At 63.5% G+C, this 56,989-nt stretch carries 52 protein-coding genes and 1 pseudogene (2 of these 53 only partly in view); 18 read left to right on the top strand and 35 right to left on the bottom strand.

All coding sequences use genetic code 11. The annotated features are described in order from the left end of the window. From hslV to FW796_RS15235, 4 genes are all read right to left on the bottom strand, one after another. On the bottom strand, positions 1-448 hold the 5' portion of the coding sequence (hslV, locus tag FW796_RS15250; RefSeq protein ID WP_003186641.1) for an ATP-dependent protease subunit HslV. It extends 83 nt beyond the left edge of the window; 448 of the gene's 531 nt are visible here — the first part of the coding sequence; its start codon is at positions 446-448; the stop codon falls past the left edge of the window. A gap of 198 nt (positions 449-646) precedes the next feature. Continuing rightward, positions 647-1,354 (bottom strand): SPOR domain-containing protein, encoded by a 708-nt coding sequence (locus FW796_RS15245; RefSeq protein ID WP_123725060.1) that lies wholly within the window; start codon positions 1,352-1,354, stop codon positions 647-649. A 1-nt stretch (position 1,355) separates the two neighbouring features. Continuing rightward, positions 1,356-3,092 (bottom strand): arginine--tRNA ligase, encoded by a 1,737-nt coding sequence (gene argS / locus FW796_RS15240; RefSeq protein WP_346634462.1) that lies wholly within the window; start codon positions 3,090-3,092, stop codon positions 1,356-1,358. A gap of 211 nt (positions 3,093-3,303) precedes the next feature. Further along, entirely contained in the window at positions 3,304-5,523 is a 2,220-nt protein-coding gene (locus FW796_RS15235; RefSeq protein ID WP_346634463.1) for a primosomal protein N', read from the bottom strand. Positions 5,524-5,822: 299 nt separating this feature from the next. Between FW796_RS15235 and rpmE the strand changes: the two genes are divergently transcribed. The 3 genes from rpmE (at position 5,823) to FW796_RS15220 (ending at position 8,321) form a co-directional block, all read left to right on the top strand. Beyond that, on the top strand, positions 5,823-6,044 hold the full coding sequence (gene rpmE, locus FW796_RS15230; RefSeq protein ID WP_011058815.1) for a 50S ribosomal protein L31: 222 nt from the start codon (positions 5,823-5,825) through the stop codon (positions 6,042-6,044). A gap of 41 nt (positions 6,045-6,085) precedes the next feature. Further along, entirely contained in the window at positions 6,086-6,865 is a 780-nt protein-coding gene (locus tag FW796_RS15225; protein ID WP_346634464.1) for a thermonuclease family protein, read from the top strand. A 187-nt stretch (positions 6,866-7,052) separates the two neighbouring features. Continuing rightward, positions 7,053-8,321, top strand: coding sequence for a malic enzyme-like NAD(P)-binding protein (locus FW796_RS15220; protein WP_346634465.1), 1,269 nt, complete (start codon positions 7,053-7,055; stop codon positions 8,319-8,321). Between the two features lie 171 nt (positions 8,322-8,492). Here FW796_RS15220 and FW796_RS15215 read toward each other — a convergent pair whose 3' ends face one another. After that, the gene (locus FW796_RS15215; RefSeq protein ID WP_346634622.1) at positions 8,493-10,925 is read right to left on the bottom strand and encodes a penicillin-binding protein 1A; all 2,433 of its coding nucleotides are present in this window, start codon (positions 10,923-10,925) and stop codon (positions 8,493-8,495) included. Positions 10,926-11,145: 220 nt separating this feature from the next. Between FW796_RS15215 and pilM the strand changes: the two genes are divergently transcribed. The 11 genes and pseudogenes from pilM to hemE all read left to right on the top strand — a co-directional run bounded on the left by pilM (position 11,146) and on the right by hemE (position 26,339). Then, positions 11,146-12,195: a type IV pilus assembly protein PilM gene (gene pilM, locus FW796_RS15210; protein ID WP_446439524.1), complete on the top strand. Its 1,050-nt coding sequence runs from the start codon at positions 11,146-11,148 to the stop codon at positions 12,193-12,195. After that, the gene (locus FW796_RS15205; RefSeq protein ID WP_446439523.1) at positions 12,195-12,761 is read left to right on the top strand and encodes a PilN domain-containing protein; all 567 of its coding nucleotides are present in this window, start codon (positions 12,195-12,197) and stop codon (positions 12,759-12,761) included. Before pilM ends, FW796_RS15205 begins: the two co-directional genes overlap by 1 nt. Further along, positions 12,758-13,381, top strand: coding sequence for a type 4a pilus biogenesis protein PilO (locus FW796_RS15200; protein WP_404938098.1), 624 nt, complete (start codon positions 12,758-12,760; stop codon positions 13,379-13,381). Before FW796_RS15205 ends, FW796_RS15200 begins: the two co-directional genes overlap by 4 nt. Next, positions 13,378-13,905, top strand: a complete 528-nt coding sequence (locus FW796_RS15195) for a pilus assembly protein PilP (RefSeq protein WP_404938099.1) — start codon at positions 13,378-13,380, stop codon at positions 13,903-13,905. The genes FW796_RS15200 and FW796_RS15195 overlap by 4 nt, the downstream gene beginning before the upstream one ends. 191 nt (positions 13,906-14,096) lie before the next feature. Further along, positions 14,097-15,356: pseudogene (locus FW796_RS15190) on the top strand (type IV pilus secretin PilQ); the annotation flags it as partial. 4 nt (positions 15,357-15,360) lie between these two features. Continuing rightward, a complete protein-coding gene (aroK, locus tag FW796_RS15185) occupies positions 15,361-15,879 on the top strand; it encodes a shikimate kinase AroK (protein ID WP_011058824.1) in 519 nt (172 codons plus the stop codon). A 146-nt stretch (positions 15,880-16,025) separates the two neighbouring features. Then, positions 16,026-17,126 (top strand): 3-dehydroquinate synthase, encoded by a 1,101-nt coding sequence (gene aroB / locus FW796_RS15180; protein WP_346634470.1) that lies wholly within the window; start codon positions 16,026-16,028, stop codon positions 17,124-17,126. Positions 17,127-17,136: 10 nt separating this feature from the next. Continuing rightward, positions 17,137-18,720: an SPOR domain-containing protein gene (locus FW796_RS15175; protein ID WP_346634471.1), complete on the top strand. Its 1,584-nt coding sequence runs from the start codon at positions 17,137-17,139 to the stop codon at positions 18,718-18,720. Between the two features lie 348 nt (positions 18,721-19,068). Continuing rightward, on the top strand, positions 19,069-23,517 hold the full coding sequence (gene gltB, locus FW796_RS15170) for a glutamate synthase large subunit (protein WP_346634472.1): 4,449 nt from the start codon (positions 19,069-19,071) through the stop codon (positions 23,515-23,517). 124 nt (positions 23,518-23,641) lie between these two features. Beyond that, complete coding sequence (locus FW796_RS15165; RefSeq protein ID WP_402889766.1) at positions 23,642-25,060, top strand: FAD-dependent oxidoreductase; 1,419 nt, start codon at positions 23,642-23,644, stop codon at positions 25,058-25,060. A gap of 211 nt (positions 25,061-25,271) precedes the next feature. Continuing rightward, positions 25,272-26,339: a uroporphyrinogen decarboxylase gene (gene hemE / locus FW796_RS15160; protein ID WP_346634474.1), complete on the top strand. Its 1,068-nt coding sequence runs from the start codon at positions 25,272-25,274 to the stop codon at positions 26,337-26,339. A 156-nt stretch (positions 26,340-26,495) separates the two neighbouring features. Here the strand turns inward: hemE and FW796_RS15155 are convergent, their stop codons facing one another. Then, positions 26,496-27,707: an MFS transporter gene (locus FW796_RS15155; protein WP_404939895.1), complete on the bottom strand. Its 1,212-nt coding sequence runs from the start codon at positions 27,705-27,707 to the stop codon at positions 26,496-26,498. 169 nt (positions 27,708-27,876) lie between these two features. On the opposite strand from FW796_RS15155, the gene FW796_RS15150 reads away from it, so the two are divergent. Continuing rightward, positions 27,877-28,776, top strand: a complete 900-nt coding sequence (locus tag FW796_RS15150; RefSeq protein WP_346634476.1) for a LysR family transcriptional regulator — start codon at positions 27,877-27,879, stop codon at positions 28,774-28,776. Here FW796_RS15150 and FW796_RS15145 read toward each other — a convergent pair. The 23 genes from FW796_RS15145 to FW796_RS15035 all read right to left on the bottom strand — a co-directional run bounded on the left by FW796_RS15145 (position 28,744) and on the right by FW796_RS15035 (position 48,636). Continuing rightward, on the bottom strand, positions 28,744-29,235 hold the full coding sequence (locus tag FW796_RS15145; RefSeq protein ID WP_346634477.1) for an excinuclease: 492 nt from the start codon (positions 29,233-29,235) through the stop codon (positions 28,744-28,746). The two genes, FW796_RS15150 and FW796_RS15145, sit on opposite strands and share 33 nt — an antisense overlap. 234 nt (positions 29,236-29,469) lie before the next feature. Continuing rightward, a complete protein-coding gene (locus FW796_RS15140; protein ID WP_233321703.1) occupies positions 29,470-29,916 on the bottom strand; it encodes an excinuclease in 447 nt (148 codons plus the stop codon). A gap of 62 nt (positions 29,917-29,978) precedes the next feature. Then, positions 29,979-30,428: a hypothetical protein gene (locus tag FW796_RS15135; RefSeq protein ID WP_346634478.1), complete on the bottom strand. Its 450-nt coding sequence runs from the start codon at positions 30,426-30,428 to the stop codon at positions 29,979-29,981. 25 nt (positions 30,429-30,453) lie between these two features. Continuing rightward, the gene (locus FW796_RS15130; RefSeq protein ID WP_346634479.1) at positions 30,454-31,680 is read right to left on the bottom strand and encodes a beta-ketoacyl-ACP synthase; all 1,227 of its coding nucleotides are present in this window, start codon (positions 31,678-31,680) and stop codon (positions 30,454-30,456) included. Next, positions 31,680-32,408 (bottom strand): 3-oxoacyl-ACP reductase FabG, encoded by a 729-nt coding sequence (gene fabG, locus FW796_RS15125; protein WP_102862814.1) that lies wholly within the window; start codon positions 32,406-32,408, stop codon positions 31,680-31,682. Before fabG ends, FW796_RS15130 begins: the two co-directional genes overlap by 1 nt. Continuing rightward, on the bottom strand, positions 32,405-32,878 hold the full coding sequence (locus tag FW796_RS15120; RefSeq protein WP_346634480.1) for a hotdog family protein: 474 nt from the start codon (positions 32,876-32,878) through the stop codon (positions 32,405-32,407). Before FW796_RS15120 ends, fabG begins: the two co-directional genes overlap by 4 nt. Further along, the gene (locus FW796_RS15115; RefSeq protein WP_404938102.1) at positions 32,875-34,071 is read right to left on the bottom strand and encodes a beta-ketoacyl-[acyl-carrier-protein] synthase family protein; all 1,197 of its coding nucleotides are present in this window, start codon (positions 34,069-34,071) and stop codon (positions 32,875-32,877) included. Before FW796_RS15115 ends, FW796_RS15120 begins: the two co-directional genes overlap by 4 nt. Further along, positions 34,068-34,553 (bottom strand): hypothetical protein, encoded by a 486-nt coding sequence (locus tag FW796_RS15110; protein ID WP_123725081.1) that lies wholly within the window; start codon positions 34,551-34,553, stop codon positions 34,068-34,070. Before FW796_RS15110 ends, FW796_RS15115 begins: the two co-directional genes overlap by 4 nt. Then, complete coding sequence (locus FW796_RS15105) at positions 34,550-35,311, bottom strand: class I SAM-dependent methyltransferase (protein ID WP_446439522.1); 762 nt, start codon at positions 35,309-35,311, stop codon at positions 34,550-34,552. Before FW796_RS15105 ends, FW796_RS15110 begins: the two co-directional genes overlap by 4 nt. Beyond that, positions 35,308-36,555: an NAD(P)/FAD-dependent oxidoreductase gene (locus FW796_RS15100; RefSeq protein WP_346634483.1), complete on the bottom strand. Its 1,248-nt coding sequence runs from the start codon at positions 36,553-36,555 to the stop codon at positions 35,308-35,310. The genes FW796_RS15105 and FW796_RS15100 overlap by 4 nt, the downstream gene beginning before the upstream one ends. Further along, positions 36,542-37,732, bottom strand: a complete 1,191-nt coding sequence (locus FW796_RS15095; protein ID WP_446439521.1) for a sodium:proton antiporter — start codon at positions 37,730-37,732, stop codon at positions 36,542-36,544. The genes FW796_RS15100 and FW796_RS15095 overlap by 14 nt, the downstream gene beginning before the upstream one ends. Then, positions 37,726-40,068, bottom strand: coding sequence for an MMPL family transporter (locus tag FW796_RS15090; RefSeq protein WP_404938105.1), 2,343 nt, complete (start codon positions 40,066-40,068; stop codon positions 37,726-37,728). Before FW796_RS15090 ends, FW796_RS15095 begins: the two co-directional genes overlap by 7 nt. Then, the gene (locus tag FW796_RS15085; RefSeq protein WP_346634623.1) at positions 40,052-40,702 is read right to left on the bottom strand and encodes an outer membrane lipoprotein carrier protein LolA; all 651 of its coding nucleotides are present in this window, start codon (positions 40,700-40,702) and stop codon (positions 40,052-40,054) included. The genes FW796_RS15090 and FW796_RS15085 overlap by 17 nt, the downstream gene beginning before the upstream one ends. A 26-nt stretch (positions 40,703-40,728) precedes the next feature. Next, complete coding sequence (locus tag FW796_RS15080; protein WP_102862823.1) at positions 40,729-41,154, bottom strand: acyl-CoA thioesterase; 426 nt, start codon at positions 41,152-41,154, stop codon at positions 40,729-40,731. Continuing rightward, the gene (locus tag FW796_RS15075; RefSeq protein WP_446439520.1) at positions 41,144-42,691 is read right to left on the bottom strand and encodes an HAL/PAL/TAL family ammonia-lyase; all 1,548 of its coding nucleotides are present in this window, start codon (positions 42,689-42,691) and stop codon (positions 41,144-41,146) included. Before FW796_RS15075 ends, FW796_RS15080 begins: the two co-directional genes overlap by 11 nt. After that, positions 42,672-43,616, bottom strand: coding sequence for an LpxL/LpxP family acyltransferase (locus FW796_RS15070; RefSeq protein ID WP_346634487.1), 945 nt, complete (start codon positions 43,614-43,616; stop codon positions 42,672-42,674). The genes FW796_RS15075 and FW796_RS15070 overlap by 20 nt, the downstream gene beginning before the upstream one ends. Then, on the bottom strand, positions 43,613-44,371 hold the full coding sequence (locus tag FW796_RS15065) for a glycosyltransferase family 2 protein (protein ID WP_404938107.1): 759 nt from the start codon (positions 44,369-44,371) through the stop codon (positions 43,613-43,615). Before FW796_RS15065 ends, FW796_RS15070 begins: the two co-directional genes overlap by 4 nt. A 31-nt stretch (positions 44,372-44,402) precedes the next feature. Continuing rightward, the gene (locus tag FW796_RS15060) at positions 44,403-46,076 is read right to left on the bottom strand and encodes an ApeI family dehydratase (protein WP_446439519.1); all 1,674 of its coding nucleotides are present in this window, start codon (positions 46,074-46,076) and stop codon (positions 44,403-44,405) included. Beyond that, positions 46,073-46,618: a COG4648 family protein gene (locus FW796_RS15055; RefSeq protein ID WP_346634490.1), complete on the bottom strand. Its 546-nt coding sequence runs from the start codon at positions 46,616-46,618 to the stop codon at positions 46,073-46,075. The genes FW796_RS15060 and FW796_RS15055 overlap by 4 nt, the downstream gene beginning before the upstream one ends. After that, complete coding sequence (locus tag FW796_RS15050; protein WP_016962653.1) at positions 46,615-46,869, bottom strand: acyl carrier protein; 255 nt, start codon at positions 46,867-46,869, stop codon at positions 46,615-46,617. The genes FW796_RS15055 and FW796_RS15050 overlap by 4 nt, the downstream gene beginning before the upstream one ends. Before the next feature lie 9 nt (positions 46,870-46,878). Next, complete coding sequence (locus tag FW796_RS15045; protein WP_011058851.1) at positions 46,879-47,151, bottom strand: phosphopantetheine-binding protein; 273 nt, start codon at positions 47,149-47,151, stop codon at positions 46,879-46,881. Further along, on the bottom strand, positions 47,120-47,941 hold the full coding sequence (locus FW796_RS15040) for a lysophospholipid acyltransferase family protein (protein ID WP_346634491.1): 822 nt from the start codon (positions 47,939-47,941) through the stop codon (positions 47,120-47,122). The genes FW796_RS15045 and FW796_RS15040 overlap by 32 nt, the downstream gene beginning before the upstream one ends. Then, entirely contained in the window at positions 47,917-48,636 is a 720-nt protein-coding gene (locus tag FW796_RS15035; RefSeq protein ID WP_346634492.1) for a beta-ketoacyl synthase chain length factor, read from the bottom strand. Before FW796_RS15035 ends, FW796_RS15040 begins: the two co-directional genes overlap by 25 nt. A gap of 346 nt (positions 48,637-48,982) precedes the next feature. Here FW796_RS15035 and FW796_RS15030 point away from each other — a divergent pair, with 346 nt between their 5' ends. Further along, positions 48,983-49,753 (top strand): ParA family protein, encoded by a 771-nt coding sequence (locus FW796_RS15030; RefSeq protein ID WP_102882064.1) that lies wholly within the window; start codon positions 48,983-48,985, stop codon positions 49,751-49,753. A gap of 47 nt (positions 49,754-49,800) precedes the next feature. Here FW796_RS15030 and trxC read toward each other — a convergent pair whose 3' ends face one another. From trxC to FW796_RS15010, 4 genes are all read right to left on the bottom strand, one after another. Further along, a complete protein-coding gene (trxC, locus tag FW796_RS15025) occupies positions 49,801-50,235 on the bottom strand; it encodes a thioredoxin TrxC (protein WP_210482776.1) in 435 nt (144 codons plus the stop codon). 78 nt (positions 50,236-50,313) lie between these two features. Further along, positions 50,314-51,264: a hypothetical protein gene (locus FW796_RS15020; protein ID WP_446439518.1), complete on the bottom strand. Its 951-nt coding sequence runs from the start codon at positions 51,262-51,264 to the stop codon at positions 50,314-50,316. A gap of 26 nt (positions 51,265-51,290) precedes the next feature. Continuing rightward, positions 51,291-52,235, bottom strand: a complete 945-nt coding sequence (locus FW796_RS15015) for a hypothetical protein (protein ID WP_346634494.1) — start codon at positions 52,233-52,235, stop codon at positions 51,291-51,293. An 81-nt stretch (positions 52,236-52,316) separates the two neighbouring features. Next, the gene (locus tag FW796_RS15010; RefSeq protein WP_346634495.1) at positions 52,317-52,757 is read right to left on the bottom strand and encodes an IgaA/UmoB family intracellular growth attenuator; all 441 of its coding nucleotides are present in this window, start codon (positions 52,755-52,757) and stop codon (positions 52,317-52,319) included. Between the two features lie 284 nt (positions 52,758-53,041). Here FW796_RS15010 and FW796_RS15005 point away from each other — a divergent pair, with 284 nt between their 5' ends. Together FW796_RS15005 and FW796_RS15000 are read left to right on the top strand one after the other, a co-directional pair. Continuing rightward, complete coding sequence (locus FW796_RS15005) at positions 53,042-53,338, top strand: type II toxin-antitoxin system HigB family toxin (protein WP_346634496.1); 297 nt, start codon at positions 53,042-53,044, stop codon at positions 53,336-53,338. Further along, a complete protein-coding gene (locus FW796_RS15000; protein ID WP_123725097.1) occupies positions 53,335-53,736 on the top strand; it encodes a helix-turn-helix domain-containing protein in 402 nt (133 codons plus the stop codon). The genes FW796_RS15005 and FW796_RS15000 overlap by 4 nt, the downstream gene beginning before the upstream one ends. Before the next feature lies 1 nt (position 53,737). Here the strand turns inward: FW796_RS15000 and selO are convergent, their stop codons facing one another. Both selO and mscK read right to left on the bottom strand, forming a co-directional pair. Next, positions 53,738-55,201, bottom strand: coding sequence for a protein adenylyltransferase SelO (gene selO, locus FW796_RS14995; protein WP_446439517.1), 1,464 nt, complete (start codon positions 55,199-55,201; stop codon positions 53,738-53,740). Positions 55,202-55,250: 49 nt separating this feature from the next. Beyond that, positions 55,251-56,989: the 3' portion of a mechanosensitive channel MscK gene (gene mscK, locus FW796_RS14990; protein ID WP_346634498.1), read on the bottom strand. It continues 1,615 nt past the right edge of the window; the window shows 1,739 of its 3,354 coding nt (coding positions 1,616-3,354); the start codon falls outside the window, past its right edge; it ends in the stop codon at positions 55,251-55,253.

The raw sequence follows: 56,989 nt of genomic DNA, 5'->3' as shown, positions 1-56,989 counted from the left end.
CGACGATTTCACGGGCCGACAGGTCGGTCTTCTTCAGCAAGGCGCTGGCAGCGGCCTGGGCGTAGGCGCCACCGGAACCCATGGCGATCAGGCCGTCTTCGGGCTCAACCACGTCGCCGTTGCCGGTGATGATCAAGGAAGCGTCCTTGTTGGCGACGGCCAGCATGGCTTCCAGGCGGCTGAGGGAGCGGTCGGTACGCCATTCTTTGGCCAGTTCGACAGCGGCTCGCACCAAGTGACCCTGATGTTTCTCCAGCTGGCCTTCGAAGCGTTCGAACAGGGTGAAGGCGTCAGCGGTGGCCCCGGCAAAACCGGCGATCACCTGGCCGTGGTACAGGCGACGGACTTTTTTCGCGTTGCCTTTCATCACGGTGTTGCCGAGAGAAACCTGGCCGTCGCCGCCCATGACGACTTTGCCGTGGCGGCGGACTGAAACGATGGTGGTCAAGGGGAAGTCTCCACACAGCGGGGCGAAAGTGCCCTGATGGAAACTCATATGGGGGTGGCTGAGCGTTTTTCAACTGGAGGCTGTAGCGCAGGACCGGCGGTCATTGTTGCAAGCTGCAAGCGCTTCGCGGTCAAGCCCGCTCCTACGGGGCGTTGTGTAGGAGTGGGCTGGGCCGCGATCGATCGCGCAGCGGTCGGCTTAGCGGCTCTGGCGCTGTTGTAACAGCAGGTTGCTGAAACCGGCGCCGGCCAGTTGTTTCTGGGCCACGGTGAGCTGTTCCCGATTGCTGAAAGGCCCTACCAATACCCGGTACCAGGTTTCGTCCTTCACCGTGCCGGACTCAACCGAAACCGACTGGCCCAGCAGAATGATCTGCGCGCGCACCTTGTCGGCGTCGGCTTCCTTGCGGAACGAACCGGCCTGGAGGAAGAACTTGGTCACCGGTGCTGCCTTGGCCACAGGTGGAGCCGGTGGCGGAGTGATCCCGGCCAGGGCCGCCTGGGCCCGAGCCGTGTCGATCTTCGCCGCTTCCGCCGGGGTGACCGGGGTGGTCGGCACTGGCGGCACCTGCGGCGTCGGCAGGGTTTTCTCCGGCACCGCTTCGGGCGGCACTATGACTTCCGATTCCGGCAGCAGGGTGTAGAAGTCGTACTTCGGCTTCACCGGTTGCTGCGGGCTCGGCGGGGTCTTGTTGGCCTCGGCGATCTTGCTGGCTTTCTGCTGTTCGATCTTTTCGCGCTTGACGCTGTCGCCACCCTTGCCCGGTTCGAGCTTCATCAGGAACACGATGAAGGCGCCGATGGTCAGGCCGATGGCCAGCCACAACCAGCCCGGGATCGGCTTCTTGGCCGGAGCCTGGTAACGGCTGGCGCCACGCTTGGGTGCAGGTTTTTTCTTGGCAGCCAACTTACATTTGCTCCAGGACTTTGAGGCCCAGCAGTTCCAGACCTTGCTTGAGGGTGCGACGGGTCAGCTCGGTGAGGCGCAGACGGCTGTGCATCTGCGTCGGTGTCTCGGCCGCCAGGATTGGACAGTTCTCATAGAAGCTGGAAAACAGCCCGGCCACGTCGTACAGGTAGGTGCAGAGGATGTGCGGGGTGCCCTTGTCGGCGACGTTGTTGAGGATCTCGCCGAACTGCGCCAGCTTGGCCGCCAGCTCCAGTTCCTGGGCTGCGTGCAGTTCGATCTGGCCGCCCACTTCGCTGAAGTCCTTGCCCAGCTTGCGGAATACGCCGGCGGCGCGGGTGTAGGCATACAGCAGGTAGGGGGCGGTGTTGCCTTCGAAGTTGAGCATCAGGTCGAAGTTGAAGCTGTAGTCGCTGGTGCGGTGCTTGGACAGATCGGCGTATTTCACCGAGTCGATGCCCACCACCTTGGCGATGCTGCGCAGGTCGGCTTCCGGCAGTTGCGGGTTCTTCTCTTTCACCAGGACGTAGGCGCGTTCTTCGGCTTCGGTCAGCAGGTCGATGAGTTTTACGGTGCCGCCGTCGCGGGTCTTGAACGGGCGGCCGTCGGCGCCGTTCATGGTGCCGAAGCCCATGTGCTCCATCTCCATCGGATGGGTCACGAAACCGGCCTTGTGCGCCACGGCGAACACCTGCTGGAAGTGCAGGGCCTGGCGCTGGTCGACGAAGTACAGGGCACGATCGGCCTTGAGCTTGCCACTGCGGTAGCGCACGGCGGCCAAGTCGGTGGTGGCGTAGAGGTAACCGCCATCGGCCTTGACGATGATCACCGGCAGCGGCTCGCCTTCGGCGTTCTTGAACTCGTCGAGGAACACGCACTGGGCGCCGTTGCTCTCCACCAGCATGCCCTTGGCCTTGAGGTCGTTGACCACATTGATCAGGTCGTCGTTATAGGCGCTCTCGCCCATGACGTCGGCCATGGTCAGCTTGACGTTCAGCAGCTCGTAAATTTTCTGGCAGTGGGACAGGGAGATGTCCTTGAACTTGGTCCACAGCTCCAGGCAGTCCGGATCGCCGGCCTGCAGCTTGACCACCAGGCTGCGGGCACGATCGGCAAAGGCTTCGGATTCGTCGAAACGCTGCTTGGCGGCGCGGTAGAAGTTCTCCAGGTCCGACAGTTCGTCGCTGGTGATCGGGTTTTCTTCCAGATACGCCATCAGCATGCCGAACTGGGTGCCCCAGTCACCGACGTGGTTCTGGCGGATCACGGTGTCGCCGAGGAACTCCAGGACCCGTGCCACGCCGTCGCCGATGATGGTGGAGCGCAGATGGCCGACGTGCATCTCTTTGGCCAGGTTGGGCGCCGACATGTCGACCACGGTGCGTTGTGCCGGGCCGGCCTTGCGCACGCCCAGGTGCTCGTCGCCAAGGGCGGCGTCCAGGCGCGCAGCCAGGGCCTGGGTGTTCTGGAAGAAGTTGATGAAGCCCGGGCCGGCGATTTCCGCCTTGCTCAGGTCTTCATGGGCCGGCAATGCGGCGATGATCTTTTCCGCCAGGTCGCGCGGCTTCATGCCGGCGGGCTTGGCCAGCATCATGGCGATATTGCTGGCGAAGTCGCCGTGGGTCTTGTCGCGAGTGTTTTCGACCTGGATCGCCGGCGACAGGCCTTCTGGCAACACACCTTCGGTGACGAGTTGGGTGATGGCTTGCTGGATGAGCTGGCGAATGGTGTCTTTCATGGTCTTCTCTTTCGACCGCTGGCGCGGCGGCGCTTCGGTGCGCAGGTGGAAAAACTGGGCATTATCCGTTGCTGAAGCGGGCTTGCCAACTATAGAGGGCTGCTGGGGGATCGGTGGTGGCTATTCGGTGCTGTTCGCGGGCAAGCCTGTTCCTACGGGTTTGATGCTGCCCATTGTCGGAGCGGGCTTGCCCGCGAAAACACTGTATCGATCAATACAGATCCACCGGGTCCACATCCAGCGACCAGCGCACCTGGCGCCCGCTGGGCATTTGCTCCAGCACCAGCAGCCAACTGCTAAGCAGCCGGTGCAGCGGTGCCCGGGCGTTGGCCTGCAGCAGCAATTGCGCACGGTAACGTCCGGCGCGCCGTTCCATCGGAGCTGGCACCGGGCCCAATAGTTCGATGCCTCCCAGGTGCTGTTCCGCCAGCAAGCGCTCAGCCTCGCTGCAGGCTTCGTCCAGAAAGCCTTCGGCCTGGCCCGGCTTATGGGCTTCGGCCCGCAGCAGCGCCAGGTGGGCAAAGGGCGGCAGGCCGGCGGCGCGGCGCTCGCTCAGGGCTTGCTCGGCGAAGGCGAAGTAGCCCTGCTCGGTCAATTGCACCAGCAGTGGGTGGTCGGCCAGGTGCGTCTGAATGATCACCTTGCCCGGTTCTTCGGCTCGTCCCGCGCGCCCGGCCACCTGGACGATCAGTTGCGCCATGCGCTCGCTGGCGCGGAAGTCGCCGGAAAACAGGCCGCCGTCGGCATCGAGGATCGATACCAGGGTGACCCGGGGGAAGTGGTGGCCCTTGGCGAGCATCTGGGTGCCCACCAGGATGCACGGATGACCTTTCTGGATGGTGGCGAACAGTTGGTTCATCGCATCCTTGCGTGAGGTGCTGTCGCGATCCACCCGTAACACCGGGTAGTCGGGGAAGAGTATTCCCAGGCGTTCCTCCGCGCGCTCGGTGCCGGCGCCCACGGGGCGCAGGTCGACCTTGCCGCATTGCGGGCAATGGCGCGGTACGCGCTCGACGTGGCCACAATGATGGCAGCGCAACTCGCCGGAGCGCTGGTGCACGGTCATCCGGGCATCGCAGCGCTGACATTCGGACATCCAGCCGCAGTCGTGGCAGAGCAGGGTCGGGGCGAAGCCCCGGCGGTTGAGAAACACCAGCACTTGCTGCCCGGCGGCCAGGGTCTGGCCGATGGCTTGTTGCATGGGGCCAGAAATACCGCTGTCCAGGGGGCGACTCTTCACATCCAGGCGCAGGAAGCGTGGTTGTTTGGCGCCACCGGCCCGCTCGTTCAGGCGCAACAGTCCATAGCGGCCGGTGTAGGCGTTGTGCAGGCTTTCCAGCGATGGCGTCGCCGAGCCCAGGACAATCGGGATGTTTTCCTGGCGTGCCCGCACCAGCGCCAGGTCCCGGGCGTGGTAGCGCAGGCCTTCCTGCTGTTTATAGGAGCCATCGTGCTCCTCGTCGATGATGATCAGCCCGGGGTTCTTCATCGGGGTGAACAGGGCCGAGCGGGTGCCGATGATGATGTCGGCCTCGCCATCCCGGGCCGCGAGCCAGGCGTCCAGGCGTTCCCGATCATTGACCGCCGAGTGCAGCAGGGCGATGCGTGCGTTGAAGCGCTGCTCGAAGCGCGCCAGGGTTTGCGGCCCCAGGTTGATTTCCGGGATCAGCACCAGCGCCTGCTTGCCGGCTTCCAGGGTCTCGCGGATCAGTTGCAGGTAGACCTCGGTCTTGCCGCTGCCGGTGACGCCGGCCAGGAGAAAGGCGTGGTAGCTGTCGAACCCGGCGCGGATGGCTTCATAGGCGGCACGCTGTTCGCTGTTGAGCGGCAGCTCCGGCTGTGCCAGCCAGTGTTCATGGCGCACGCCCGCTGCGTGCTTGCGTACTTCCACCTGCACCAGATCCTTGGCCAGAAGCAGATCCAGGCTGTCCTTGCTCAGCATCAGCTTGCTCAGCAATGCATGGGGCACGCCATGGGGATGCTGGGCCAGGGTTGCCAGGGCTTCACGCTGGCGCGGGGCACGGGCGATGCGTGGGTCATCAAGGCGGGCGCCAGGGGCAATCGACCAGAAACGCTCCTGGCGGGCCTCGGCCAGCTCTCCCTGGCGCAGCAGCACCGGAAGCGCCCAGCTCAGGGTGTCGCCGAGGCTGTGCTGATAATACTGGGCGGTCCACAGGCACAGCTTGAACAGGGCGGGTGGCAGAGGCGGGGTGGGGTCCAGCAAGGCCAGCGCCGGTTTGAGTTTCTCGGCCGGGACTTCGCTGTGATCCGCCACTTCCACCAGAATGCCGATCATCTCCCGGCGGCCGAAGGGCACCCGCAGGCGCATGCCCGGATGCAACTGGGCGCGCAGCACACCGGCTGGTGCACGGTAGTCGAACAAGCGGCGCAGGGGCGAAGGCAGGGCGAGGCGCAGGATGGCGTCGGGCACGCGGGAAAATCTCGTTGAGCGGACAGTAAATAAGCCCCGGAGCCTAACAGAGGCGCTACGGAGTGTCCTGCACAAGCGTGTGCGGCTCCGGTCGCTGCGACCTTTGAGCCATGTCGGAATGGCCGTCGTCGTTCACGGAACGGCAATCCGGGGGCTGTCAAGGTTGTATGGGTTTTTTCTGATGGAGTGCAGTCAGGATCTCTTGCGCGATTGACGGGGTCTGGTAGAATTCGCGCCCTAATTCGTGCGGTATTCAACAATAGTGTTGGGTGGCGGCACGCTAGCCTGAGGAATACACCATGAAAGCCGATATCCATCCAGTATACGAAGCCATTACCGCTACTTGCAGCTGCGGTAACGTCATCGAAACTCGCTCCACCCTGGCCAAGCCTCTGAGCCTGGACGTGTGCAACGAGTGCCACCCGTTCTACACCGGTAAGCAAAAGACTCTGGACGTTGGCGGTCGTGTCGACAAGTTCAAGTCGCGCTTCGGTGCTTTCGGCGCAACGAAAAAGGCCTGAGGCTGATCGTTCTGGAAAGCCGTTATCGACTTTCCTCGCTGATGAAAAAGGCGTCCCTAGTGGGCGCCTTTTTTGTGTCCGCGATTTGGCTGACCGCCGTCCAGGCGTTTTGCCCGGCGCCGAAGGGGCTGATTCCTGCAGCAGTGCAGCGGGTGGTGGATGGCGACACGCTGCGCCTCAAGGATGGCCGCAGCGTGCGCATGATCGGCCTCAATGCGCCGGAGCTGGCTGGCAAGGGGCGGTCCGCGGAGCCTTTCGCGGTGGCGGCGCGGCAACGCTTGCAGCAATTGGTGGCGCAGAGTGGTGGCCGGGTCGGTTTGTTGCTCGGGCGTGAACGGCGTGATCGTTATGGCCGGACCCTGGCTCATGTCTATGGCGCCAGTGGCATCAACTTTGAGGCGCGCTTGATCGCTGAAGGGCTGGCCTACCAGATTGCACTGGCGCCGAACGTCGCCCTGGTGGCTTGTCAGCAGGCCGCTGAAAAACATGCGCGCCGAGCCGGGCTGGGGCTCTGGCGGCGTTCACCTGTACTGAAAGCGGAGCAGATCCGCCATTCGGGTTTTGCCGTGCTCAAGGGGCGTGTGAGCAAGGTGCAGCGCAATCGCGGGGGCGTTTGGATCACATTGCGGGGCGCAGTTGTATTGCGTATTGCACCCAATGTCCTGGAGCGCTTTGATCGTCGCTGGCTCAAGGGGCTTTCGGGGCAGCGAATCGAGGCTCGCGGCTGGGTGGTGGATCGCTCGCGTCGAGACCAGTCCACATCGGGCGGGGCGCGCTGGATGTTGTCAGTGACCGACGCTTCCATGGTCAGACTTCTCTGATAAAGAAAAATTGTAGACATTTTTTAACTGAATTGTGAACAGTTGAAAGCCTTGTGCACCGTGGCTCTTGGCCCAAAGTCGTACGCTACAGGCCTTGACAGGGGTGACTGGGCAGTCTTGTAGGGACTATGCGACACGCGTATCCTCGGCGGTCCGTCTGTCCAACAGTAAAAAGCGGAATGCCCACATGTCTGATTTGAAAACTGCCGCTCTCGAATATCATGCCAATCCTCGTCCAGGAAAGCTGAGTGTCGAGCTCACCAAGGCCACTGCTACCGCTCGTGATCTGGCGCTGGCCTACAGCCCCGGCGTAGCCGAACCGGTACGCGAAATCGCTCGCGATCCGGAACTGGCCTACAAGTACACCGGCAAAGGCAACCTGGTTGCCGTCATTTCCGATGGCACCGCGATTCTCGGCCTGGGTAACCTCGGCCCACTGGCGTCCAAGCCGGTGATGGAAGGCAAGGGCGTACTGTTCAAGCGTTTCGCTGGCATCGATGTATTCGACATCGAAGTCGACTCCGAAAGCCCGCAAGCCTTCATCGACACCGTCAAGCGCATCTCCATCACCTTCGGTGGCATCAACCTGGAAGACATCAAGGCCCCTGAGTGCTTTGAGATCGAACGTGCTCTGATCGAGCAGTGCGACATTCCGGTCTTCCACGATGACCAGCACGGCACCGCGATCGTTACCGCAGCCGGCATGATCAACGCCCTGGAAATTGCTGGCAAAACCCTGTCCGACGCCAAGATCGTCTGCCTGGGTGCCGGTGCTGCCGCTATCTCCTGCATGAAACTGCTGGTGAGCATGGGCGCGCAGATCGAGAACATCTTCATGGTTGACCGTACCGGTGTGATCCACTCCGGCCGTGACGACCTGAACCAGTACAAGGCGGTGTTCGCCCACACCACCGACAAGCGCACCCTGGCCGACGCCCTGCAAGGCGCCGACGTGTTCGTCGGTCTGTCCGGTCCGAACCTGCTGAGCGCTGAGGGCCTGAAGTCCATGGCGCCGAACCCGATCGTGTTCGCCTGCTCGAACCCTGATCCGGAAATCGCTCCAGAGCTGGCTCACGCCACCCGTGACGACGTGATCATGGCCACTGGCCGTTCGGACTACCCGAACCAGGTGAACAACGTTCTGGGCTTCCCGTTCATCTTCCGTGGTGCCCTGGACGTTCGCGCCAAGCGCATCAACGAAGAAATGAAGATCGCTGCGGCCAACGCCCTGCGTGAACTGGCCAAGCTGCCGGTGCCTCAGGAAGTGTGCGACGCCTACGGCGGCATCAAGCTGGAGTTCGGTCGTGAGTACATCATTCCGAAGCCAATGGATGCCCGCCTGATCACCGTGATCTCCGATGCCGTGGCCAAGGCTGCCATTGAGACCGGCGTGGCGACCCTGCCGTATCCGAAGAACTACCCGCTCAAAAGCGTGAATGATGTGTTCAACGGCTAAGCTGTTGTAGCGTCATGCAAAAAGCCCCGGCTCGCGAGAGCCGGGGCTTTTTTGTGGGCGCCTTGCACCCTGTCACAGAGTTGCCGTAGGAGCGGGCCCGCCCGCGAAGAGGTTGGTGAGCCAAGTACAACACTCATCGACCTTTTCGGCGGCAGGCCGGCTCCTGCTGGCTTAGAACAGATCGATCGGTGCCGCCTCGTCTGCCGGCAACGGGCTGCCCGGAGCGACGCCATTGCCCAGTTCGTTGACCGAGGGCGGAGTGTCTTCGCTCTTGAACAGTTCGAAGTACGCATTCGGCGTGCCCGGGGTGGCCGCGCGGCCGCTGACCGGGTCGACCCGCAGGCTGAGGATGCCTTCCGGCTCCGCTTGGGTGTGCGCGGGCTTGCCCTTGAGGGCGGCCCCCATGAAGTTCATCCAGATCGGCAAGGCCACAGTACCGCCGTATTCGCGGCGTCCCAGGCTTTCCGGCTGGTCGAAGCCGGTCCACACGGTGGTCACGTAGTCGGCGTTGTAGCCGGAGAACCAGGCATCCTTGGATTCGTTGGTGGTACCGGTCTTGCCGGCCAGGTCCGTGCGGCCCAGTGCCAGGGCCCGGCGTCCGGTGCCCAGCTTGATCACGTCCTGGAGCATGCTGTTGAGGATGTAGGTGGTGCGCCCGTCAATGATCCGCTCGGCAACTGCCGGAGTCTGCACCGGGGCCTGGATCGGACTTTCGCCCGCCGCGGTATTGACCGTGAAGTTGTGTTCCGGCGCCGCAATGCCGCTGCTGGTTGTATCTCCGGTGGGGACGCTGGGCGGGTTGGCGCTGAACAGCATCTCGCCGTTGCGGCTTTCAATCTTGTCGATGATGTACGGGGTGATCTTGTAGCCGCCGTTGGCAAAGGTGCTCCAGCCGGTGGCGATCTCCATGGGCGTCAGGGTCGCGGTGCCCAGTGCCAGGGACAGGTTGCGCGGCAGGTCCTGCTTGTTGAAGCCGAACTTGCTGATGTAGTCGATGGTGTGGTCCACGCCCATGCTCTGCAGCAGGCGGATCGATACCAGGTTGCGCGACTTGTACAACGCTTCGCGCATGCGGATCGGGCCGAGGAAGGTATTGGTGTCGTTCTTCGGACGCCAGACCTTGTCCAGGTACTCGTCGACGAACACGATCGGCGCGTCATTGACCAGGCTGGCCGCGGTGTAGCCATTGTCCAGGGCTGCGCTATAGACGAACGGCTTGAAGCTCGAACCGGGCTGGCGCTTGGCCTGCATCGCACGGTTGTAGTTGCTCTGCTCGAAGGCAAAGCCCCCGACCAGCGCACGGATCGCGCCGTTTTGCGGGTCCAGGGTCACCAGGGCACCCTGGGCGACCGGGATCTGGCTGAACTTCAGCGAATTGTCCGCCTGGCGCTGTACGCGAATCAGATCGCCGACCTGGGCCACGTCCGCTGGCTGGCGAGGGACGGCGCCCATGCTGTTGGTGTTGAGGAACGGCCGGGCCCATTTCATGGTGTCCCAGGCCACGTGCTCCTCGCCGTTGCGAGTCAGCACTTGCACGCCGTTCTTCTCGACCTGGGTGACGATCGCCGGCTCCAGGCCGCTGATGGTCCGCTGCTTGGTCAGCTCGGTGGCCCAGGCCGCCTGAGTCTTGCCTGGCAGGCGGGACTCCGGCCCACGATAGCCGTGGCGCTGGTCGTAGGTCATCAAACCTTCGTGGACCGCGGTATTGGCCATTTCCTGCAGGTCGCTAGGCACTGTGGTGGTGACCCGGAAACCTTCGGTATAAGCGTCGCTGCCATAGCGGCCGACCATTTCGGCGCGGGCCATCTCGGCGATGTACGGCGCGTTCACTTCCGGTGTCGGTACGTGATAGCTGGCGTTCAACGGCTCGTTGATGGCTTCGGTGTAGGCCGCCTCGGTGATCTTGCCGAGCTTGTACATGCGCCCCAGGATCCAGTCGCGGCGTTCCTTGCTGCGCGCCGGGTTGGCCAGGGGGTTGAAGCGTGAAGGGGCCTTGGGCAGGCCGGCGATCATCGCCATCTGCGCCAGGCTCACGTCGCGAATGGACTTGCCGTAATACACCTGGGCCGCAGCCTCGATACCGTAGGCGCGGTTACCCAGGTAGATCTTGTTGACGTACAGCTCGAGGATCTCGTCCTTGGTCAACTGCCGTTCGATCTGCAGGGCCAGGAGAATTTCCGTGGTCTTGCGTGAAAAGCTGCGCTCGCTGCTGAGGAAGAAGTTCTTCGCCACTTGCATGGTGATGGTGCTGCCGCCGGACTGAATGTGTCCGCTTTTGACCAATTGGGTCGCAGCACGCATCAGGCTGCTGGGGTCAACTCCGTAATGGTTAGCGAAGTTGTCGTCTTCAGCACTTAGTAACGCATTGATGAAGTTGGGGGGAATTTCGGCGAAACGTATAGGGGTGCGGCGCATTTCGCCAAATTCTGCGATCAACTTGCCGTCGCTGCTGTACACCCGCAGAGGAATCTGCAACTGGATACTTCTCAGGGCCTCAACCGAAGGAAGGCCGGGACTAAGATAGAGAAACGCACCGGAGAGGGCGAGAAGCAGCCCGCAGAACACAGCGACGATGGACCACCCGAAAAACTTCAGCAGACGAATCAAGGCTTTTGGATTTCCAGAGAAAGGAATGAATTAGGCGTCAGGGCATTCAAGGTAATCAGGGACCGACCCACGCAGCAGGAAAAGCGGAAAAAAAAACGCTGGGCATTATAAGCATTTTCCGCCGAGAGCGTCATTTGCCCGTCTGTCAAGACGTGGCGATTGAGCGCAACTGAGTTTGGGAAGTCCGTAAGTTACGGATAGTCATAGGGAAATGATCGTGCTTGGACTTTTCAGCAAAAAGTCGGGTTCCCTGCTGGGGATCGATATCAGTGCGACATCGGTCACGCTTCTGGCTCTGAGTCGCCAGGGGCGTAGTTATCGGGTCGAGGCTTATGCCAGGGAAGACCTGGCCCCGGACCCGTTCGGCGCCGATCCCGAGGCGCTGGCCAGGGTGTTGTCCCGGGCCTGGCTCAAGAGCGGCAGCCGTCGCAAGGGTGTGGCTGTAGCGGTGGCTGGTGAGGCAGTGATCAGCAAACTGATCGAGATGCCGGCCGGGCTCGGCGACGATGAGCTGGAACATCAGCTCAAGCTGGAGGCGGCCCAGTACATTCCTTATCCCCTGGAAGACGTAGCCACCGATTTTGAGGTCCAGGGCGCCGTGCCCGGCGATCCTCAGCGGGTTCAGGTGCTGCTGGTAGCCTGCCGCTACGAGGATGTCGAATCCCTGGAAGTGCCAATGACCCTGGCTGGCCTGACGCCAAGGGTGGTGGATACCGCGCCCCTGGCCCTGCAGCGTTGCTTGTCGATGCTGACTGGGTCGATGCCGTCTGCATCGCCCTTGGCTGTGGCGCTGCTGGACATAGGTGTGGATATGACCACGTTCTGCGTGATGCATGGCCAGCGAATCATCTATAGCCGGGAGCAGTTGTTTGGCAGTCGACAGCTGAACCAGGCGCTGGAGCGCCGCTATGCGCTGACCCTGGATCAGGCCGTGCAGGCCGAGCGCCAGGGCCGATTGCCCCAAGGTTGCGCCGAGGACGTGCTGCGACCGTTCGAGCAAGAGTTGCTGCAGCAGGCGCATCGTTCCTTGCAGCTGTTTGCCGAGTCGCCGCAACAACAGCCTGTTGAGCGGTTGCTGCTGGCCGGTGACGGCAGCCGCTTGACTGGCCTTGATGGTCGGGTGGCGGAGCAAGTGGGAGTCGCCACGGTCATCGCCGATCCCTTCGCCAGCATGTCCATTGCTCCCCAAGTGGATGCCCGGGCGCTTGCCGACCAGGCGCCGAACCTGTTGCGTGCCTGCGGTCTGGCCCTGCGAGGGCTCGACTGATGACTGGTATCAACCTTCTTCCTTGGCGGGAGACCGCGCGAGCAATGCGCCGTCGACGTTTCCTCCAGGCACTGGCGGCAATGCTGGTCCTGGGCCTGGGGTGTGTGCTCCTGGCTGATGCCTGCATCGATCGGATGATCGGTCGGCAACAGGCCCGCAACCAGTATCTGAGGCAGGCGACAGCTGATCTGGATAGCCAAATCGCCAGCATTCGCCAGCTCAAGGCCCAGCGTCAGCAACTGGTGGCGCGCATGGGGATCATTGAGGAGTTGCAAGGCAATCGCTCGGCCAGTGTGCGGATTTTTCAGCAGTTGGCCCGCAGCCTGCCCGATGGCGTGTACTTCACCGCGGTGGATCTGCTGGGGCAGAACCTGAGCATTAGTGGGGGCGCGGAGTCCAATAACCGGGTCTCTGAGCTGATGCGCAATTTGCAGTCTGCCGAGGGATTTGCCGCTCCCAGTCTGACCGAGGTGAAAAATGTTGTGGCGGCGGATCAGGGGGTGGGCAATCTGTTTCGACTCAGCATCGGGCTGCTGCCCCTGCTGCCGGAGGAGGCGCAGCGATGAGCCGGGGGCATTGGTTGGCGCAGCTGCGTGGTACCGATCTGCGGGAGCTGGAACTGAGCAACCTCGGTTCCTGGCCGAGTCCGATCAAGGCGCTGCTGGCGGTCTTGCTCCTGCTGCTGACCTTGCTGGCAGGCTACGGCTTTTACCTGAGCCCGCATCTGGAGGCGCTGGGGCAGCAGCGCCGAGAGGAGCATCGATTCAAATTGCAGTTCGCCGACAAAGCCGGAAAGGTCGCCAATCTTCAGCGCTATCGTGAGCAAATAGGGGGCATGCAGGACAGCTTCTCTCTGTTGTTGCGTCAGTTGCCCAGCGATACCGAGGTCCCGGGACTGCTGGAAGACATCAGCCGAGTGGGGCAGGGCAGCGGCCTGGCGTTCGAGGAGATCAAGCTGCAACCGGAGGTGGTCCGGGATTTCTATGTCGAGCTACCGATTCAGATCGCGGTCACCGGTGCCTATCACGACCTGGCGACTTTCGTCAGTGGCGTCGCCGGTCTGTCGAGAATCGTCACCTTGCATGATTTTCAGATCAGTCCCGTGGACCGGGGCAACCCCACACAACTGCGCATGAGCATCGAGGCGCGGACCTATAGGTACGACAGTCGGGAGCCGCACTCATGAGCGGTTGGCGTTGCTGGGTGTCCGGTTGTTTCTGTGTGGCGCTGCTGGGTTGCGAAGGTGGTGCCGATTTTGCCGACCTGGATGCCTATATGAGTGAGGTGCGCCTGCAATCGCCAGGGGCGATTGATCCGGCTCCGGTCATGCGGTCCTACCCCTCGGTCACCTACAGCGCCAGTGCGCTGCGCAGCCCGTTTCGCCCGCCACAAAGAATCGACCTGATCATTGGTCGACGGGGTACGAGTGCTGTCCGGCCCAATCCGCAGCGGGTCCGGCAACATCTGGAGAGCTTCGATATCGAGCAGTTGCAAATGGTCGGGAGCCTGTTCCATGCCTCCGGCCGTTTTGCCCTGTTGCGCAGTGCCGGCGGTGTCTTTCCCTTGCGGGTCGGTGATTACCTGGGGAGAAACGAGGGTCGGATAGTGGCCATCAGCGAGTCCCGGGTGGACGTGGTGGAAATTGTCGCCGATGGAGCGGGAGCCTGGCAGGAGCGACCGCGGACATTGTCTCTGAAAAAACACTCTTAAGTGGAATCTGCAAAATGAACAGGACTGTTTCAGCCTTCGGTGTGGCGCTATGGATAGTGCTGCTGGCATCGCTGGTTGGCACCACCGAGCTCAGGGCCTTCGCTTCTGAGGAGCGCAATCGCTTTCCAAACAGCCCCACGGCCACGCCGGCAATCACTGGCGTTTCAGGCGAGGGCGCAACTCGTCCGCCCGGTGAAAAGCTGTCGCTGAATTTCCAGGACATCGAGGTGCGCGCAGTATTGCAACTGATCGCCGATTTCACCGGACTCAACCTGGTGGCCAGTGACTCCGTGCAAGGCAGCATCACTTTGCGCTTGCAGAACGTGCCCTGGGATCAGGCTCTGGATCTGGTGCTCAAGACCAAGGGGCTGGATAAACGCAAGGTCGGCAACGTCTTGTTGGTGGCTCCGGCGGATGAGATCGCGGCCCGGGAGCGCCAGGGGCTGGAGTTGCAGAAGCAGTTGGAAAACCTGGCGCCCCTGCGACGGGACCTGCTGCAGGTCAATTACGCCAGGGCCGCGGACATCGCCAGGCTGTTCCAGTCAGTGACCGGTAGCGAGGAGAAGGCTAGCGAGCGGGGTTCCATCACCGTGGATGAACGCACCAACAACATCATTGCCTACCAGACCCAGGAGCGCCTCGATGAGTTGCGGCGCATGGTCATGCAGCTGGACGTCCCGGTGCGTCAGGTGATGATCGAGGCGCGGATCGTCGAGGCCAACGTCGACTACGACAAGAGTCTGGGGGTGCGCTGGGGCGGCTCGCTGCAAAACAGGGGCAACTGGAATGCCTCCGGGGTGCAGAGCAGCGCCAAGGGCTCCTCGACCATAGGCACCCCCGGCAGCAGTGGCAGCCACTCGCCCTTCGTCGATCTGGGCACCACGGGCAACACCTCGGGCATCGGCATTGCCTACATCACTGACAGCGTGCTGCTGGACCTGGAGCTGACCGCCATGGAGAAGACCGGCAACGGTGAAATCGTGTCCCAGCCCAAGGTGGTCACCTCGGACAAGGAAACCGCGAGGATTCTCAAGGGCACCGAGATTCCTTATCAGGAAGCCAGTTCCAGTGGCGCCACTTCGGTGTCGTTCAAGGAGGCCTCGCTGTCTCTGGAGGTAACGCCGCAGATCACCCCGGACAATCGCATCATCATGGACGTCAAGGTCACCAAGGATGAGCCGGACTACTTGAACAAGGTTCAGGATGTGCCGCCGATCAAGAAGAACGAGGTCAATGCCAAGGTCCTGGTCATTGATGGCGAGACCATCGTCATCGGTGGGGTTTTCTCCAATACCCAAAGCAAGGTTGTAGATAAAGTGCCATTTCTTGGCGATGTGCCGTATCTTGGCCGCCTTTTCCGGCGTGACGTGGTGTCGGAGAAAAAATCCGAGCTGCTGGTATTTCTCACTCCGCGTATCATGAACAACCAGGCGATTGCTGTGAGTCGTTGATTCTGTGCGAAATTTGATTCTTGTTGGGCCGATGGGGGCTGGAAAAAGCACCATAGGCCGCTTACTGGCCAAAGAGCTGCGCCTGCCATTCAAAGATTCCGATAAGGAAATTGAACTGCGTACAGGCGCGAATATTCCGTGGATCTTCGATAAAGAAGGCGAGCCGGGCTTTCGCGACCGCGAGCAGGCGATGATCGCCGAGCTCTGTGGCACCGACGGTGTGGTCCTGGCCACCGGCGGTGGCGCGGTGATGCGCGAAGCCAATCGGCGGGCGCTGCATGCCGGTGGACGAGTGGTCTATCTGCACGCTTCGGTTGAACAACAGGTAGGGCGCACTGCCCGGGACCGCAATCGTCCCTTGCTGCGCACCGCCGATCCGGCCAAGACCCTGCGCGACCTGTTGGAAATCCGTGACCCGCTTTATCGGGAAATCGCCGATCTGGTGGTGGAAACCGATGAGCGGCCGCCACGAATGGTGGTGCTGGACATACTCGAGCGCCTTCAGCAGTTGCCACCCCGTTAATGCGTCGAGCGAAATGCGCTATTCTCGGCGTCGCGCCATGACCGCCAAGGTGTGGCGCAGAGCTATCGGGCAGCGTCAGAAGACCAGACGAGGCCCATCGTCAATACAAGGCACAACGCCTGCTTCCATCTTCACTGTGGGGACACATGCAGACACTTAAGGTCGATCTAGGCGAGCGCAGCTACCCGATTCACATTGGTGAAGGACTGTTGGACCGGCCCGAGCTGCTGGTGCCCCATATCGCTGGGCGGCAAGTGGCGATCATCTCCAATGAGACCGTTGCGCCGCTGTACCTTGAGCGTCTGACCCGCAGCCTGGCGCAGTTCTCGGTGATATCGGTGGTCCTGCCCGATGGCGAGGCCTACAAGAACTGGGAAACCCTGCAACTGATTTTCGACGGCTTGCTCACTGCGCGCCACGACCGCCGGACCACCATCATTGCCCTCGGTGGCGGGGTGATCGGCGACATGGCCGGCTTCGCCGCAGCCTGCTATCAGCGCGGCGTGGACTTTATCCAGATTCCTACCACCCTGCTGTCCCAGGTGGACTCCTCGGTGGGTGGCAAGACGGGCATCAACCACCCCCTGGGCAAGAACATGGTTGGCGCCTTCTATCAGCCGAACGTGGTGCTGATCGATACCGCCAGCCTCAATACCCTGCCGAACCGCGAATTGTCGGCAGGCCTGGCGGAAGTGATCAAGTACGGCCTGATCTGCGATGAGCCGTTCCTGACCTGGCTGGAAGAGAATGTCGATCGCCTGCGGGCCCTGGACCAGCAGGCGCTGACCTATGCCATCGAACGCTCCTGCGCGGCCAAGGCTGCGGTGGTCGGTGCCGACGAGCGTGAATCGGGGGTGCGCGCCACCCTCAACCTGGGTCATACCTTCGGCCATGCCATCGAGACTCATATGGGCTACGGTGTCTGGCTGCATGGTGAAGCGGTGGCTGCTGGCACCGTAATGGCCCTGGAAATGTCCGCGCGCCTGGGCTGGATCACCAGTCAGGAGCGTGACCGCGGTATTCGCCTGTTCCAGCGTGCGGGCTTGCCGGTCATCCCGCCTGAAGAGATGACCGAAGCGGACTTCCTCGAGCATATGGCAATTGACAAGAAAGTGATCGACGGTCGTTTGCGTCTGGTGCTGTTGCGCCGCATGGGCGAAGCCGTAGTGACCGACGATTATCCGAAAGAGGTTTTACAGGCCACGCTGGGAGCGGATTACCGCGCCCTGGCTCAGCTTAAAGGTTAATAAGATCCCGATGACTAGTTTGCACGCCGACGAGGCTTTCCTCGGCCATTACCAGTTGAGCCATGATCCTTTCGCTCCCCGGGTCCCTGGCTTCAAATTCTTTCCTGCCCAACGCAAGCCTGTGCTGGGGCAGTTGCATCACCTGGCGCGTTACAGCCAGCTGCTGCTGGTGGTCACCGGCCCTCAGGGCAGTGGCAAGACACTGTTGCGTCAGGCATTGGTCGCCAGTACCAACAAGCAATCAGTGCAAAGCGTGGTGGTTTCCGCCCGTGGCGCCGGCGATGCTGCCGGGGTGTTGCGCCAGGTAGCCCAGGCCCTGAATGTGGCCCAGGCCGAGATCGGCGCAATCCTCGCCCAAGTGGTGCAACTGGCCCTGACCGGCCAGGAAGTCTACCTGCTGGTGGATGATGCCGAGCAGCTTGACGAGTCTGCGCTTGAGGCCCTGCTGGCCCTGGCGGCGGGCGCTCCGGAAGGCCGCCCTCACGTATTCCTGTTCGGCGAGTCGTCGTTGATTGCGGCCCTGGATCAGTTGAACACCGAGGAAGAACGCTTCCACGTTATCGAGTTGCAGCCTTACGCCGAAGAGGAAACCCGTGAATATCTGGCCCAACGCCTCGAAGGCGCGGGTCAGGGCATCGAACTTTTCTCCGCAGATCAGATCAGTGATATTCACGAAAGCTCCGATGGCTGGCCGGGCAACATCAACCAGGTCGCCAGGGATGCAATGATCGAAGCCATGATCGCCAGCCGCTCTGCGGTCAAGCGTCCAAGTATGGGGTTCAACATGCCGAAGAAACACGTATTGGCCATTTCCGCTGTAGTGGTTGTGGCCGTGGCTGCAGCCTGGTTGATGCCGGGTCGCAGTAAGGCGCCAACCACCGGGGCTCCGGCCAGCGAGCAAGCGCAACTGCCACTGGGGCAGACGCCGACACCGAATGCCAATGGCAATCCATCGGTGGAATTTGCCGGTTCGTCTCAGCCGATGCCGCTGCCGTTGGTCGGCCAGTCGCAACCGGTCATGCGCGGTCCTCTGGCTGAAGCCGCAGGCGGTATCGCTGAGGGCGACGATGGGGTTCCTGTGGAAGGCTCCAGCGCCGTTCCGCCAACCGTGACCACCACCGCGCCACCTGCTGGTGCAGTGGCCGGCCCTGCACCGACTCCGGCGGCACGTCCGACTCCGGCTCCGACCCAGGTCGCCACTGCCAAGCCGACGCCTGCGCCTAAGCCGGCAGAGAAACCGGTCGCTGCCAAGCCTGCTCCAGCCGCCAAGCCGGCAGAAAAGCCGGTCACTGTAGCCAAGGCTGCCGGTGGCAGCTGGTACGCCGGTCAGGCGCCAGGCAACTACGTGGTGCAGATCCTCGGCACCAGCTCGGAAGCCACCGCACAGAATTTCGTCAAGGAACAGGGCGGCGAATACCGCTACTTCAAGAAAGTCCTCAACGGCAAGCCGCTGTATGTGATCACCTACGGCAACTTCTCCAGCCGCGATGCAGCGGTCAGCGCCATCAAATCCTTGCCAGCGAAGGTTCAGGCTGGTAAACCTTGGCCTCGCACTGTCGCTAGCGTTCAACAAGAACTGGCAACAACTCGCTGAAGATTCGGCGGCCTTACCCAGGCCGCCTCTCCCGGCAACCTCAAATTTCCGCATCGGCATGCTGCCTTACAGGCCGCGTGCCTTGTGGTGTCTGCGTCACAGTAGTTTTTGAGTCGCGGCAGTCAAAAACAAAACTTTTTGACTAGCACAGCATATCGCTTTAAAACGTTCATAAATGCGACATGAATTTACGACAGATCGTCGCTAAATTTGTGGGGCTTTGTGTCGGTGTGTACAATGACCTCCCTTTTGCCCCCGCAAAGCTGGCGTACGTTCGGCGCGGATGGCAAGTGGTTGAATTGAAAAGAAATTTGTCTCGATAAGAGGCAGCCTGGTGAGAAAGTGTCTATGAAAGCAGGTCTGTACCAACCAGATGAATTTAAGGATAACTGTGGTTTCGGCCTGATAGCCCATATGCAGGGCGAACCCAGTCATACCCTGTTGAAAACGGCCATTGAGGCCCTGACCTGCATGACCCACCGCGGTGGGATCAACGCGGACGGCAAGACCGGCGACGGTTGCGGTCTGCTGATGCAAAAGCCCGACCTGTTCCTGCGCGCAGTCGCCACGGAGCATTTCGGCGTCGATCTGCCCAAGCAATATGCAGTGGGCATGGTGTTCTTCAACCAGGACCCGGTGAAAGCCGAGGCCGCTCGCGAAAACATGAATCGCGAGATCCTGGCCGCCGGCCTGCAACTGGTGGGCTGGCGCAAAGTACCGATCGATACCAGTGTGCTCGGGCGTCTGGCCCTGGAGCGCCTGCCACAGATCGAACAAGTGTTCATCGGCGGCCAGGGTCTGAGCGACCAGGACTTCGCCATCAAGCTGTTCAGCTCCCGTCGTCGCTCCTCGGTAGCCAACGCCGCCGACACCGACCACTACATCTGCAGCTTTTCCCACAAGACCATCATCTATAAAGGCCTGATGATGCCGGCGGACCTCGCCGCCTTCTATCCGGACCTGGGTGACGAGCGCCTGCAAACCGCGATCTGCGTGTTCCACCAGCGCTTCTCCACCAACACCTTGCCGAAATGGCCGCTGGCCCAGCCATTCCGCTTCCTCGCCCACAACGGCGAAATCAACACCATTACCGGCAACCGCAACTGGGCCGTGGCCCGGCGCACCAAGTTCGCCAACGACCTGATCCCGGACCTGGAAGAACTCGGCCCGCTGGTCAACCGCGTGGGTTCCGACTCCTCGAGCATGGACAACATGCTGGAGCTGATGGTCACCGGCGGCATCGACCTGTTCCGCGGCGTGCGCATGATCATTCCGCCCGCGTGGCAGAACGTCGAGACCATGGACGCCGACCTGCGCGCGTTCTACGAATACAACTCGATGCACATGGAACCGTGGGACGGCCCGGCCGGCGTGGTCATGACCGACGGCCGCTATGCCGTCTGCCTGCTGGACCGCAACGGCCTGCGTCCGGCCCGTTGGGTCACCACCCAGAACGGCTTCATCACTCTGGCTTCGGAAATCGGCGTGTGGAACTACCAGCCCGAGGACGTGATCGCCAAGGGCCGGGTCGGCCCGGGTCAGATCTTTGCCGTGGACACCGAAACCGGGCAGATCCTCGACACCGACGCCATCGACAACCGTCTCAAGTCCCGTCATCCGTACAAGCAATGGCTGCGCAAGAACGCCCTGCGCATCCAGGCCACCATGGAAGACAACGACCACGGTTCGGCCTTCTACGACGTCGACCAGCTCAAGCAGTACATGAAGATGTACCAGGTCACCTTCGAGGAGCGTGACCAGGTGCTGCGTCCGCTGGGCGAGCAGGGCTACGAAGCCGTGGGCTCCATGGGCGACGACACACCGATGGCGGTGCTGTCCCAGCGCGTGCGTACCCCTTACGACTATTTCCGCCAGCAGTTCGCCCAGGTCACCAACCCGCCGATCGACCCGCTGCGCGAAGCCATCGTCATGTCCCTGGAGATCTGCCTCGGTGCCGAGCGCAACATCTTCCAGGAATCGCCTGAGCATGCTTCGCGGGTGATCCTCAGCTCGCCGGTGATCTCCCCGGCCAAGTGGCGTTCGCTGATGAACCTCGATCGCCCGGGCTTCGAGCGCCAGGTCATCGACCTCAACTACGACGAGAGCGTCGGTCTGGAAGCGGCGATCCGCAACGTCGCTGACCAGGCTGAAGAAGCTGCGCGCGCCGGCCGCACCCAGATCGTCCTCAGCGACCGCCATATCGCGCCGGGCAAGCTGCCGATCCACGCTTCCCTGGCCACGGGGGCGGTGCACCACCGCCTGACCGAAAAAGGCCTGCGCTGCGACTCCAACATCCTGGTGGAAACCGCCACTGCCCGCGATCCGCACCACTTCGCGGTGCTGATCGGTTTCGGCGCCTCGGCGGTCTATCCGTTCCTGGCCTACGAAGTGCTGGGCGACCTGATCCGTACCGGTGAAGTGCTGGGCGACCTCTACGAGGTGTTCAAGAACTACCGCAAGGGCATCACCAAGGGCCTGTTGAAGATCCTGTCGAAGATGGGCATCTCCACCATCGCCTCCTACCGTGGCGCGCAGCTGTTCGAAGCCATCGGCTTGTCCGAGGAAGTTTGCAACCTGAGCTTCCGTGGCGTGCCGAGCCGGATCAAGGGCGCACGTTTCGTCGACATCGAAGCCGAACAGAAAGCCCTGGCGACCGAAGCCTGGAGCCCGCGCAAGCCGATCCAGCAAGGCGGTCTGCTGAAGTTCGTCCACGGTGGCGAATACCACGCCTACAACCCGGACGTGGTCAACACCCTGCAAGCCGCCGTGCAGCAGGGCGACTACGCCAAGTTCAAGGAATACACCGCGCTGGTGGACAACCGTCCGGTGTCGATGATCCGCGACCTGTTCCAGGTGAAGACCCTGGACACGCCGATGGACATCAGCCAAGTCGAGCCCCTGGAATCGATCCTCAAGCGCTTCGACTCCGCGGGTATCTCCCTGGGAGCCCTGTCGCCGGAGGCCCACGAAGCCCTGGCCGAAGCGATGAACCGCCTCGGCGCGCGTTCCAACTCCGGTGAAGGCGGTGAAGACCCAGCGCGCTACGGCACTATCAAGAGCTCCAAGATCAAGCAAGTGGCCACTGGCCGCTTCGGCGTGACCCCGGAGTACCTGGTCAACGCCGAAGTGCTGCAGATCAAAGTCGCTCAGGGCGCCAAGCCCGGCGAAGGCGGCCAGCTGCCCGGTGGCAAGGTCAACGGCCTGATCGCCAAGCTGCGCTACGCAGTCCCCGGCGTGACCCTGATCTCGCCACCGCCGCACCACGACATCTACTCGATTGAAGACTTGTCGCAGCTGATCTTCGACCTCAAGCAGGTCAACCCTCAGGCCCTGGTCTCGGTGAAGCTGGTGGCGGAAGCCGGCGTTGGCACCATCGCTGCCGGTGTGGCCAAAGCCTATGCCGACCTGATCACCATCTCCGGCTACGACGGCGGCACTGGCGCTTCGCCGCTGACCTCGATCAAGTACGCCGGTGCACCGTGGGAACTGGGCCTGGCGGAAACCCACCAGACCCTGCGTGGCAACGACCTGCGCGGCAAGGTCCGGGTACAGACCGACGGCGGCCTGAAAACCGGCCTCGACGTGATCAAGGCCGCCATCCTCGGCGCCGAAAGCTTCGGCTTCGGCACCGCGCCGATGATTGCCCTGGGCTGCAAATACCTGCGTATCTGCCACCTGAACAACTGCGCCACCGGCGTGGCCACCCAGAACGAGAAGCTGCGCAAGGATCACTACATCGGCACCGTCGACATGGTGGTGAATTTCTTCACCTACGTCGCCGAGGAAACCCGTGAGTGGCTGGCCAAGCTCGGCGTGCGCTCCCTGGAACAACTGATCGGTCGTACCGATCTGCTGGAAATCCTCGAAGGCCAGACCGCCAAGCAGCACCACCTGGACCTGACCCCGTTGCTGGGCAGCGACCACATCCCGACGGACAAACCGCAGTTCTGCCAGGTGGACCGCAACCCACCGTTCGACAAGGGCCTGCTGGCCGAGAAAATGGTCGAGATGGCGCGTTCGGCGATCAACGACAAGAGCGGTGCCGACTTCGCCCTGGATATCTGCAACTGCGACCGTTCCATCGGTGCGCGGATCTCCGGTGAAATCGCCAAGCTCCACGGCAACCAGGGCATGGCCCAGGCGCCGATCACTTTCCGCTTCAAGGGCACTGCGGGGCAGAGCTTCGGCGTGTGGAACGCCGGTGGCCTGAACCTCTACCTGGAAGGCGATGCCAACGACTACGTGGGCAAGGGCATGACCGGCGGTAAGCTGGTCATCGTTCCGCCCAAGGGCAGCGTCTACAAGACTCAGGACAGCGCCATTATCGGCAACACCTGCCTGTACGGCGCCACCGGCGGCAAGCTGTTCGCCGCCGGCACCGCGGGCGAGCGATTTGCCGTGCGTAACTCCGGTGCCCACACGGTGGTGGAAGGCACTGGCGATCACTGCTGCGAGTACATGACCGGTGGTTTCGTCTGCGTCCTGGGCAAGACCGGTTACAACTTCGGCTCAGGCATGACCGGCGGTTTCGCCTACGTGCTCGACCAGGACAACACCTTCGTTGACCGGGTCAACCACGAACTGGTGGAAATCCAGCGGATCAGCGGCGAAGCGATGGAAGCCTATCGCAGCCACCTGCAGCGCGTGCTGAACGAGTATGTCGAGGAAACCGACAGCGAATGGGGTCGTAACCTCGCTGAGAACCTCGACGACTACTTGCGTCGCTTCTGGCTGGTCAAGCCCAAGGCGGCGAGCTTGAAGTCTCTGCTCTCCAGTACTCGCGCGAATCCGCAGTAACGCAGCTGCAGGCTACGAGCCTCAAGCGGCAAGCTTGAAGCTCGTGCGCGGTGTGCCGACTTAATGTGATTGTCTTGCAGCTTGAAGCTCGTCGCTTGAGGCTGTCGTAAAGAGGTTCCTGAACATGGCCGAACGTCTCAATAACGACTTCCAGTTCATCGAGGTCGGGCGTAAAGACCCGAAGAAGAAACTGTTGCGTCAACGCAAGAAAGAGTTCGTGGAGATCTACGAACCCTTCAAACCCCAGCAGTCGGCCGACCAGGCCCACCGCTGCCTGGGTTGCGGTAACCCGTACTGCGAATGGAAGTGCCCGGTGCACAACTTCATTCCCAACTGGCTCAAGCTGGTGGCCGAGGGCAACATCCTCGCCGCCGCCGAGCTGTCACACCAGACCAACACCCTGCCGGAAGTCTGCGGCCGGGTCTGCCCGCAGGATCGTCTGTGCGAGGGTGCCTGCACCCTCAACGACGGCTTTGGCGCGGTGACCATCGGTTCGGTGGAGAAGTACATCACCGACACCGCCTTCGCCATGGGCTGGCGTCCGGACATGTCCAAGGTCAAGCCCACCGGCAAGCGCGTAGCGATCATCGGTGCGGGCCCGGCAGGCCTGGGCTGTGCCGACGTGCTGGTGCGTGGCGGCGTGACCCCGGTGGTGTTCGACAAGAACCCGGAAATCGGCGGTCTGCTGACCTTCGGTATTCCCGAGTTCAAGCTGGAAAAGACCGTGCTGAGCAATCGCCGCGAAGTCTTCAGCGGCATGGGCATCGAGTTCCGCCTCAACACCGAGGTGGGCAAGGACGTGACCATGGAGCAGCTGCTCGCCGAATACGATGCGGTGTTCATGGGCATGGGCACCTACACCTACATGAAGGGCGGCTTTGCCGGTGAGGATCTGCCGGGCGTGTATGACGCGCTGGACTTCCTGATCGCCAACGTCAACCGCAACCTGGGCTTTGAAAAGTCGCCGGAAGACTTCGTCGACATGAAAGGCAAGAAGGTCGTGGTGCTGGGCGGTGGCGACACCGCGATGGACTGCAACCGCACCTCGATCCGTCAGGGCGCCAAGTCGGTGACCTGCGCCTATCGTCGTGACGAAGCCAACATGCCCGGTTCGCGCAAAGAGGTGAAGAACGCCAAGGAAGAAGGCGTGAAGTTCCTCTACAACCGCCAGCCGATTGCCATTGTCGGTGAAGACAAGGTCGAAGGCGTGAAGGTGGTCGAGACCCGTCTCGGCGCGCCGGACGCCCGTGGCCGCCGCAGCCCCGAGCCGATCCCGGGCTCCGAAGAGATCATCCCGGCCGACGCCGTGGTCATCGCCTTCGGCTTCCGCCCAAGCCCGGCGCCGTGGTTCGAGCAGTTCGACATCCAGACCGACAGCCAGGGCCGCGTCGTGGCCCCGGAACAGGGCAAGTTCAAGCACCAGACCAGCAATCCGAAAATCTTTGCCGGTGGCGACATGGTGCGCGGTTCTGATCTCGTGGTGACGGCGATCTTCGAAGGGCGTAACGCCGCCGAAGGCATCCTCGACTACCTGGGCGTCTGACCCACCTTGCAGGAGCCGGCTGGCCGGCGAACAACGATAACGCGGTGCTGTTGATGCACCGCGTCGATCGCTTCGCCAGCAAGCTGGCTCCTACGGGGGCCGTGCCCGTCCCCGTGACAAATTGACCCCATAGACATAAAGAAACGGCTCTTGCCGTGCCTTTTGTGTCGCGCTCTGAGAAAATGCCCCCACTTTTTTTCCGGATGCCGACATGACTGCCCTGAAGAACGACCGTTTCCTTCGTGCCCTGCTCAAGCAACCCGTAGACGTCACCCCGGTGTGGATGATGCGTCAGGCTGGGCGCTACTTGCCTGAATACCGTGCCAGCCGCGCCAACGCCGGTGACTTCATGAGCCTGTGCATGAACCCGGAGTTCGCTTGCGAAGTCACTCTGCAGCCTCTGGACCGCTATCCACAGCTGGATGCGGCCATCCTCTTTTCCGACATCCTCACCATCCCCGATGCCATGGGCCAAGGCCTGTACTTTGAAACCGGCGAAGGCCCGCGCTTCAAGAAAGTGGTCAGCACCCTGGCCGACATCGAAGCCCTGCCGATCCCCGATCCGCAAAAGGACCTGGGCTATGTGATGGATGCGGTCAGCACCATTCGTCGCGAACTCAATGGCCGGGTGCCGTTGATCGGTTTTGCCGGCAGCCCCTGGACCCTGGCCACCTACATGGTTGAAGGCGGTTCGTCGAAAGACTTCCGCAAGTCCAAGGCCATGCTCTACGACAACCCGCAAGCCATGCACCTGCTGCTGGACAAGCTGGCACAGTCGGTGACCTCCTACCTCAACGGACAGATTCTGGCCGGTGCGCAGGCGGTGCAGATTTTCGACAGCTGGGGCGGCAGCCTCTCGGCGGCGGCCTATCAGGAATTCTCCCTGGCCTACATGCGCAAGATCGTCAACGGGCTGATCCGCGAGCACGACGGGCGCAAGGTTCCGGTGATCCTGTTCACCAAGGGCGGCGGCCTGTGGCTGGAAAGCATCGCTGACGCCGGTGCCGATGCCCTGGGCCTGGACTGGACCTGTGACATCGGCGAAGCCCGTCGCCGTGTCGGCAGCAAGGTTTCCCTGCAAGGCAACATGGACCCCACCGTGCTTTACGCCAATCCGCAGGCGATCCGCAGCGAAGTCGCGCGCATCCTCGCCAGCTACGGCACCGGCAGCGGCCACGTGTTCAACCTGGGCCATGGCATTACCCCGGAAGTGAAGCCGGAGCACGCCGGAGCCTTCCTGGAAGCGGTGCACGAGTTGTCGGCGCAGTACCACGCATAAGCGCCACCCCATGAAAAACGCCCGGCACCTGCCGGGCGTTTTCATTGGCGGACACTTTTTTGTAGGAGCCAGCTTGCTGGCGAATGGGCCCTCGAGACTTGCACCTATCTGCTGGCCGCCTTCGCCGGCAAGCCAGCTCCTGGCACAAGCCCGTTCCTATAGAGGGGGCAGTTTGGCCAGCTTCATGGCGATCAGCAGGGCTCCAATCAGCAAGGCGCCGATAAACAGGCCGATGCCGTTCCAGCCCGCCAGGTGCCAGAACACGCCACCAGCGGTTCCGGCAATGCTCGAACCCGCGTAGTAGCTGAACAGGTACAGCGATGAGGCCTGGCCCTTGGCCTTGGTGGCCCGGCGGCCGATCCAACTGCTGGCCACCGAGTGGGCACCAAAGAAGCCGAAGGTGAACAGCAGCATGCCGATCAGCACCAGGGACAGCGGGGTCAGCAGGGTCAGGGCGATCCCCGCCAGCATCAGTACGATGGTGCCCCACAGCACTCGGCGTCGGCCCAGTTGATCCGCCAGGGCGCCGATCTTCGCCGAGCTGTAGATCCCCGAGAGGTAGACCACCGAGAGCATCCCGACCCAGGCCTGGCTCAGGTGATAGGGCTCGGCCAGCAGGCGGTAGCCGATGTAGTTGAACAGGGTGACGAAGGCCCCCATCAGCAGGAAACCTTCGAGGAACAGCCAGGGCAGGCCGGCATCGCGAAAGTGCATGGTAAAGCCGTCCAGCAGGCTGCGTGGGTGCAGCGAGCGGGGGCGGAAGTTGCGTGACTCGGGAAGGATGCGCCAGAACACCGCGGCGGCGATCAATGCCAGGCCGCCGATCACCAGCATCGCCGTGTGCCAGCTGACAAAGTCGATCAGCACGCCGGTAATCAGTCGCCCGCTCATGCCGCCAATGGCATTGCCGCCGATGTACAGGCCCATGGCCAGGCCGATGTGCTGGGGGTGAATCTCTTCGCTGAGGTAGGTCATGGCCACTGCCGCCAGCCCGCTCAGGGACAGCCCCACCAGCGCCCGCATCACCAGCACTCCCTGCCAGCTGGGCATCAGTGCGCTGGCGATGGTGCACAGGGCGGCGGCGAGCAATGCTGCGACCATCACCGGCTTGCGGCCGATGCGATCGGAAATGGGCCCGGTGATCAGCAGACCGATGGCCAGCATGCCTGTCGACACCGAGAGGATCAGGCTGCTTTGCGCCGCATTGATGGAAAAATCCCGGGACAGCAACGGCATCATCGGTTGCACGCAGTACAGCAGGGCGAAGGTGGCAAAGCCCCCGGAGAACAGCGCCAGCACCGTGCGCATGAACATCGGTGTGCCTTTCTCGATATAGACCTCGTTGAGTTGGGCGACCACTTCGTCCAGGGGCGTAGAGGGAAGGGTGTGGGCAAGGGGGGCAACAGCGGTTTTCACGGGGACCTCGGGGAGAGCACAGCCGGTCAGGCAATGGAAAAAAGCATATAGCTGGCTAATGATCATTTCCAATATATTGTTCGACCTGTTTGATAGCTTTAACGACTCATTGGAATTGCCCATGGAATTGCGTCATTTGCGCTACTTCATCGCCGTCGCCGAAGAGCTGCACTTCGGCCGTGCGGCCCAGGCTCTGGGTATCTCCCAGCCGCCTCTGAGCCAGCAGATCCAGGCCCTGGAGCAGGAGGTGGGCGCCCGGCTGTTCGAGCGTACCAATCGTCGGGTCGAGCTCAGCGAGGCTGGGCGTCTGTTCCTCGAAGAGGCGCGCCTGGTGCTGGCCCAAGTGGACAAGGCGGCAGACGTGGCGCGGCGTGCGCAGTTGGGTGAGCTGGGGGAGTTGAAGATCGGCTTCACCTCGTCGGCGCCGTTCAATTCGACCATTCCCCAGGCGATCTTTGCCTTTCGCCAGCGCTTTGCAGCCGTGCACCTCAAGCTCAAGGAAATGAGCAGCACCCAGGTGGCTGAAGCCTTGGTGGACCAGACGATCCAGGTGGGCATCATGCGGCCCTTGCCCTTGCCGGACTCCCTGTCGGTGGTGGAGCTGCTGCGCGAGCCGCTGGTGGCGGTGCTCAGTTCCAAGCATCCGCTGGCCAGCGGCAGTGAAGAAGGCCTGTACCTGGCGGCGCTGGCCCAGGAGCCTTTTGTGTTCTTCCCCCGCAGTTATGGCAGCGGCCTGTATGCCCAGTTGCTGAGCCTGTCCCGGGATGCCGGTTTCACCCCGCATTTCGCCCAGGAGGCGGCGGAAGCCATGACCATTATCGGTCTCGTGGCCGCGGGTCTTGGGGTCTCGGTACTGCCGGCGTCCTACCAGCGCATGCGCATCGATGGCGTGGTCTATCGCCGGCTGCTGGACCCAGAGGCCATGTCGGCGGTGTGGCTGGTACAGCGCAAGGACCAGTGTTCGCCCATGGCCAAGGCCTTTGTCGAGCTACTGACGCGCAAGACCGGGGCCACGCCCTGAGGGGCTGTTGGGACGCACCGGGGTCTGCAGGAACACCAGGTCGCCGCGCAGGGCGACTCCCGCCATCAGCACCCCGGCGTGGCATTCGTAGGTGTTGAGGTCCTTGCGTACGTGGTGTTTGTAGTAGCTGACGATGTTGGTCACCGCGTTGGCGCCAACTCGCTTGGCTGCGGCTTGCAGGGTGATCAGCGCCGATTGCAAAGCCCACTCGCAGGCGGCGATATCGCTCTTGTTGAAGGCATTGGTCTTCTTGTTGGTGGTCACTTCGGTGAGCCGTACCCGGAGCACTGGTGGCAGCGGGTTGCCGGCCAGGTGGAAGCTCACGCTGCCATCCAGGCGCCCGGCGCGCTCGGCGTCGGCCACGACTTTTTCGAAGGGCATGTACATCAGGTTGGTGGCCTGGCTGGTGGGGCTCAGGACCGCTAGCAGGGCCAGGGCAATCAGCGCTTTCACTTGCATGGTCGGCTCCTTGACGGACGTGAAAGAAGAGCCACTGTCACGCCGGCCGAGGTCCGATCGCAGCGCTTGGCTCCCGCAGGCGGCGTTGGCCCGGCCTGCTGTTGCGAGTGTAGACGGCGCTGGCCGGGCTCCTGAAAAAATCCCGGAAACGCAAAGGGCGCCCCAGCAGGCTAGGTGAAAACGCAGTAGTTTTCACACAGCCTGCCAGGCGCCCTTTTGGTTTTCAGCCGCAGCTCACTGGACCTTGGACAGATCCCCGCGCAGCGCGACGCCAGCCATGATGGCGCCAGCATGGCACTCATAGGTGGTGGCGTCCTTGCGTTCACGGCTCTTGTAGAAGCTGGCGATGTCGGTCACGGCATTGGCGCCGACCTTCTTCGCCGCTTCATGCAGGGTGATCAGCGCCGACTGCAAGGCCCACTCGCAGGCCACCTGGTCGGCCTTGCCGAAGGCATTGGTCTTCTTGTTGGTCACGGCGCCCGGGCTCAGCACGCTGACCTTGCCGGCCGGCTTGTTGCCCGCCAGGTAGAACTTCACGCTGCCATCGATCTTGCCGGTGCTGATGGCCTCGGCCACCACCTTGTCGAAGGGCAGGTACAGGGCGGTATCGCGGGCCTGGCTGATGCCGGGCAGGGTGCACAGCAGCAGGGTGGCGGTGGCCGCCAGTGTCTTCAAACGCATCGCATTCTCCATGACATTAAAGGGGGTGAAGCAGCCCTGTGACCGGGGTCACAGGGAGGGGCTCATTGCGCGGCCGGGAAGCTTTTGGCCGCCGCGTCGGACAGCTGTTGCGCGGTCCGCTCGTTCTGGTTGTCCCGCAGTTCGCGCAGGATGCCCTTGTCCAGCAGGCGCACCCAGCGGATGTAGTTCTTGTGGATCTTGCCGTCCTTGTAATCCAGGTCGCGGCTGTCGCGGTAGACGATCTTGTAGAAGCTGGCGGAGTACTGGATATCGATCTCGGCGTGGAACTGTTCACGCACGGTGATCTCGGCCTGGATCAGCTCCGGGCTGATGCGCTGCACCGTCCACTTGCGGGCCACCAGATTCTTCAGGATCGCTTGTTTGACCTGCTCCTGGTCGGCCTGGATGGTGGCCGGGATTACTCGGTTGGGGGTGTACATGCGCTTGCTGGTGCAGGCGGTGACGCTCAGCAGGGCGAGGACGATGAGGGTGGCGCGAAACAGGGAAGACATTCCATTTCTCCAGTGAGGTGAGGCATCAGGACCAGCGGCGGAAGATCAACGAGGTGTTGACGCCGCCAAAGGCAAAGTTGTTGTTCATCACGTATTCGTGGCTCATGGCCCGGAAACCGCCCTGCAGGTAGTCCAGTTCGCCGCAGCGCGGGTCGACCTGATCCAGGTTGCAGGTATGCACATACTGGTCACGGTTGAGCATCTCGATGCTGAACCAGGACTCCAGCGCGCCGCAGGCACCCAGGGTGTGGCCGAGAAAGCTCTTCTGCGAACTGATGGGCATGCGATTGCCGAACAGACTGCTGGTGGCCTGGGTCTCGGCGATATCGCCCTGTTCGGTGGCAGTGCCATGGCCGTTGACGTAGCCGATGGCCGCCGGGAACAGGGCCGCATCCTCCAGCGCCAGCTCCATGGCCCGGCGCATGGTGCTCTGCTCGGGACGAGTGGTGTGCTGGCCGTCGGCGTTGCTGCCGAAACCGACGATTTCCGCGTGAATGCGGGCGCCACGGGCCAGGGCATGTTCCAACTCTTCGAGCACCAGCATGCCGCCGCCTTCGCCGATCACCAGGCCATCGCGATCGATGTCATAGGGGCGCGGGCTGGTGTGGGGGGCATCGTTTTTCAGGCTGGTGGCATAGAGCGCGTCGAACACCATGGCCTCGGTGGGACACAGCTCTTCAGCGCCGCCGGCAAGCATCAGCGGCAGGCGCCCGAACTTGATCGCTTCATAGGCGTAGCCGATACCCTGGCTGCCACTGGTGCAGGCGCTGGAGGTGGGGATCAGGCGTCCGGTGAGGCCGAAGAAGATGCTGATATTGGCGGCGGTGGTGTGGGGCATCATGCGCACGTAGGAGTTGGCGTTGAGCCCCTCGGCCACCGAGTTCAGCAGCATGTTGCCGAAGGCCTTGATCTCGTCGGTGCTGCCGGTGGAAGAGCCACAGGCCACGCCCATGCGCCCGTCCTTGATCGACGGGTCGCCCAGCAGTCCGGCGTCGGCCAGGGCCTGCTCGGCGGCGCCGACGGCGAGCCGCGAAACCCGGCCCATGCTGCGCAGTTGCTTGCGGGTCCAGTGGCTGGGCACCTGAAAGTCATCGATGGGGCCGGCCAGACGGGTATTGAGCTCGCTGAACCGGTCCCACTCGTCCATGCGCCGGATGCCGCTGCGGTTGGCGCCAAAGCGCTCGACGATGCTGGCCCAGTCGCTGCCCAGGGAGGTGATGCCGGCCATGCCGGTGACGACCACGCGTTTCATCAGCACAGGCCCCCGTTCACCGCCAGCACCTGGCGGGTGATGTAGGCGGCCTCGGCAGACATCAGGAAGTTCACCGCGCCGGCCACCTCTTCCGGGGTGCCCATGCGCTGGGCGGGAATCATCTTCATCAGCTCGTCCACCGGCACGTTTTCGTCGAGCATGGCGGTGTCGATCAGGCCCGGGGCCACGCAGTTGACGGTGATCTTGCGCTTGCCCAGCTCGATGGCCAGGGCTTTGGCAGCGCCGATCAACCCGGCCTTGGAAGCGCTGTAATTGACCTGGCCGCGGTTACCGATCAGCCCCGAGACCGAGGTGATGCAGACAATGCGCCCCGCGGCGCGACGGCGGATCATTGGCATCATCACCGGGTGCAGGACGTTGTAGAAACCGTCGAGGTTGGTGCGCAGCACCTGGTCCCAGTCCTCTTCGCTGAGGGCCGGGAAGGCGCCGTCGCGGGTCAGCCCGGCATTGAGCACCACGCCGTAATAGGCGCCATGAGTCTCAACGTCGGCTTCCAGCGCGGCCTTGCAGGCCGCTCGGTCAGAAACGTCGAATTGCAGGATGCGGGCGCTGCGGCCCAGGGCCTCGACTTCGCCCTTGACGGCTTCGGCTTCGCTGCGGCCGCTGCGGCAATGCAGCACCAGGTCATAACCGGCCTGGGCCAGACGCAGGGCGATGGCACGGCCGATGCCACGGCTGGAGCCGGTGACCAGTACGGAGTCAGTCATGACGGAGTTCCTGTAGAAGAGGCAGGTGTTTCATGCAGATAGTCGGCGGCCTGAGGGGGACGGAATACGTTCAGGCGCGCGCTGGCGGTAATGCCGGGGCCATTGAGGTGGCATTCGAACACACCCATGCCGTTGTCGTCCTCGAGGGAGCGCAGGGCATGGATCTCCAGGAGGCTGCCAACGGGAAAGTGTTCGACGTTGCATTCGAACTTCCGGGTGCCCAGAAGAAAGCCCAGCTCCACCGGCAAGCCCTGCTGGCGGGCGCGGCAACCGGCGTAGGCGGCCACGCTCTGAGCCATCAGTTCGATGCCGACCCAGGCCGGCAGGCTGCCGTCGGGGCGGTTGAACAGGCCGCCGGGGCGGATTTCGAGGCGGGTGCGGATCTGTTCTTCATCAAAGGCCAGGACCTGATCGATGAGGATCATGTCCCCGGCATGGGGCAGCAACTCGGCGAGCGGCCAGTCAATCATGGGGCGTCTCCGATTATCAGGCTGACGTTGTTGCCGCCGAAGGCGAAGGAGTTGCTCATCAGGCAGCGTGATGGATGCGTTGCCAGGCGGTCGGCGGAGGTGACCCAGCGCAGGGGGGGCAAGGCCGGGTCGGCCTGGGCATCCCAGACATGGGGCGGCAGCGCCTGCCCCGGGTTATCGCTGCCGAGGCTGAGCCAGCAGAACGCCGCTTCCAGGGCCCCGGCGGCCCCCAGGGTGTGGCCGCTCATGGGCTTGGTCGATGAGCAGGGCACGCCTTCGGGGAACAGCTGCGCCACCGCCAGGCTTTCCATGGCGTCGTTGTGCTGGGTGGCGGTGCCGTGCAGGTTCAGGTAGTCGATCTGTTGTGGCTGCAAGCCGGCACTGCGCAAGGCCAGGTTCATAGCCTGCAAGGCCCCTCGACCGTCGGGGGCCGGGGCGGAAATATGGTAGGCATCGGAACTGGCACCGCCGCCCAGCAGGGCAACGGGCGAGTCACGGCCTGGTTCCTTGCTCATCAGGAACAGCACCGCCGCTTCACCGATATTGATGCCGTCGCGGTGGCGGGAAAACGGGTTGCAGCGCTGAGCGGACACCGCCTCCAGGGCGGTGAAACCGTTCAGGGTGAGCTTGCACAGGCTATCGACCCCGCCGCACAGCACCGCGTCGCACAGGCCCAGGTCCAGCAGGCGCCGGGCGCTGATCAGGGCCCTGGCGCTGGAGGTGCAGGCGGTGGAAATCACATAGGCCGGGCCGCTCAGTTGCAGCCAGTCGGCGAGAAAGTTCGCCGGGGCGCTGAGCTCCTGCTGACGGTAGTCGTAGTCGGCGGGGAACTGCCGGTCCTGCAGATAACGGGCAATGCCGCGACTGGCCTCGTCGATGCCCGAGGTGCTGGTGCCCAGGACGATCCCGATGCGGCCACGGCCATAGCGTTGGATTGCCTGCCGGATGTCGTCCTCGATCTGCAGCGTGGCCTCCAGCAGCAATTGGTTGTTGCGGCTGTTTTGCGCTTCGAAGCCACTGGGCATGCAGGCCAGTGGACCGCGCACTGCCGCCACCGGCAAGGTGCGCTCGGGCACCCAGTGGCTTTCGTCGCGCATGCCTGAGCAGTCGCCGGCAAACAGGCTGCGGGCGACTTCCTGGCGATTGCGGCCCAGGGCGCAGATCACCCCGAGGGCATTGAGGTAGGCCGTCATGGCGTGGCCTCGGTGCTCAGTGCGGTGATGTGGTAGTGCGGGCCTTGAGGCAGGTTCAACTCGAAATCCAGAAGTTGTTGATAGTCAATCCGCCAGCGTGGGCCGAGGGTACGTTGGGCGCCTTGCTGGTGGGCGCCCGGGTAGTTGGCGGCCAGTTCCGCCTCGGGTGTGAGGGCGAACAGCAGGGCCGCGAACAGCTCCCGGGCCTCCGGGTTGGGGGGCAGCAGGCCGTCGGCCTGCCACTGGCCATGCACCAGGCGCTGACGGGCCTGGGGAATGCCCAAAGGGTCCATCAGCGACCAGCGCAGGTCCGGGCCTTCGGCCTGGATCACCAGCAGCCAGTCCTGGCGTTGGCCATCAGCCTGGCGCTGCACATGCAACTGCAACGGCAACATCAGGGAAGGCGTGCGCTCGGGCAGCGGAGCCTGACTGACGCAAGCGCTCAGCAACAGGACACAACCGAGCAGCAGAACGCGGATCATGCGGGCAGGCCTTCCTCGATGACAGGGGGATTCAGGGGCTTGCGGGCCACCACATTGACCAGGGTTTCCTCGCGCTCACCCACCGGCGGCGGCTGGCGCAGGCCCAGGCGCTCCAACAGGCCGAAGTCTTTGGCGCGGCTCCACCACAGGTAAGGATAAGACACGTTCTGCGGGCCGAACTCAAAACCCTGCCGACGAATCATCTCTAAATACTCGACGGCGCTTTTCTGCACATGCATCGGATGGCGGAACAGCCAGCGAATCACCCAGGTGTCGATGTAGGCCTCGGTGGACTCGGCGAATAGCAGGTAGCCCCCGGGCTTGAGCACGCGATAGAACTCGGCCAGGGCCTTTTCCTGTTCCACCAGGTGATGGAAGGTCTGGTGGCAGAACAACAGGTCGACGCTGGCGTCCGCCAGCTCCAGGGTCGCGCAGTCGCTGCCGATCAGCTCCACCTGCAATTGCTGGCGCCGGGCTTCCTCGGCGCTGAGCTTGAGGCTGTGGGGATCGGCGTCGAGGCCGATCAGGCGCTGCGGGGTGAATACCTGGCGCAGGTACTGGAACGATTTGCCCTGGCCGCAGCCGGCATCCAGCAGCACCGGGTGGGCCGGCAGCTCGCCGTCGAACAGCGAGCGCAGGTCATTGATCGCCACCCGCAACACATGGTGCTGCCAGGTGTGGCTGCGCAGGAACCAGAAGCCGAAGCGGGTTTCCTCGACGTAGCTGTCGCTCAGGTACTGGGTGGATTGCTCGCTCATGCCACGTCCCTCGCGCAGACTTCCGACAGGGCCTTGAGCCGGCGCTTGGGCTCGCTGACGAAGGGGTTGCGTTCATCCCAGGCGTAACCGGCGAGGATCGAACTGATCATGCGGCGGATTTCCGGCGAGCTGCCCGGGTGGTAGATCACGTCCTGGAAAGTGCCGGCATACCAGCCTTCGACGTAGCAGCGGAAAGTGTCGACGCCGCGCTTGAGCGGTTCGGCGAACTCGCTGTGCCAATCGACGCTCTGGCCTTGCAGCTGACGGTGCAACACCGCGGCCGCCATGCTCGATGAGCGCATGGCAATGGTCACGCCGGAGGAGAACACCGGGTCGAGGAACTCCGCGGCATTGCCCAGCAGGGCGAAGCCCGGGCCGTGCAGGGTGGTGACGTTGGCCGAGTAGCCGCCGATGGTCCGCGCCGGGGTGTCCCACTCGGCGTTTTCCAGGACCTTGGCCAGGCTCGGGGTTTCGCTGATGAAACCGCGCAGGCAGGCGTCCAGGTCGCCATCGCGCCCGGCGAAGTGTTCGTCGGCGGCCACCACGCCCACCGAGCAGCGGCCGTTGCTGAAGGGGATGCTCCAGAACCAGATGTCGCGGTGCTCCGGGTGCGTGGTGATGAGGATCTTGTTGCGGTCGAAGTGCTCGCAGTCGATGCGGTCCTCGACATGGGTGAACACCGCTCGGCGTACCGGAAAGTTCGACGGTGCTTCCAGTTCCAGCAGGCGTGGCAGGACCCGGCCGTAGCCGCTGGCGTCGAGGATGAAATCGGCTTCGATGCGGTACTGGCTGCCGTCTTCACGGCGGCAGTCGAGCTGCGGCAACGGCCGCTCCACATCCACCGCGACAATCTCTTCGCCGTAGCGGATCTCGACCCCTTGCAGGGCGGCCTGATCGGCCAGCAGCTTGTCGAAATCGGCCCGCTGCACCTGGAAAGTGGTGGGCTTGCCATTGCTGAAGGTGTCACCAAAATCGAAGGTGCTGTAGTGCTCGCCCCAGGCGAAGGCCGCGCCGTTCTTGAGTTGGAAACCGGCGGCTTGCACCGCCTCCAGCATGCCGGCTTCCTCGACGAAATCCAGGCAGTGGGACAGCAGGCTTTCACCGATGGAGAAACGCGGGAAATGTTGCCGCTCGACGATCAGCACGTCGTGGCCCTGGCGCTTGAGCAGCGCGGCCGCGATGGCCCCCGAGGGGCCGGCACCGATCACCACGACCTGGCGACGTTGCATTTCAACTGTTGGCACTGGGGCTCCTTGCCGGTTCGGCGATGTTCAGGTTCAAGGGGGCCACGTTCAGCGCGGCCGGGGGAGTTCTGTGCAGCCCGGCCAGGGCCGGTAGCAGGGTGGCGATCAGGCCCATGAGCATCAGCGCGAAGTACAGCGCCGGGCTGATCAACTGTTGTTGCAGCAGCAGGTTGAGAAAGACGATCTCGCTCAAGCCGCGAATGTTCAGCAGCAGGCTTTCGCGCCAGCGGCTGGCACCCTCGAAGGAGGCGCCGGCCCAGCTCAGGCCCAGCCAGTTGCCCAGTAGCTTGCTGGCAATCGGCAGCAACAGCAGCGCCGCCAGTTGCACCCAGCCGAGGCTGTCCATGGCGCTGTGCACGTTGATCTGCACGATGCCGAAAGTCAGGATCAGCGGGATGGCGACAAAGGTCTGCAAGCGGTTCATCCAGGCAGCCTTTAACGGCAGCACCAGCGGCAGCTTGAGGGCGGCCATGCACAACAGGTAGCCGATGCCGAAAATCAGCGCATTGAGCTTGTAGTGCTCGGCCACCACCAGCAGACCGAAGAAGCCCAGGCTGTGCAGCAGGGGCTGGCGCAGGCCAAGGACCCGCAGCACCAGGGGCAGGCAGGCGCCCGCCAGGGGCAGTAGCAGGCTGCTCACCTGCAGGCTGCCCTGGGCCAGGGCGAACAGGGTCCAGCAGGTCAGGTCGATAAGGATCGCAGTCTGCACCAGGCGCCGGGTGGCGGCGGGCGGGTACTGGATGTGTCGCAGATACAGGTAAAGCACCGGGATTGCGGTAATGGCGAACAGCAGGCCCACCGCCAGGGAGCTGATCCAGGGTTGCGCCGGCAGCAGCCAGAAGGCCGTGGCCAGGCCACAGGCAAAGGGAATGCAGAAGCTCGGCACGGCGATCTTCAGGCTCTGACGGTCCAGGCGCAGGTCGATCACGTCACTGAGGATGTGCCCCAGCAGCAGGGCGAAGCTCAGGCCGTAGAGGGACTTGAGCCATTGCGGGGAGACCAGCTGCGCGCCGCCCAGCTGCCAGTGGGGTTCGATCCACAGCAGCATCAGCAACGGCAGGCCGAAGGTCGCCAGCAGCAACTGGCTGACAATCGGAATCAGGCCCAGGTGGCGCCCCACGTGGGTGGCCAGGGCGAACAGGGCCAGGGCCAGCAGCCAGAACAGCAGGGTCAGCATGGCGGGTTCTCCGCGGCCGGTGTCGGATGCGGCGTGTGGCCGGCCCAGGGTGCGAGGATAAAGCTGAAGGCCAGCCCCAGACTCACCGCCAGCCCGAAGTTGCTCACTGCCGGAGTGCTGGACACCGCCAGCAGACCGAACGACAGCCAGGTGGTCAGGGCCGCCAGCAAGGTGCCCAGCAGGCTCACGGCGGCGCCGCCGATCTGCTCGCGCATGAGGATTGCGTAGTCGACGCTGATGGCGGTCACCAGCAGCAGGCCGAACAGGCTGAACAGGGTCAACGGCTGGCCCAGCCAGCCGAGGCTGGCCAGGCTGCACAAGGCTGCCAGCAGCGGCAGTGCCACCAGGCGCAAGGCCCCGCCGAAACCGAAGGGCAGGATCAGCAGCAGGACGATCAGCACGCAGGACGCCAGCTTGAGTTCGGCGGCGCTGACCTGGGTTGCGGCGAACACTCGGTTCAGCTCACCCAGGCGATCCACCAGTTGCACCCCCGGCAGGTCGTCGGCCTGGACCCGCAGCAGGGCGGCGTCGTTCAGGCCTTGCAGGCTGACCATGGCCGCCACGCCGCTGGCGTTGCTACCCAGCCACAGCGGGCGAAAGGGCTCGGCCAGGGGGCCGATGAGCGCGGTGTCGATGTCGGCCACGGGCAGGTCTTGCAGCTGTTTGAGCTCCGCTTGCAGGGCCGGCAGTGGCACCCCCAGCTCCAGCAACGGCTGCCAGACGCCCGGCAGTTGCTTGAGGGCCTCGCGCACTTGCTGCTGCTCTGCGGGTTGGCTCACCAGTTGGTCCAGGGACAGGTAGCCCTTGAGCTTGCCCAGGTTCACCAGTTGTTGCAGGCGCTGGTCCAGGGCTCCCAGGCGCTCCAGCAATTGCTGCTGGTTGGCCGCGCGCACCAGGAAGAACTGGCTGGTGGGCTGATAGCCGGTGATCCGGGCAATGGCCTGGGCCTCTTGCATCAGTTGCGGCGGTGCACCGACCCATTGGCGGATGTCGTTCTTGCTCTCGAGCTGCCACAAACCAGCGGCGCAGAACAGCGCCAACAGGGCCAGCAACGCCGGGCTCGGCACGCGTTTGAGCAGTGCGGCACGCACCCCGAGCAGGGCCTCGGCGACCCGCAGCGGCCATTGCGCCGGACGCAGCTCGACGCCCTTGAGCAGTGCCGGCAGCAGGCACACCGCCGACAGGTAGGCCCCCAGCAGGCCGGCGGCGGAGAACACGGCGATCTGGGTCAGGGCCGGGAACGGGGTCCAGGCCAGGGCCAGGTAGCCGATGCAACTGGTGATCAGGCTCAGGCTCAGCCCCGGCAGGGTCAGGCGCAGGGCCGGCCAGCTGCGCCAGGGTTTCAGGCTCCAGCTCTTGGACAGGTAATGCAGGGGGTAGTCGACGGCCACGCCGATCAGGCTCGATCCCAGCACCAGGGTCATCACGTGCATGCGCCCGAACAGGGCGACGCAGGCCACGGCGCCGAACAGCATGCCCACCAGCACCGGGACGAAGGCCAGCAGAGCGCGCCAGCGGCGGAAGGCCAGGAGCAGCAGCAAGAGGATGCCCAGGGTCGCGCCCCCGCCGACCCAGGTGATTTCCCGGGTGGCCTGCTGCTGGCCGTTGGCGGCATACAGCAAGCCGCTGGCGGCCAGCAGTTGTACATCGCTCTGGCTCGCCTGTTCGCGGCTGTGACGCAGCAGTTCGGCCACCTGCAAGGGCAACTGCATGTCGAAGGCATTGCCTTTGGTACGGGCCCGCAGGAGGACCCAATGTTGGCCATCGGCCTCGGCCACCAGGGCACCACTGGCGACATCCAGCTGCACCGCGCCGTGTTGTGGCTGGCTGTTCTGAATGCGTCCGGTCAGGCCCAGCCAGTCATCCTGGCTCGGCACCAGGGAGAAGCCGGTAAAGGGGTCGAAGAGGCTTTGCACTCGCTGCTCGATGAAAGCCTGTGGCTGGCTGATCAACTGCTCGCGGTCATGGGCCGAGAGCATGGCCAGGCGCCCTTGCAGCAGTTGCTTGCGCAAGGCCGGCAGGTCGGCTTGCAGGTTCCACTGGACCTTCTCGAACAGCCCGCTGGCCTGCCATTGCTCGGCCAGTTGCCGGGCCATGTCCACCGCCTGCTGACGCTCGGCATGTCCCGCCAGCACCAGGATTTCCCGGTTCAGCGGTTCCTGCATGCGCTGTTCGGCCTGCAGCTCCAGGGCGTCCGGGGCGGTGCCAGGGACCAGTTCCATCAGGTTGGCGGACAGGGGCGCGCCGTGGCGCCATTGCCAGGCGCCCAAGGCCAGCACCAGGGCCAGCAGGATCAGGAAGGATCGGGGCAGCCAGCGTTCACTCGGCAAAGTCATGTTGCTCCGCTTCGCTCAAGGCTTGGGCACTGCTGCTGTCTTGCATGATCAGCAAGGTACGGTCGCCCTGGGCTTCCAGCAGTTCGATGCGTTGCACCAGCTCGCCGCCGTCGATGTTGATCTGGTTGAAGATCTGTTTCAGCAGCAGGGAACGGGGGATCAGTTGCAACTGCCAGTTCTGCGCGCTGCCTTGCAGCTTGAGTTCGAAGTCCCGCTGCAGACCGCTGCTGTCGCCTTGCAGCACGGCGAGGAACAGGCGGTTCTGTTCGGCACCGGCGCTCTTGCCCGGAAGCATCTGCCAACCGCCGGCATCGCGCCGGGCAATGCCCTGGGCGGTGATGCGGTAGTCCTGCTGCAACGGGGTTTGCAGCAGCCACAGCAGGCCGTGGTTTTTCGCCAGGACGAAGTGGCCCTTGCTGGTCAGCGGCTGAGGCAGGGCCCGCAGGTGTTTTTCCTGGATGAAGCGGCCGTGGATCACCTCCGGCCGCGACAGCTGATCGCTCAACTGTTGCAGATCGAATGCCTGGGCCAACCCCGGCACCACCAGCAACACCAGCACCGTAGGAGCGAGCTTGCTCGCGAACCGCCGCACCACCGTGCTCAGCGCCGTGCACTGGGTAGCCAGCCAGACCATCCTCGCGAGCAAGCTCGCTCCTGTGTTCATGGCAAGGCCCTTGCGACGGCGTCGGTGAAGACCTTGGGCGAGGCCAGCTGCATTTCACGGCTGGCGATCTCCACGGCCACCTGCACCGAGCTGGCGCGGGTCAGGCGCTCGCCACTGGCCAGGTCAGTGATCAGGTAGTTGATCTTCAGACGGTTCTCCCACTCCACCAGGCTGGCGCGCACGTTCAAGGTCTGGCCGAACACTGCGCCGCGCACGTAGCGCAGTTGCAGATCGATCACCGGCCAGGCGTAGCCGGATTCGAGCATCTGGTTGTAGTTGTGGCCGAGCTTGTCCAGCAAGGCGCAGCGGGCGACTTCCAGGTACTTGACGTAATGCCCGTGCCAGACGACGTGCATGGTGTCGACGTCGAAGAACGGCACCTGGACCTGGGTGTCGGCGTGGATCACTCCCTTACTGCGCATGCAGCCTCCAGTGTTGCTTGGCGATACGTTGCAGGCACAGGCGCAGTTCGCGCTCCAGGGCGCGGTCCTCGATGACAGGGGCGAAGTCCGCCGCCAGTTCCCGGTGCATGGCATCCAGGGCCGGCGGCAACGGCCGGGCATCGGCTTCCTGGCTGCGCAGCCAGACGCCCTGGTTGGCGGCGAGCAAGGTGGCGGCGGCCACTTGCTCGGTGAGCTCCAGCACGCGGATCGCGTCGCGGGCGGCGATGGTGCCCATGCTCACCTTGTCCTGGTTGTGGCATTCGGTGGAGCGCGAGAACACGCTGGCCGGCATGGTGTTCTTCAGGGCTTCGGCGGTCCAGGCGCTGGCGCCGATCTGCACCGCCTTGAAACCGTGGTTGAGCATCGCCCGCTCGGCGCTGGCGCCGGACAGGTTGCTCGGCAGGCCGTGGTTGTAGCGCACGTCCACCAGCAGCGCCAACTGCCGGTCCAGCAGGTCGGCGACGTTGGCCACCAGGTTCTTCAGGCTGTCCATGGCAAAGGCGATGTGCCCGCCATAGAAGTGCCCGCCGTGCAGCACGCGCTCGGCTTCGGCGTCGATGATCGGGTTGTCGTTGGCGCTGTTGAGTTCGGTTTCGATGAAGCCGCGCAGCCAGTTCAGGCTGTCGGCCAGCACCCCGAGAACATGGGGCGCGCAGCGCAGCGAGTAACGGTCCTGCAGGCGGTGCAGGGGCGCGGTCGGTGCGTCGATCGCCAGGTCCTGGCGCAGCCACGCAGCGACTTGCATCTGCCCCGGGTGTGGCTTGGCGGCGAACAGGCGTTCGTCGAAGTGCTCCGGGTTGCCTTGCAGGGCCACTACGTTGAGGGCGGTGATGCGGGTGGCCAGGCGCAGCAGGTAGTCGGCTCGGGCGAAGGCCAGGCAGGCGAGTCCGGTCATCACTGCGGTGCCGTTCATCAGCGCCAGGGCTTCCTTGGGCCGCAGCACCAGGGGCTCCCAGCCCAGCTCGCGGTGCACGTCGGCGGACTCACGGCGTTCGCCGCGGAACATCACCTCGCGTTCGCCGGACAGGGTGGCTGCCACGTAGGACAGCGGCGTCAGGTCGCCGCTGGCGCCCACCGAGCCTTCTTCCGGGATCAGCGGCAGGATGTCCTGATCGAGGAAGGCCTGCAGGCGTTCCAGCAGTTCCACCCGGACCCCGGAAACCCCGTGGCACAGCGACTGCAGACGTGCGGCCAATACGGCGCGGGTGGCTTGGGCGTCCAACAGCTTGCCCAGGCCGCAGCCATGGAAGGTGTACAGATGACGGGGCAGGGCCTCGACGTGCTGCAGGGGCACGGCCACCACGCAGGAGTCGCCGTAGCCGGTGGTCACGCCGTAGATCACCCCTTCCTTGTCCAGCAGGGAGTCGAGGAACTGCGCGCCCTTGGCGATCCGCTGGCGCCATGTGGCGTCGGCTTGCAGGCGCGTCGGTGCCTGACGGTTGGCCAGGGCCAGCACGTCTTCGATGCGCAGGGGGTGTTCGCCGAAGGTTACCGGCTCATGGGTCGAGGTCGTCATCGGTCTTCCAGAATGGGTAAAAGTTGAACCATTGTTGCGGTGCCTGCAGGCAGTACTGGCCCAGGCGCTCGGCGTAGCGGGCGGTCCATTGGGCGATCACCTGCTGGCGGTCATTGCGCTTCCACTGCACGGCTTCGGCGAAGGGTTCGAGGATCACCTGATAACGGCCCTGCTGTTTCAGGCACAGCAGCAGGTTGACCGGGCACTTGAGCAACCCGGCCAGCAGCCAGGGGCCCTGGGGGAAAGCGGCCTGATGGCCGAGGAAATCCACCCGCACGTTGCGCCCGCCGTGCAGCGGTACGCGGTCGCCGGCAATTGCCAGCCATTCGCCGCGATCCAGGCGCTGGCTCAGTTGCAGCATGATCGCCGGGTCCAGCTCGCTGACCTGGATCAGCCGCAGGTTGCTGGCGCCGGCCTCGCCCAGCAGGCGGTTGAAGCGTTCGGCGTGCTTGGTGTGCACCAGCACGTTCATGGTCACCTGCTCACCCAGCTCGGCCAAGGCCCGGCAGACTTCCAGGTTGCCCAGGTGCGCGCCCACCAGCAGCTGTCCGCGTTCGCCGCGCAGCTGATGGCGCAGCTGCGCCGGGTCGATGATTTCGATCTGTTCGATGCGCAGCTTGCCGTTCCACACATCGAGCTTGTCCAGCAGGGCGTCGGCAAAGGCCATGAACTGGCCGAACACCCGCCAGTGGCTGGGGCGCAACGCGTCGCGTCCGCTCCATTGGGCCAGACGCTGCTGGTATTGCCAGATGCTGCGGCGGGCGCTGCGGCCGAACAGGAAGAAATAGAACACGATGACGTACAGCACCGGGCTCAGTAGCCGCCGCCCCAGGACCCGCACACCGAAGGCGGTGAGCTTCATCAGCCAGAAACTGCCGCGCTCCTGGTGCTCGGCCCAGTGCTCGTTGGATGGTGGCTGGCTCATGGGCGCCACCGACGCCAGAGGATCTGCGGCAGGCGCAGCAACATGCCGAAGAACAGCTTGGCGTGCATCTTGGAAATCAGTGCGTTGTCGTGGAACAGGCGAAAGTGCGACAGGCCGTCCTGGGGATAGTGCACCCGGGTCGGCAGCCAGTGCATGGGCTGGTTGCGCCAGGACAGGCGCACCAGGATCTCCGGGTCGAAGTCCATGCGTCGCCCCAGTTGCACCGAGTCGATCAGGGCCAAAGTGGCGGGCAGGGGATAGACCCGGAAGCCGCACATGGAATCCGGGATCTGCAGCGACAGGCTATTGATCCAGACCCAGACGTGAGTCAGGTAGCGGGCGTACAGGCGCCCTTTGGGGACGCTGGCGTCGTACTGTGGATAACCGCAGATCAGCGCTTCGGGATGGGCCTGGGAGCGTTGGATGAAGTTATCCACATCCGCCAGGTCGTGCTGGCCGTCGGCGTCCACCTGCAGGGCGTGACTGAAGCCCAGTTGCACGGCTTCGCGCAGGCCGGCCATGACCGCGCCGCCCTTGCCCTGGTTGATGGCCAGGCGGATCAGGAACACCTTTTCGCGCTGGGCCATCTGCTCCAGCACTGCCGCGCAGGCCGGGCTGCTGGCGTCGTCCACCAGTACGCAGGGCAGGCCCCGGGCCAGGAGCGCGTCGACCACGGCGGGCACGGCGGTTTCATGGTTGTAGACCGGGATGACGGCGCAGGGGCTGTGGGTCGGCGTGGGCCCCTTCGCTGGCAAGCCAGCTCCTACAGCCGCGAAGCGGGAAGAGTTATCCACAGCTGGCCTCCAGGATGATCCGCCCGCTGGAGCAGGGGGCGCCGTCATTCAGGTAGGCGAAATACAGTTTCTGGCGCTGGACGTCGAAGCGCAGATTGAGCTGGATGCGGTCGCCGGGGCGTACCAGTTGCTGGAACTTCAGCACTTCCATGCCGGCGAAGCGGCCCGGCAGATTGAGCAGCTGCTGGCCCAGGGCCAGGGCCCAGTCCACTTGCACCACCCCCGGCAGCACCGGGGTGGCGGGAAAGTGCCCGCTGAAATACGCCAGGTCCGGCGGAATCGCCAGTTGCAGTTGCCACTCTTGTTCGTCCTGCACCTGCTGCAGCACCTCCGGCGCCTGCGGGCGCGGCGCTAGCAGCAGAGCCTGGACCTCGGCCTGGGGCAGCTTGCCCTGGTTGTTCAAGGGCATTTGCCGCAGCAGGCGCCAGCGCCGTGGCAGGGCCAGGGCTTCGCAGTGCCGGGACAGGTGCTGGCGCAGGGCCTGGGTCAGGTGGCGTCGGCCCTGGTTGCGCAGGGCATGCAGGCCGGACTCGCTGAGCACCAGCAGGGCGCCAAGGTAGGCGCGGTTGTCTTCGATCACCCCAAGGCGTGCTTCCGCGACCCATTCGTGCTGCTCCAGGGCCTGTTCCAGCATGGGCAGGGAGATGCGTTTTTCTTCCAGCTTGACGATGCGGTCCAGGCGGCCCAGCAGTTCGAAGCGGCCGTCAGCGGCAATGCGCGCGGCATCGGCGCTGTGTTCGATATGCCCGGCCGGCAGGTAGGGCGAGGCGATCAGCAGCGCGCCGTCGCTGTCCTGGCTCAGGCGCACCTCGGCAAAGGGCTGCCACAGGTCGGGCCCCTGGCGCCAGGCAATGCCGCCGGTTTCCGAGCTGCCGAGGATCTCCGTTGGCCATTGCTGCAAGCGTTGTTGCAGCCCACTGGCGGCCTCGGCGGGCAAGGCGCCGCCAGAGGAAAATACCCGCCGCACCGGGCTCAGAGCCGGCCAGTCGAGGTTGTCGCCCATGCGCTTGAGCAGGGCGGGGCTGGCCACCCAGGCGAATGCCGGGCATTCGCGGCTGGCCCGTTGCAGGTCTTCGGGGAAGGCCAATTGACGGCGCACGAAGGGACGCCCGGCGCACAGCGGCCAGAGCACGCGGAACAGCAAACCGTAGATATGCTGGGTGGCGACGCTGCCGATGATCCAGGCCGGGCCCAGGTCTGTGCCCCACAGTTGTTCCAGGGCCTGGACCTCGTTGGCCAGCTGGCGCAGGTTTTTCTCGATGCGCTTGGGTTCGCCGCTGGAGCCCGAGGTGCACAGGCTCAGCCGGCAGGCGTCCAGGTCCAGCTCGGCCGGCTCCAGCGGTGCAACCTGCAGTGGCTGCAAGGGCGGGTCCTGGTCGGTCAGCCACAGGTCGACGTCCGCCGCCCAGCGCTGGCGGGTCTGGGCCTGCAGGTCGGCGGGTAGCAACACGCTGACCCCGGCGCGCCAGGCACCCAGCAGGGCCACGGCCAGGTCAACGGCGTCCTCCAGGTGCAGCGCCAGACGGCGTACGCCGCGCTCGTGCAGGGCTGCGGCCAGGCTCAGGGCCCGGGTCTGCACGCCTTCCAGGTCGATGTCGGAATGGGCGCTGACCACCCGCGGTGCTTGGGTCCTGAGCAATAGCCGCTCAAGGGCAATCCAGTTCATCTACGGCCTCGTACCCGTTGTCGTAAAAGCCACTCAATGGCAAACAGCAAACCCATCAGCCCATAGGCGATCAGGCCGTTGTACAACGTCCACCAGCTCAGCGGCGCCCAGAGGGTCAGGGCTGCGGCGAGCACTCCGTTACAGAGGAAAAACACACTCCAGGCGATGGTCACCTGGCGGGTGTAACGTATGGCCTTTTCCGGCAGATCCGGCTCGCTGAGGCGGGCCAGGCGCTCCGCCACCGGCGGACCGTACTTCAGGCTCAGGCCGAACAGGCCGAGCATGAAGCTGCTGATCAGCACCGGGTACCAGCGCAGCAGCGCCGGGTGATCGAACCACGCCAGCAGCAGGCAGAAGGCGATGGCCGCACCGGCCATCCACAGGCTGCCGGGACGGCGTTCGCCGGTCAGCGCCCGGGCCAGCCACAGGCCGCCCAGCAGCAGGCCGAATTGCCACGGAGCGAAGTGCTCCATGCCGAAATACACCGCAAAGGGGTAAAGCAGGCCGGCCAGCAACAAGCCCAGGCCGATCAGCCGGCTCATGCGGCCGGCTGGACCAGACGGTAGACCGCCTCGACCACGTCATTGACGGTACGCACCGACTTGAATTCCTCGGCGGCGATTTTCTTGCCGGTCTGACGCTTGATGTGGTCGATCAGGTCGACGGCGTCGATGCTGTCGATTTCCAGGTCCTGGTACAGGTTGGAATCCAGGCTGATGCTGTCGGGCTCAAGCTCGAAGAGTTCGACCAGGGCATCGCGCAGGGTGTTGAAGATGTCGTCACGGGTTTGCATGGTCGGTTCTCAAGCTGCCTGTTTTGCAGTGACGAACGCCGCAAGGCTCGCCACGTTACTGAAGTGGTTGCGGGTGTCCTTGGCGTCGGCATCGATCTTGATGCCGTACTTCTTCTGGATCGCCAGGCCCAGTTCCAGGGCGTCCACCGAGTCCAGGCCGAGGCCTTCGCCGAACAGGGTCTGATCGTTGCCGATGTCCTGGGCGCTGATGTCTTCGAGGCCCAGGGCATCGATGATCAGCAGTTTGATTTCAAGCATCAGATCCGGGTGTGTATCGCTCATCTCTGGCGAGCTCCTTGATGAAATAGTGGTGCAAGTGCTCATTGAGCTTGCGCGAAGCCTGAGGCGCGGGGCCTTGGGCGGCAAAGGTCTGTGGGTCTATATCGGCACCGACGTGAAAACTGAAGTGCACACGGCGTTGCGGAATGCGGTACCAGGGCTCGGCCTTGGTCAGGGTGGTGGGGCTGACCTTGATCACCACCGGGGTAATGATCTTCGCACCTCGCAGGGCAATCGCCGCGGCCCCCCGATGAAAGGCCGGAGCGGCGCCCGGCTGGGTGCGGGTGCCCTCCGGAAAGACGATCAGGGTCTGACCTGCCTGCAGCGCCCCGCAGGCGCTGTCGAGCATGTCCATGCTGCCGTCGTTGCTGATGTACTGGGTGGCGCGCACCGGGCCGCGGGTGAAGGGGTTGTCCCAGAGGCTTTGCTTCACCACGCAGTTGGCGTCGCGCACCAGGCCGATCAGGAACACCACGTCGATCAGCGACGGGTGATTGGCGATGATCATCTGCCCCGGACGGCCGAGCAGGTGGGCGCCCTGGACTTCATAGGTGAGCACGCCGCTCTTGGCCATGAAACGGATGAACAGCCAGAACAGCCGACTGACGGTCTGGCGTGCGCGCCGGCTATGGCTGGCGGCGTCGCCGGGCAGGCAGGCGAGCAGGGGGAAAATCACCAGGCGCAGGCACAAACCACCTATTCCGAACAGTGCAAAGCTCAGACCGGTGGCCAGCAGGCGCCAGTAGTAGGCATTGCGGCCCTTGGCGTTCAGTGGTTGCGTTGCCAGGTCCATACACGATTCATCCAGGCATGTTGGCAAAAGGTCTGCGAGCCGAGCAGGGTTCGCAGCAGGTTCAGGGCATGGGGCCACTGGGTCTTGGGGATTTGACCGTCGTGGCTGTCCAGGGACAGTTGCCAGTCGTCGCCGGGGCTCAGCAACAGGCCCAGGGCGTAGGGAAAAGGTACGTCGTCGATCCAGCTGGCATAGGCCTCGGGCGGCTGTTCCTCGGTGATCACCAGCAAGACGTGGGGGGCACCGTCCGCCAGCAGGGTGGCGGCTTCCAGCAGGCCGTGTTCCAGGCCGTCGCCGGCGGCGGCCAGGGCCGTCATTTCACTGGTTTCGCCGCGCATGATCGACCACAGGCCAATCACTGCGTTGTGCACCGAGAGGCTGAACTGGGTGGGCGACAGAGGCTGCTCGGCGGCCAGGTCGCTGAGGATCTCGAAGGTTCGCGGGGTTTCGCCATGCCGGGAAATGAACACCAGTGGCAATTGCTCGAGGCCTTCGGCCAGGGGCCAGCCAACGCTGAAGGCCATGCGCGCCAGGCGACTGAGACGGCGGCGCTGCATGGCGGGCAGAAAGGACACATCGGGAGCGGCATCGCTGCTCTCAGGCAGGGCCGGCTGACGGCTCCAGGCCTGCCAGGCGTCCACGCTTTCGAGCCCAGGGGCCCACGCACGCCATTGAGCGATGTTGAACTTGATCACTTGATTTCATCCCGCCCCTGCGGGCTTCCTTGACGCGGTGTATCGCTTCGATTGGCGATTGACCTGGATGACGCAAAGGCGCCAGTGGCGCGCATTATCCCGGTGCGACTGGCTTGTAGCAAATGCTGCTTGGGCTGTTGGTCGCAAAAGCAGACGGATCTGCGGTGATCATGGATATCTATTTGCCACTATCGAGTTGCCTTTTCGCCCCAATCCCTGGTCGCCAGGGCTTTGCATGGCGTGTTCCAAGGGTGTTGGGCGGCGGGAAACTCTTGTGTTGCCGAGGTAGCTAAGGGGCGGTGAGGACTACTACACTCGGTGATCTTTGATACACGGAGGTTTAGACATGCGGCGTGTGGTGTTCAATCAGAAAGGTGGTGTGGGCAAGTCCAGTATTGCCTGCAATCTGGCGGCGGTCAGCGCCAGCGAGGGGTATCGCACCTTGCTGGTGGACCTGGATGCCCAGGCCAACTCGACCCAGTACCTCACCGGCCTGACCGGCGATGACATTCCCATGGGCATTGCCGATTTCTTCAAGCAGACCCTGTCTTCCGGGCCTTTCTCGAAAAAGAACCAGGTGGATATCTACGAGACGCCGTTCGACAACTTGCATGTGGTGACCGCCACCGCCGAGTTGGCGGATCTGCAGCCCAAGCTTGAGGCCAAGCACAAGATCAACAAGCTGCGTAAGTTGCTGGACGAGTTGGCCGAGGACTATGACCGGATCTATCTCGACACCCCGCCGGCCCTGAATTTCTATGCGGTTTCGGCGTTGATCGCCGCCGATCGGGTATTGATTCCCTTTGACTGCGACAGCTTCTCGCGCCAGGCGCTGTACGGCCTGCTGGCGGAGATCGAAGAGTTGAAGGAAGACCACAACGAGGACCTGCAGGTCGAGGGGATCGTGGTCAATCAGTTCCAGGCTCGGGCCAGCCTGCCGCAACAGATGCTCGACGAACTGATCAGCGAGGGGCTGCCGGTGCTGCCGGTGTACCTGGCCAGCTCGGTGCGCATGCGTGAATCCCACCAGGCCAGCCTGCCGCTGATCTATCTCGATCCGCGACACAAGCTGACCCAGCAATTCGTTGACCTGCACAACCTGCTGGAAAACGCCTGAACTCAGCGCCGCGGTGGCAGGAGCGCAAGTCTCCTGTCAGGGCGTGTTCAGATGCCCTGGCTGCGCAACCAGCCCAAGAGTTGCGGCAAGGGCAGGGCGCCGCTCTGGCGGGCCACTTCCCGGCCGTTTTTGAACAGGATCAGGCTGGGAATCGAGCGAATGCCCAATTGCCCCGACAGCTGCGGGTTGGCTTCACTGTCCAGCTTGGCCAGGCGGCACTTGCCACTGAGCTGCGCGGCGGCCTGCGCAAAGATCGGCGCAAAGGATTTGCACGGCCCGCACCAGTCTGCCCACACATCCACCAGCAACGGCAGGTCGCCCTTGATCTGGCTGGCGTAGTCGCCCTGTTTCAAGTCAAAGGGTTTGCTCAGCAACACCTCGGCCTTGCAGCGCCCGCACTTGGGGTGATCCCCCAGGCGTTCGGCGGGAATGCGGTTGAGGCCGTTGCAGTGCGGGCAGGGGATCAGCAGTGGGTCGGACATGGTTGGGCTCCGCAAGCAGGGTAGAGCGCCTTAAATGGCGGCGCCCTGGGTGAATATCAAGTCGGCGTCGCCATGGCTTCACGTGCTGCGCGGGGCCAGTTCGACACTGACCAGACGGTCCATGGAGCGGCCGATGTAAAAGGTAAAGGGCCGCCCCAGTTCCATGGCCATGCCCTGGCACTTGCCCATGAAGCCTATGTGTTGCAACGGAGAAATCTCCCCATCCTCGTGGTACTGAAGGCCCAGGGAACCGACACTGAAGCCGACGCGGTCGGCGCGGCGATCCGTTCGTGTGCCCCAAGAGGTCTTGATCGCGGACAGCTGGATGCGGTTGTCGAACAGCATCTGGTTGAGCGTGGGGTTGGTGAACGTGATGTTGCCGAACAAGAACTGCGCCGGTTCGCGCTTGTGGTCTTTCCACTCCAGATACACGTTGTAATCCCCGGTTCCGCTTCCGGCCTTGCTGCCCATCTGGCTGAACGGCATGCCCGGCGCCTGGAGAGTGGCCTGGTATTGGCAAAACGCCTCGTTGGGCGTGCCGGTGGCCGAGAGCTTGCCGCTGGTCAACTCCTCCATCGAGTAATGAAACAGCACATCGGCGTATTTCACCGGCTCCAGCGCCAGCGAGAAGCGCCGCGGCAAGGCCATGGCTCTTTTGCGGTACTCGGGGCTGGTGTATTTCCCGGTTTCCGGGGCGATCTCCAGAACGGCTTCGAAGGTGCCGGCTGCGCGCGCCTCGACAATCTCGCTGAACAGTTCCCGCAGACGTTGGCGCTGGGTTTCGGGCACGCTGCTGTCCAGGCTGATGTGCAGGGTCTTGTCGTCCTTGCGGTCCATCTCCAGGCCGATGGCGTCGGGTTCGATGCCGATCCCGGTGGCCATCTCAGTGATGGTCTCTGCAAAGTACGGCACGATGCGGGCCTGCTTGGGGTCACCCACTTCTTCCTGGAAATGCAGGGTGAGGTAGGTCTGCTTGCAGCCGGTCAGCAGCATCAGCAGCAGGGCTGCCGTGTAGAGGCGTCGGTTCAATGGAGGTCCTTGTTGCGCCATGGCGCTTAGCGGAAATCGACGCTGGTCAAGCGATCCAGGGTCCGACCCATTTGAAAGGTGAACGGTCGGCCCAGGGTCTGCATCTTTTGATCGCACAGCGCTTGCAGTTCGTCTTTTCGGGTGTCGAAGGGCTGGGCTGAGGTCAGGGTCTGGACACCGATGGAGCCGATGACGATGGCGAATTCGTCGAGGGGCACCGGTGCGGGCCGGGTGATTTTCGAGCTGGAAGGCCAGGCCTGGATGGTTTTCTGTTGCAGGTGCCGGTTCAGGTCCGGGTCATCGAAATGCACCTTGAGTGGCACCTTGGCAATGCTGCCGCTGCGGGTCAGCAAGGAGACCAGGCCGCGCTCGCTGTTGTCCTGTTCAAGGGCTTCGTAGCCGATCAGTTTCAAGCGCGTGGGCATTGCCAGGTGCGCGGTGATCTTGCAACTGACCGGGCCTTCGATTTCGCTCTGGTTGACGATGGCACGCATGCTGTCGTCGTAGCTGCGGTCCAGCAGCATCTCGAACGTCGGATCGAACTCGAGGCTGGCGTCGATGCTGTCCGGCAGGTCGCTGGGGCCGGGCGGGTTGACGCTGGCTTGGGCGTTGTCCAGTTCCAGGTGCAGGTTCATCGAACTGGCCTTGCGCGCGTCGGTAACCTGCTCGAAGACCGCCCTGAGGCGACCCCGTTGCTCCGGGCTCAGGGAGTAGTCCACCAGGCGCAGGTGGATCACTTTGTCATCCTCCTTGTCCCGTTCCAGGGCGATGGCATCCGGGGCCAGGTCCTGGGCGCTGAGCGCGGTGTAGATGCTCTGCTTGTACGCCTCGTGCACCAACTGGTCGGAGTATTGCGGGCCGGCCTTGGGATCGGAGCGCACCGAATCCTGGAAGTGCAGGGTGGCGAAGTCTTCCTTGCACCCGGTCAGGGCGAGCAGCAGGGGCAACAGCAGCAGGTAGCGACGTTTCATGGCGGACTCTTGCAGGGTATCGACGGGGGCAGGGTTCGTGGCATGGGCGAGTGGTGAAGGTGGCAGTCGGCTGCCGGTGCGTTACAGGGCCAGGCGATGCCCGTTGAGGCCGATGACCACGGCGAACTTCTTGGCGATCACCACTTCGGCCTGGTTGCTGTCGGCCAGGAAGCTGTCCATCGGGTAGGGGAATTCCACGGGAATACCGGCGATCGACACGTGTTTTATCGACTGGGCCTGCAGTTCCAGCCCGTCGCTCGCGGTGCCGCCGCTAATCAGATAGACGCTGTCGCTGATCGGCTCGTAGGACATGCCGCCGCTGCCCTGGATACGTTGCAGGCTAGCGGTCTGTTTGGCCAGTTCGTCCAGTTCGGCCTGGGTAATGGTGCGGTGCGGTTTACCGTGCAGGCGCAGGTCCTGCAGGTTCATGCGGTACTTGGCGCGGCGGCTCAGGTAGATGACAGCCGACACCAGGGTGATCACGCCGAAAACCAGGGTGACCAGGGTGAGGAACAGGTTCATGCGCATCCTTGCAGGTACTGGAAATCAGGGACGCGCATTATCCGCATCCGCTGCCGACGGGTCCATGCGCAATCTTGTGTTTGGCGCTTTTCTGCACGACGGCCGAGGCGTTGGTCGAAGCTCATGAGTCCGTCGCAATCGCTCACACACTGCTCGGCAAGCCCGTTCGTTGGCTGTCTAGGCTTGAAGCACGTGAGCACCGCTGGTCTGACCGCGGGTATAGCATCTTGAGATATCTAATGCTCGCATCTAACGTTAATAGCATTATGCGATAGGGACATTGCATGCACATCATCACCGCAAAACGTATCCGGCAGGCCAAGGAGCAATGGCCGCAAGTCGCGCGGGCACTGGATACCTGGTACCGCAAGGCCAAAGGCGCCAGGCCGGCTGATTTCGCCGACATGAAGGCCTTGTTTCCGGCGCTAGATAAGGTCGGGCGCTTTCATGTTTTCGACATTGGCGGCAACAAACTGAGGCTGATCGCAATCGTGCGCTATGGGGGGCAGCGCCTCTATATCAGGCATGTGCTGGATTACGGCGAGTACGACAAGGGGCTGTGGAAGGAGGAATCACAATGAGTCTTCAGGTTAAGCAAGCGGCGGAGCACTGGCAGTTCGTTGCGCCCATATTGCGCAAGCCCAAGAGCGAGGCCGATTACGACGCGCTGGCCCTGGCACTTGATGAGCTGTTGGACATCATGGGCGAAGACGAATCGCACCCACTGGCTTCGCTGGTGGACATCATTGGTGACTGGATCGAGGCCTACGACGAAGAGCACCATCCGATGCCGGCGGTCAGCGCAGTGGAGGTTCTACGTTCGTTGATGGGTGAACATGGCCTGACTCAAAGCGACCTGCCTGGGGTGGGCGCGCAATCGGTGGTGTCGGAAGTGCTCAGCGGCAAGCGCCAGCTCAACCTGCGGCAGATCCGCTGGCTGGCCGAGCGCTTCAAGGTGTCGATGGAGACCTTCGCCTGACTCAGGACGAGCAGCTGATTTCCAGGTGCTTGCCCCACTCAGGTGGGCGCTCGGCATAGCTGTCCATGCCGGCCTGTTTCTCGAAAGGCCGGCTCAGCACCTGATTCAGGCGGCGCACTTCGCTGTAGTCCCCCGCTTCTGCGGCATCAATGGCTTTCTGCGCCAAATAGTTGCGCAGGATGTACAGCGGGTTGACCGCGTGCATGCGCTCCCGGCGCAGGTCCTGGCCCTGGATCGGATCCCGGGCGACCCGTTCCCGGTACTGCTCGGCCCAGGCATCGAAGCCGTTGCGATCGACGAAATCGTCTCGCAGCCGCGCCAGCGACTGTTCCGGGGCTTGCTCCCCCAAGTGGCGGAAGAACAGGCTGTAGTCGACGCCGCTGTTCTGCATCAGTTGCAGCAGGCGCTCCACCAGCTTCTGATCGTCGTCCTCGGCCTGGGTGAAGCCCAGGCGTCGGCGCATCAGGTCCAGGTAATGAGCCTGGTACAGCGGCAGGAACAGGCCCAGGGTTTCGCGCAGCGCCTCGACGCTGATGAACGGCGTCAGGGCCTGGGCCAGGGCGCTGAGGTTCCACTGGCCGATGGGCACCTGGTTGCTGAAGGAGTAGCGGCCCTGGTCATCGGAATGGTTGCAGATGAAGTGGGCGTCGAAATCGTCGAGGAAGGCGAAGGGGCCGAAGTCGAAGGTAATGCCCAGGATCGACATGTTGTCAGTGTTCATCACCCCGTGGCAGAAGCCGTAGGCCTGCCATTTGGCAATCAGCTCGGCATTGCGCTCGACGATTTCGCGAAACATCGCCAGGTAGGGTTGAGGCTGTTCCAGGCACTCGGGGAAATGCAGGGCCAGGACATGCTCCCCCAGTTGCTTATGCTGCTCGGGTTTCTTCGTGTAGTAGAAATACTCGAAATGCCCGAAGCGGATATGGCTCTGCGCCAGGCGCAGAACCATCGCCCCGCGTTCCTGTTTCTCGCGCCACACCGGGGTGTCCGAGCCGATCACGCACAGGGCGCGGCTGCTGGGGATGCCCAGGGCATGCAGGGCTTCGCAAGCGAGGAACTCGCGGATCGACGAGCGCAGTACTGCCCGGCCATCGCCCATGCGGGAATACGGCGTCTGGCCGGCGCCCTTCAAGTGCAGGTCCCAGTGTTCTCCCGCCTGGTTGTAGACCTCGCCCAGCAGCAGCCCGCGGCCGTCGCCCAGTTGCGGGTTGTAGGAACCGAACTGATGCCCGGAATAGACCATTGCCCGGGGCTCGGCCTCGGCCCACAGCTTGTGCCCGCCGAACAGTTCGGCGAATACCGGGCTTTCGGCCACGGCGGGGTCCAGGTCCAGCAGCGCCATGGCGCCAGGACTGGCCGCTACCAGTCTTGGGTTGTCGAGGGGTTCGGGCAGTACGTGGGTCGAGAAGGCGTCGCCCAGGCGAGCGAAGCGGTTGTCGAAGGTCAGTTCGTCGAGGGCTTTCAACGGCCATCTCCCAGCAGAATGTCCGAGCATTCTGCTAGGGATAGAGGCCTTAGTCGAGTTTGCTCGGCGGCGGTTCCTGCAGCGGCTTGCCTTCGGCCACCGGGACGATGGTCTTGGCCTCCGGCTCGATGGGCACCATCTTGTATTCCTGGCCGTGGAGGTTCTTCAGGTAGACCTCCATCTGCCGGAAGGAGATGTTGATGTGCTGCTTCTTGAACTCGCGGTTGATGAAGCGGTTGACCTCGTCCACCACCGGGTTGCGGTCCCCCAGTTCGCGAACGTGCATGCGCAGTTCGTGGTCCAGGGTGCTTTCGCCGAAGTTGAGGAAGTACACGTGAGGCTCCGGCTCCTTGAGTACCCGCGGGTTGTCCCGGGCCGCCTTGAGCAGCAGCTCCTTGACCAGATCCAGGTCCGAGCCGTAGTCGACCCCGAGCTTGAGGGTCACCCGGGTCACGGTGTCGGTCAGGGACCAGTTGATCAGTTGCCCGGTGATGAAGGTCTGGTTGGGGACGATGATGTCCTTGCGGTCGAAGTCGGTGATGGTGGTGGCGCGGATGCGGATCTTGCTCACCGTACCCGACAGGTTGCCGATGGTGATGGTGTCGCCGATGCGCACCGGCCGCTCGAACAGGATGATGATGCCGGAGATGAAGTTGGCGAAGATCGCCTGCATGCCGAAACCCAGGCCCACGGACAAGGCCGCCACCAGCCACTGCAGCTTGTCCCAACTGACCCCGAGGGTGGCCAGGGTGGAGACGAAGCCGATCCCGGCGATGGCATAGGACAGTAGGGTGGTGGTGGCGTAGGCACTGCCCTGGGCCAGATTCAGCTTGGACAGCACCAGCACTTCCAGGAGACCGGGCAGGTTGCGCGCCAGGGCAAAGGTGATACCGATAATGATCAGCGCGCCAATCACGTCGCCGATGCTGATGGGCACCATGCTCATGTTGGCGCCGGTGCCGCTGGTGTATTCGTAGAGGGTGACGTTGTCCAGATAGGAGAACACGGTGATCAGGTCCGCCCAGACCCAGTACAGCGCGGCGATGAAGCCGCCCAGCAGGGCCAGGCGGATCAGGCGCAAGGACTGTTCGTTGACCTTCTCGATGTCCATGGTCGGTTCTTCGACCACCGCATCGCCGCTTTCCCCCGCCTCCTTGGCGGCCTGGCGCTTGCTCAGGGCCCGCTGGTAGGCCAGGCGTCGAGCGGCGACGCTGAGGCCGCGGACGAAGGTGGCCTCGATCACCAGCCAGAACATCAGCAGGTAGAGGGTGTTGATCAAACGGTCGCTGAGTTTCAGTGCGGTGTAGTAGTAGCCAAAGCACACGGCAATGAACAAGGCGATCGGCAGCAGGGTGAACAGCAGTCCCACTGCCTTGCGGAACAGCGAGGCGTTCTCGTGGGTTGGGCTGCTCAACAGCAGGCGACTCAACAGCCAGGCCATCAATCCATAGCAGGTCAGCACCACGGCAATGCCCAGGACGTCCTCGGCCAGGGCCGCAGGCTGATGCTCGGCGACTGCCACCACGGCCACCAGCGCCAGGACCACCAGTCCCAGGCGGCGAACCCAGGACTGAAGGAATTCCACCTGGGGTTTCTCCCAGCGGAAATGCAGCTCGGCCACGCCGCCAGGGGCGAGGATTCGATAGGCGGTATAGAACACCAGCCAGGCCTGGGCGATCTGCAGCAGCGCCGCGCCGAGGTTGGCGTTCTGCCCCCGGGCATCGATCTGCAGGGCATAGCCGCACAGCGCCAGAGCCAGGGTGACCGGCATCGCCAGGAGAATGTTCA

It is taken from the genome of Pseudomonas sp. 910_21 (assembly GCF_052850735.1).
This window is presented reverse-complemented; position numbering and strand designations above follow the sequence as displayed.

Coding starts and splice junctions, on each gene's coding strand:
- argS (WP_346634462.1), bottom strand. CDS start 3,092: ATGAAAGACACCATTCGCCAGCTCATCCAGCAAGCCATCACCCAACTC.
- rpmE (WP_011058815.1), top strand. CDS start 5,823: ATGAAAGCCGATATCCATCCAGTATACGAAGCCATTACCGCTACTTGC.
- FW796_RS15225 (WP_346634464.1), top strand. CDS start 6,086: ATGAAAAAGGCGTCCCTAGTGGGCGCCTTTTTTGTGTCCGCGATTTGG.
- FW796_RS15220 (WP_346634465.1), top strand. CDS start 7,053: ATGTCTGATTTGAAAACTGCCGCTCTCGAATATCATGCCAATCCTCGT.
- FW796_RS15205 (WP_446439523.1), top strand. CDS start 12,195: ATGACTGGTATCAACCTTCTTCCTTGGCGGGAGACCGCGCGAGCAATG.
- FW796_RS15200 (WP_404938098.1), top strand. CDS start 12,758: ATGAGCCGGGGGCATTGGTTGGCGCAGCTGCGTGGTACCGATCTGCGG.
- FW796_RS15195 (WP_404938099.1), top strand. CDS start 13,378: ATGAGCGGTTGGCGTTGCTGGGTGTCCGGTTGTTTCTGTGTGGCGCTG.
- aroB (WP_346634470.1), top strand. CDS start 16,026: ATGCAGACACTTAAGGTCGATCTAGGCGAGCGCAGCTACCCGATTCAC.
- FW796_RS15175 (WP_346634471.1), top strand. CDS start 17,137: ATGACTAGTTTGCACGCCGACGAGGCTTTCCTCGGCCATTACCAGTTG.
- gltB (WP_346634472.1), top strand. CDS start 19,069: ATGAAAGCAGGTCTGTACCAACCAGATGAATTTAAGGATAACTGTGGT.
- FW796_RS15165 (WP_402889766.1), top strand. CDS start 23,642: ATGGCCGAACGTCTCAATAACGACTTCCAGTTCATCGAGGTCGGGCGT.
- hemE (WP_346634474.1), top strand. CDS start 25,272: ATGACTGCCCTGAAGAACGACCGTTTCCTTCGTGCCCTGCTCAAGCAA.
- FW796_RS15150 (WP_346634476.1), top strand. CDS start 27,877: ATGGAATTGCGTCATTTGCGCTACTTCATCGCCGTCGCCGAAGAGCTG.
- FW796_RS15145 (WP_346634477.1), bottom strand. CDS start 29,235: ATGCAAGTGAAAGCGCTGATTGCCCTGGCCCTGCTAGCGGTCCTGAGC.
- FW796_RS15140 (WP_233321703.1), bottom strand. CDS start 29,916: ATGCGTTTGAAGACACTGGCGGCCACCGCCACCCTGCTGCTGTGCACC.
- FW796_RS15135 (WP_346634478.1), bottom strand. CDS start 30,428: ATGTCTTCCCTGTTTCGCGCCACCCTCATCGTCCTCGCCCTGCTGAGC.
- FW796_RS15130 (WP_346634479.1), bottom strand. CDS start 31,680: ATGAAACGCGTGGTCGTCACCGGCATGGCCGGCATCACCTCCCTGGGC.
- fabG (WP_102862814.1), bottom strand. CDS start 32,408: ATGACTGACTCCGTACTGGTCACCGGCTCCAGCCGTGGCATCGGCCGT.
- FW796_RS15120 (WP_346634480.1), bottom strand. CDS start 32,878: ATGATTGACTGGCCGCTCGCCGAGTTGCTGCCCCATGCCGGGGACATG.
- FW796_RS15115 (WP_404938102.1), bottom strand. CDS start 34,071: ATGACGGCCTACCTCAATGCCCTCGGGGTGATCTGCGCCCTGGGCCGC.
- FW796_RS15110 (WP_123725081.1), bottom strand. CDS start 34,553: ATGATCCGCGTTCTGCTGCTCGGTTGTGTCCTGTTGCTGAGCGCTTGC.
- FW796_RS15105 (WP_446439522.1), bottom strand. CDS start 35,311: ATGAGCGAGCAATCCACCCAGTACCTGAGCGACAGCTACGTCGAGGAA.
- FW796_RS15095 (WP_446439521.1), bottom strand. CDS start 37,732: ATGCTGACCCTGCTGTTCTGGCTGCTGGCCCTGGCCCTGTTCGCCCTG.
- FW796_RS15090 (WP_404938105.1), bottom strand. CDS start 40,068: ATGACTTTGCCGAGTGAACGCTGGCTGCCCCGATCCTTCCTGATCCTG.
- FW796_RS15085 (WP_346634623.1), bottom strand. CDS start 40,702: ATGGTCTGGCTGGCTACCCAGTGCACGGCGCTGAGCACGGTGGTGCGG.
- FW796_RS15080 (WP_102862823.1), bottom strand. CDS start 41,154: ATGCGCAGTAAGGGAGTGATCCACGCCGACACCCAGGTCCAGGTGCCG.
- FW796_RS15075 (WP_446439520.1), bottom strand. CDS start 42,691: ATGACGACCTCGACCCATGAGCCGGTAACCTTCGGCGAACACCCCCTG.
- FW796_RS15070 (WP_346634487.1), bottom strand. CDS start 43,616: ATGAGCCAGCCACCATCCAACGAGCACTGGGCCGAGCACCAGGAGCGC.
- FW796_RS15060 (WP_446439519.1), bottom strand. CDS start 46,076: ATGAACTGGATTGCCCTTGAGCGGCTATTGCTCAGGACCCAAGCACCG.
- FW796_RS15055 (WP_346634490.1), bottom strand. CDS start 46,618: ATGAGCCGGCTGATCGGCCTGGGCTTGTTGCTGGCCGGCCTGCTTTAC.
- FW796_RS15050 (WP_016962653.1), bottom strand. CDS start 46,869: ATGCAAACCCGTGACGACATCTTCAACACCCTGCGCGATGCCCTGGTC.
- FW796_RS15045 (WP_011058851.1), bottom strand. CDS start 47,151: ATGAGCGATACACACCCGGATCTGATGCTTGAAATCAAACTGCTGATC.
- FW796_RS15040 (WP_346634491.1), bottom strand. CDS start 47,941: ATGGACCTGGCAACGCAACCACTGAACGCCAAGGGCCGCAATGCCTAC.
- FW796_RS15030 (WP_102882064.1), top strand. CDS start 48,983: ATGCGGCGTGTGGTGTTCAATCAGAAAGGTGGTGTGGGCAAGTCCAGT.
- trxC (WP_210482776.1), bottom strand. CDS start 50,235: ATGTCCGACCCACTGCTGATCCCCTGCCCGCACTGCAACGGCCTCAAC.
- FW796_RS15015 (WP_346634494.1), bottom strand. CDS start 52,235: ATGAAACGTCGCTACCTGCTGCTGTTGCCCCTGCTGCTCGCCCTGACC.
- FW796_RS15010 (WP_346634495.1), bottom strand. CDS start 52,757: ATGAACCTGTTCCTCACCCTGGTCACCCTGGTTTTCGGCGTGATCACC.
- FW796_RS15005 (WP_346634496.1), top strand. CDS start 53,042: ATGCACATCATCACCGCAAAACGTATCCGGCAGGCCAAGGAGCAATGG.
- FW796_RS15000 (WP_123725097.1), top strand. CDS start 53,335: ATGAGTCTTCAGGTTAAGCAAGCGGCGGAGCACTGGCAGTTCGTTGCG.